Source organism: Psychroserpens damuponensis, from assembly GCF_000826655.1.
In the GTDB taxonomy this organism is placed as follows: domain Bacteria; phylum Bacteroidota; class Bacteroidia; order Flavobacteriales; family Flavobacteriaceae; genus Psychroserpens; species Psychroserpens damuponensis.
The window spans coordinates 1-57671 of record NZ_JXJO01000018.1 but is presented as its reverse complement, the minus strand read 5'-3'; the positions used below and the strand labels follow the sequence as shown (position 1 = coordinate 57671).

Here is a 57671-nt window from a genome sequence, read left to right as displayed (position 1 = left end):
AAAATAATCATAAACACCAAAAAATAAATTTATTTTCTTCGGAAATGTGCCACATCCAATAGTTCAACTGTTGGATGTTTTTTTATTATAACATTCGCAAAACATAGCCAAACATACCTTTTTTTAATGTGCTTTTAGATTATTGCTCTACAACATGTGAACCATATATCTACTAATACTTAAATGAGAATAGCAATTATATTATACAAAATGTAAAGTTTAGTTTACTTTTTGTAAATTATTGTTTACTTTTGAAACGAACTAATTATATACATGGTTATGAAATCAAATTATTTATTATCAAACAAGTTTAAAGTGCCAGGTTGGATATTATTAAGTTTTGGAGTCATAACAGGAATTTGTTTAACCACTACAGGGTTTGAATTGGATATTTTAACAATAGATGTGTTTTCAATATATAGCGATAATGATGTGTTTTCTAGTGGTGGAGGATTTTTTAAAATTATGGAAAACAGTATCGTCGATGAACTTATTGCTTTAATAATCATTATTGGAGGCTTATTAGTTGGTTTTTCAAAAGAGAAGATAGAAGATGAATTTATTTATAAAATAAGAACAGATTCTTTAGTTTGGGCAATTGTTGTTAATTATATCATATTGATGTTTGCCATAATTTTTATTTATGAATTTACATTTTTTGATGTATTAGTTTATAATATGTTTACACCATTATTGTTTTTTATCATTAGGTTTAATTTCTTAAAAGCAAGAGCTTAGATAATGAAAAACAATATTAAAATAGAACGAGCAAGACATAACTTTACGCAAGGAGATTTAGCAGAAAAAATAGGTGTAAGTAGACAATCTATAAATGCTATCGAAAAAGGAAAATATGTGCCATCTGCATTACTCGCTATAAAAATTGCTCAACTTTTTAAGCTATCTGTAGAAGACCTCTTTTTTTTAGAAGAAGGAGAATAAATCAAGTTTTATAAAAATTTTAAGAAATTTCATACGAAAACTAAAGTATATTCGTTTTTGTAGATATACAAGTTAACCATCAATCAATCAGCCAATCACATGAAGAAATTATGCTTTTTCATTGCACTATTTAGTGTCGCAATCTCATTCTCTCAATCAAAATCATTTAAAATTTCGGGTAAGATCATTTCCGAAGATAATAAACAACCCTTAGAAGCTGCAACCATTTATTTAGAACGTGTGAAGGATAGTAGCTTAGTCACCTATACAATTTCTGATAAAGATGGACTTTTTGAAATTACAGATGAAACTTATGATGAAACACTCAATTTATATATAGATTATGTTGGGTATCAAACCTATTTCAAACAACTAACCATTAATAAGGAGGTTATTGATATTGGCACCATAGCATTAGGAATTAGTAATGCTTTAGATGAAGTGATTATAAAATCTAGAGCGCCAATTACAATCAAAAAAGATACACTTGAGTTTAATGTAAAATCTTTTAAAACTAAAAAAGATGCCAACGTTGAAGAATTACTCAAACAACTGCCAGGAGTAGAGGTTGATGAAGCCGGAAAAATTACCGTAAATGGTAAAGATGTTAGTAAAATACTAGTTAATGGTAAGCCTTTTTTTGGTGACGATCCAACCATTACAACACGTAATTTAACTAAAGATATTATAGAAAAAGTACAAATTACAGATACTAAAACGAAGTCTGAAGCATTTTCTGGCGAAGAAGGTGATACCGAAAATAAAACCATAAACCTTACCATTAAAGAGGAAAATAATAAAGGCGTTTTTGGTCGAGTATCTGGAGGTGCAGGTACCGATGAGCGTTACGAATTTGCAGGTATGGTTAACTTTTTTGATAATGATCAACGCGTTAGTGTGCTTGCAGGAGGAAACAATACCAACTCACCAGGTTTTAGTTTTGGTGAAATTCAAAAAATGTTTGGTGGTGGTTATAGCATGACTATGAACAGTAGTGGAGCATTTACCATAGACGGTAGATCATTTGGAAATGGCGAAGGCATCACCACATCACAAAATGTTGGTGCAAATTATGCCGATGTACTTAGTGATAAGGTAGACATCAATGCCGATTATTTTTTCTCCGGAAGTAACTCAGATAACGAAACCATTACACAACGTGAAAATATTTTGCCAGATTCTAGATATTTTTCAGATTCGCGATCAAAATCTGTAAGTGATGGCAGTAATCATAGCGCTAATATGGGTTTTGATATCGAAATTGATTCCACCTTTTTAATTAATATCAATCCCTCGATAAAATGGTCAACATCAAAACGTGTTTTTTCCGAAGATGAAAACACGCGTAATGAAGCCAATGAATTAACCAATCAATCTACAACAGGAACATTTTCAGAACGTGATGCAAAGAATTTTGGAAATGAATTAGAAATTACCAAACGTTTTGGAAACAAAGGAGCCTTTTTAAAATTTGAAATTAATACAGAATACAATACCAATGAATCTGAAGATTTTTTAACCTCAGAAACTAACTTTTTCAATGCCGAAGATGATGATGTCATTAGAGATCAATTCACAGATTCTGAAAATAAAAATCGAAATTTTAGGGCTTCTACAACGTATCGCTTACCTATAATAGCAAAAGAATTATTCTTAGATTTTGAATATCGGTTTAGAGATGAGAATCGTACCAATTTACGCAGTACGTTTGATCGCAACCAAACCACCAATCAATATGATGACTTCAACCTTGATCTAAGTACAGATTTTGAATACTTAAATCAAGAAAATACACCATCCCTAAAACTGTCTTACCGTAAAGAGAAATGGTCTACTAGTTTTACTACGCGTTATGTGTTTAGAACTTTAGAAAATAAAGACTTTTTAAGACCAGAATTAGACATTAAGCGCAAGTTTCAAGCCCTTGAATTGCGCTCCTATTTTAATTACAGATTTAGTGAAAAATCGTCAATGTATACAGGTTATTCATTAAATAATAGACCTCCAAGTTTAACCCAATTACAACCGTTTCAAAACGTTTCTAACCCATTAAATACCATAACAGGTAACCCAAATTTAGAGCCAACCAATAGTCATCGTTTATATTTGGGATATAATGCTTTCGATTTTCAGAAAAAAACAGGAATTTATAGTTATGCAAGCGTCAATTTAAACAATAATGCTGTGGTGTCTAGAACAACTATTGACCCAGAAACATTAAAGCGAACTACAACCTATGCTAACGTAAATGGGAATTATAATGTCTACGGAAATATTAATTATAGCAAAACCGTTAAAACCGATTCTATTAGGTCTATAAAGTTTGACATTGGTATGTCTGCTAGCTTAAATCAAAATGTAAATTTTAATAATGACGTGCAATATAAAAGTAATGTTACATCATTAACACCAAGCCTTGGTTTAAGGTTTACCTGGAATAAAGTTTTAGAATTAAGACCACGCTACAGACTAACATTCTCAAAAAACACGTATGACATTGATACTTTTGAAGACGTAAATTTTGCTAGACATGATTTAGATTTAAACTTCACAACTTTTCTTCCTAAAGATTTTGAATGGACCAACAATGTCGACTATTCTTATAATCCTAATGTTGCTGCAGGTTTTCAAAAGAGTGCTTGGTTTTGGAACTCTACTTTGGCTTATTCGTTCTTAAATGATAAGGCCGTTTTAACATTAAAGGTATATGATTTACTTAATCAAAACACCAATGCAAGACGTTTAGCCACACAAAATTATATTGAAGACAGGCAAAGTACCGTATTAGAACAATACTTTATGTTGAGTTTTAGTTGGAAATTTAATAGTCTTGGCTCAAAAGGAGAAACCGGAAATGGCGATATGTTTTTTATAGATTAATATATAGTGAGCAGTTAGTGAATCGTTAATAATTGTAAAAACTGTATCAGTCGATATTCTGCGGTTAGTAAGCTTCTAGGGATTTTTGGGTCAAAATTAATTTGCTTGTATGTCGTTCTAATAGTTGTTCAGTCAACGCAAAGATAAGCAGACGAAGAAGCCATAAATTCATCTTTAATAAAATCATTGTAAGTTAAATTCTGTTCACAAGATTGTAAAGCGACTAAAATGAATAAAAAAGAACAGCCAACTTCGTTGTCATCTTTGGTAGAGCTACAATTTAAGTTTACATTTCTAAAGGCTAAATCTACCAACTTCCACCAGCACCACCTCCAGAGAATCCACCGCCTCCAAAGCCACCGCCAAAACCGCCACCACCAAAGCTGCCTCCAGATGATCCACCTCCAAAAAGTCCACCACTAGATCTATTGCTGCCACCATAGCTGCCACGTCCCATATTACTCAAGATGATAGCATCCAAAATACTGGTGCCATTAGTTCTATTGCCACCACTGCCATTATTTCCTCCACCTCTTCGGTTTTTAGAAATTGTGATAATGAATATAATAAAGATGATAAATAAAATGATGAAAAATACCACGGGAAATTCATCTCCAGAGTTGGACTGTCTTGTGCCTTGATATGTTCCATTTAATCGTTGAAAAATAGCATCAGAGCCTTTATTTAATCCTTGATAATAATCACCTCTTTTAAATTCTGGTATAATTACGTTTCTTGTTATTTCACCAACAATTCCAGCAGTTAATTTGTCTTCAACGCCATAGCCAGGAGAAATCCAAATTTCACGATCATTTTCAGCTAAAAGTATAAATACACCATTATCTTCTTTGGCTTGACCAATTCCCCATTCGTGAGCCCATTTTGGTGTTAGAAGCCCAATGTTTTCACCTTTAAGTGAAGCTATAATAGCTACAACAATTTGTGTTGAGGTGGTGTCAGAATAGCGAATAAGTTTTTGTTCTAAACTGTTTTTTTCTGAAGATGATAACAATCCAGCATAATCATAAACACTTGTTTGTTCTTTAGGAACAGGAGGAATGTTAAATTGAGCATGTACAGTTTGTAACATACATAGCATGAAAATGCATAACGAAATGACGTACTTTAATACGTTTGATTTACTGCCAATTGAATATTGCATACTCATCTATCCTTTAGAAATCTCGTTTGGTAATTCATTTATATCGCCATGCATCCACGGGAAATGTGTTTCTAGTTGCTTGCCAGCTTTTAAAATACCTTCAATTAAGCCTTGTTTAAATCTATGCGCTTTAAAATGAGTTTGCATGACATTTTTTGTGCTGTCCCAAAAATTAGGAGGCACCACTTCATTGATGCCTTTATCACCATAAATCACAAAAGTTTTAGCATCTACAGCAACATAAATAAGGACACCATTTTGCTGTTTGGTATTGTCCATTTTTAAGTAATGAAATACTTCCATGGCACGATCAAAAGCATCAAGGGTAGTATCTCGTTCTATATGTACACGAATTTCGCCAGATGTGTTTTTCTCTGCATCACGTATAGCATCAATGATAGCTTGCTCTTCTTCTGCAGTTAGAAAGTCTTCAACTTTAGACATGATTATTTGCTAAAATCAAATTCTACATCAACTGGTTTTTCTGCTCCAGCCTCTGCATCAAAATAGGGCTTAGGGTCAAAATCTAAAAACCCAGCTAATAAAGAATTTGGAAATTCTTTAACGTGAATATTATAGGGTTTTATAGCTTCATTATAACGTGTACGAGCTGTTTGAATAGTGTTTTCGGTACTTGTTAACTCATCTTGAAGTTTCAAAAAGTTTTGATTTGATTTTAAATCAGGATAACGCTCAACAGTGACCAATAAACTTTTTAAAGCGCCACTAAGTCCGCCTTGTACTTGATTGTATTGGGCTAATTGTTCTGGTGTTACATTAGATGGGTCAATGTTTATAGAGGTTGCTTTTGCTCTAGCTTCAATGACATCTGTAAGCGTGTTACGTTCAAAATCGGCAGCGCCTTTAACAGTATTTACTAAATTACCAATAAGGTCATTTCGTCTTTGATATGAAGTTTGGACATTTCCCCATGCTTCGCTTACGTTTTCATTAAGTTGAACCGCAGTGTTGTTAAATCCTTTTCCCCAAGAATAACCAGCAATTATTAATAGAGCTATGATAATTACAGGAATGAGCCATTTTTTCATAATAATAGAGTTTTAAAGTTGTGATTTAATTTTGTTAAGTTGTGCTTTGATACCTTCTAGCTTTTCTATAATCTCAAATGTATCGAGCGCTTGTTTTTTACCTTCTTTTAAATGTGTTTTTGCGCCTTCTAAGGTAAAACCGCGTTCTTTTACTAAATGGTAAATGAATTTAAGATTCTTAATATCTTCTGGTGTGAACTTACGATTACCTTTTGCATTTTTTTTGGGCTTGAGGACATCAAATTCTTTTTCCCAAAATCTAATTAAAGAGGTGTTTACATCAAAAGCTTTAGCGACCTCACCAATGCCATAATAGCGCTTTTCTGGAAGATTTATGTGCATAGTTTTAGTCTAAAGATTGATTTTCTAACGAAGCTTTTTGTAATAAACGTGCATATTCTTCTGCAGTTAAATTTCCGTAGTAAAAATTAATAGGATTGATGCGTTCTTCATCTTTAAATACTTCATAATGAAGATGAGGTGCTTCAGATCGTCCTGTACTACCAACGTAGCCAATAAGGTCGCCACGTTTTACTTTTTGATTGGCACGAACTTTATACTGGTATAAATGTGCGTATAAAGAGACATAACCGTAGCCATGATCTATTCTTATATGATTACCATAGCCTGTAGCGTTATTATCTGCTCGTTTTACAACACCGTCACCAGTTGCGTAAACAGGTGTGCCTCGAGGTGCAGTAAAATCCATACCAAAATGAAATTTTCTCACCTTCGTAAATGGATCTGTTCTATAACCATAGCCAGAAGCCATACGTTTTAAATCTTTATTTCTCACAGGTTGAATTGCTGGTATGGACGCCAAAAACTTTTCTTTATCTGCAGCTAATACTGCAATTTCGTCTAATGATCGTGATTGTACCACCACAGCTTTTTGAAGTTTATCTAAACGTTTATTACTCTCTATAATAAGTTTAGAGTTGTCGTAACCTTCATATTTTTTATAACGATTAACACCTCCAAAACCTGCTCGACGTTGTTCGTCTGGGATAGGGTTAGATTCAAAATATAATCTATAAATAGAGTTGTCACGTTCTTCTACACTTTCTAGAGCAGCAAAGGCATCATCAACACGTTTGTTTAAAAGTTCGTATTGTAATTCCATGTTAGCCAACTCGCGTTTAAGAGCACGTTCTCTAGGTGATTGAATGTATTGACTGGCAATAAAAACAAATAAAAACCCAAAAAGTGCAGCGGCTAATAAAAATATAAATCCGTAGGTAATAGTTTTGCCTTTCTTACGCTCTATTTTGCGGTAAGAAAGTGTTTCAGGATCGTAATGATATTTTACTTTAGACATATCTTAAAAAATTCTATTTTTGCAAGACGAAATAGAACGTAACACAAATATATAAATTGTTTCTTATTTATCGAATATTAATAGGAACAACGTTTATCATAGCGCATGAAACCTCTAACGATAATTATAATCAAGTAGATTATTATTGTAGTCGTGTTTTATGTGGCAACTGACTAAAAATAATAATACTAAGCGCATGAAGTCTCAAGACATCCGAAATACATTTTTAAACTTCTTCGAAGAAAAGAAGCATAGCATCGTGCCATCTGCACCAATGGTTTTAAAAGACGATCCAACGTTGATGTTTGTTAATTCTGGTATGGCACCTTTTAAAGAGTATTTCCTCGGAAATGCGCAGCCTAAAAATAATCGTCTTACTGATTCACAAAAATGCTTGCGTGTCTCTGGTAAACATAACGATTTGGAAGAAGTGGGTTATGATACTTATCATCATACACTTTTTGAAATGTTAGGAAATTGGAGTTTTGGTGATTATTTTAAGAAAGAAGCGATTGCTTGGGCTTGGGAATTATTGACCGAAAAATTAAACATTGATAAAGACATTCTTTATGTTACCGTTTTTGAAGGTGATAAGGAAGACGGTATCCCAATGGATCAAGAAGCCTACGATTTCTGGAAAGGTTACATTTCCGAAGATAGAATTCTTATGGGTAACAAAAAGGATAACTTTTGGGAAATGGGAGATCAAGGCCCTTGTGGACCGTGTAGTGAAATTCATGTCGATATTCGCTCGGCAGAAGAAAAAGCTAAAGTCGATGGTAAAACTTTAGTAAATATGGATCATCCTCAGGTTGTAGAAATCTGGAACTTGGTTTTTATGCAATACAACCGTAAAGCAAATGGATCGTTAGAGAATTTACCAGACAAACATATTGATACCGGAATGGGATTTGAACGACTTTGTATGGTCATGCAAGGTGTACAATCTAATTATGATACAGACGTGTTTACGCCAATTATTCGTGAAATAGAAACCATCACCGATAAAGATTATGGTAAAAACGAAAAGGTAGATGTTGCTATTAGAGTGATTTCAGATCATGTGCGTGCCGTCGCATTTTCTATTGCAGATGGTCAATTGCCAAGTAATACAGGTGCTGGTTATGTGATTCGTAGAATTTTACGTCGTGCAGTACGTTACGGGTTTACATTTTTAGATAAAAAAGAACCGTTTATTTATAGATTGGTTGAAGTGCTTGTTAAACAAATGGGACATGCTTTTCCAGAGTTAAAAGCGCAACGTCAACTCATAGAAAATGTTATTAAAGAAGAAGAAACCTCTTTTTTAAGAACCTTAGATCAAGGTTTAATTTTATTAGATCGTATCATTGAACATGCTCCTGTTAAAGAAATTTCTGGAGCTAAAGTGTTTGAACTTAAAGATACTTATGGGTTTCCTGAAGATTTAACCGATTTGATACTTCGTGAAAACGGCTTTACATATAATCATGCAGAATTTGAGAAAAAACTAAAAGAGCAACAACAAAGAGGTAAGCAGGCATCTGAATTAAAATCTGATGACTGGACCATCTTAATTGATGATGAAGAGCAAGAATTTATTGGTTATGATACATTAGAAGCTAATGTTAAACTCGTAAAATATAGAAAAGTAACGTCTAAAAAAGATGGCGAACTCTACCAACTTGTATTTAATATTACACCTTTTTATGCTGAAGGTGGCGGACAAGTAGGTGATAAAGGCTATTTGGAAGATGCACATGGAGATATTGTTTATATTATTGATACTAAGAGAGAAAATAATATAGCGGTTCATTTTACTAAAAATTTACCAAAACATGTCCATGAGGTATTTAAAGCTACTGTAGATAAAAAGCAACGTAATAGAACCGAAAGTAACCATACAGCTACACATTTATTGCATCAAGCATTGCGTGAGGTTCTAGGAGACCATGTAGAGCAAAAAGGATCTGCGGTTCATTCTAAATATTTACGCTTTGACTTTTCGCATTTTTCTAAGCTAACTGTTGAAGAATTAAGAGAGGTTGAAGATTTTGTGAATAGACGTATCTACGGAAATTTGCCACTACAAGAAAAGCGTAACGTACCCATGCAACAAGCTATAGACGAAGGAGCAATGGCTTTATTTGGCGAAAAATATGGTGATACAGTTCGTGCAGTTCGTTTTGGACAATCTATAGAATTGTGTGGCGGAACGCATGTGAAAAATACTGGTGATATATGGCATTTTAAAATAGTTAGTGAAGGTGCTGTAGCATCTGGTATTCGTCGTATTGAAGCTATTACCAGTGATGCTGTGAAAGAGTTCTACTTTGAAAATAACAGAGCATATTTTGAAATGCGTGATTTGCTTAATAATGCTAAAGAACCAGTGAAAGCTTTGCAAAACTTACAAGATGAAAATACATCGCTTAAAAAGCAAATTGAAGGTTTGTTAAAAGATAAAGCAAAATCTATAAAAGGTGATCTTAAAAATGAAATCACTCAAATTAATGGCGTAAACTTTTTGGCTAAAAAAATAGATTTAGATGCTGCAGGAATTAAAGATGTATGCTTTGAATTAGGAAGTCAGTTTGATAACTTATTCTTGCTGTTTGGCGCAGAAAATGATGGGAAAGCTATTTTATCATGTTACATTTCTAAAGAACTCGTAGCAACTAAAAACTTAAATGCAGGAACCATTGTAAGAGAATTAGGGAAACACATCCAAGGTGGTGGTGGTGGCCAACCATTTTTTGCAACGGCTGGAGGAAAAAATCCTGATGGTATAGAGGCAGCTTTGAAAGCTAGTGAAGGATATTTGAGCTAAAGAAGTTTTTTTTGCAAAGTCGCGAGAGCTCGAAGCTGAATTGGTTGGGACATTAATCAATACAAAAGTTGATGAATTAGTATCAAATTTTTAATTAAAAAAGATTTGGGTGTTATATAATTAAGAACATATGCGTAATAACGAACGAGTATTTAATTAAGTGTAGCTATGCCTCTCTAAGCCTTTGTGAGAAGAAAGAAATGAATTTACAAACCAAACTAAAGTTAAAACCAAGTAGATATAATCAAATCGATTATAACTCAAAAGTACTGTTGTTAGGGTCTTGTTTTTCTAAAAACGTAGGCGATAAATTTGAGTATTTTAAATTTCAGAAATTACAAAACCCATTCGGAATTTTATTTCATCCTTTGGCGATTGAGCGTTTAATTACTCACGCTATAAATGAGAAAGTATACACTAAAGATGATATCTTTTTTCATAACGAGCAATGGCATTGTTATGATGCACATTCTAAATGTTCTAGTGCTTCGGAAATTGAACTACTTCAAAATTTGAACCTTTATATAAAAAGGACACATCAGTTTTTGCAAGAAGCAAGTCACATCATTATTACTTTAGGAACAGCGTGGGCATATCGTTTTATTGAAACAGATGCATTTGTGGCTAATTGTCATAAAATTCCGCAGAAAAAATTTTTGAAAGAGTTGTTGTCTGTAGATGAAATTTCAGAGTCTTTAGAGAGTATTATAAGTTTGGTAAAAAGCATTAATCCTAATGTGAATGTTGTGTTTACCGTATCACCTGTGAGGCATATTAAAGATGGTTTTGTTGAGAATACTCAAAGTAAATCGCATTTAATTACGTCTATCCATAATGTCTTAAAAGATTGTTCTTTAAGCGTAGCTGAGGGTTACTTTCCTTCGTATGAAATTATGATGGATGAATTAAGAGATTATAGATTCTATAATGAAGATATGCTGCATCCCAATACCACTGCAGTTACTTGCATTTGGGAGCGTTTTGTAGATGTTTACATGTCTGAAGACACCAAAACCACATTAAAATTGGTTGCGGATATTCAAAAAGGTTTATCGCACAAACCATTTAATCCACAATCAAAAGCGCATCAAAATTTTCTTTCACAATTAGATAATAAAATACAATTGTTGAATTCAAAACATCCTCATATTTCGTTTTAAATGTTATTGTAAACTGTTTAAAATAAGCTCATTGTCTTTGATTTAATTTGATATACGTCATATGTCGTATTGTCTTGCCTTGTGATATATCGCAACTTTGTCTCATTATTAATCACAAAATTATTCAACAATGAGAAGTTTTAAGCAATTTATGTTATTTGTAATGGTAGGCACATTACTAAGTTTAACGTCGTGTTCTAGTGACGATGATGGAGGAGCACCAGGAAGTGCACCATCTGGAGCATTAACAGCAAAAGTTGATGGAGCGTCATATCAATCTATGGAAATTTCATCATCGGCTACAGTGGCAAATTCTGGACAAAATTTAATAATTATTGCATCAAACAGTGATGGCAATGCATTTTCTATTAGCATTTTTGGCTATGATGGTGTGGGTGCATATCCTTTTGGAGGAGGCGCAAATATCGCAAACGTAGGATCATATACCGAAACTGATGTCGATTTAAACAACCCTCAAAACTCAACTACTGAAATTTGGCAAGCGCCTTATGACGATACCATGGTTGGAGAATTAAATATTTCTGAAGAAACAGATTCTAAAGTCATAGGGACATTCAATTTTACATGTAAAAATGTAGGTGGAGATCAATCAATCAAAACAATTACAGAAGGCTCTTTTAATTTAAACAAGCAAGTTGTAAACTAAAAAGCGACATATGAAAAAGCTATTAATTCAGTTAAAGAGCTTAGTGATAGTTGCATTTGTAATGAGTGCAACTACACTAAATGCTCAAAAAGCAGAAACTCCAGATCATAATTATGAGCTTGGAGCCAAGATAAACGAAATGACTATCACAGAAGGAGGAACTGTGGTCGTGGCAACTAATGATGGATTAGTTGGTATAAAACCAGGTGAAGATCAATTACTATTTAATTTCACAGATTACGGTCGAGTAAAACCAGAAGAAATCACTTATGTGCCAAAAGCACCATATGTTATTGTTGATCAAACAGGGTTTGCAGCTATTAGTTCTAAAAAAGCTGTAATTGATTATATGTCTGGAAAAATATTATTTACCACCGAGTCTAAAGGTTGGAAAAGTGTATCAGTTTGTACAGTGATGATGCCACAAAATAAATTGGTGGTAAGCGGTTTTCAAAAAGGAGGTGCAAAACATGAAAGTGTAACTCCCAAAGTTGCCGTTTATGATTTAAATACAGGCGAAGAGGATTACGCATTTTTTTTGATGACACCTGGTAAAGTGACTATGAAAAATTATGCAATAACAGGAACACCTTTATTATTAAAAGATCAGTTATTAGTGCCAACAAGTCAAGGTATTATTGCGAAATCTAAAACAGGAGAAACATTATGGGATAATAAAGTAAAGAATGTTAACTGGATGACTAGTAATGATCAAGAAAGTGATATTTATGCGTTTTCAGCAACATCTAATGGTAAAAATACAAGAATCTATAAAATCAATTCAAATGGTAGCGAAGCGTGGGACGATGAACGTAAAGTAAAAGGAAGCGTTTCAAATTTTCAAATTTTGCCGCAAGGCTTAGCTGTTGTTAGTGATGTTGCTGGTAGTGGTAAAACATTTGGAGCAGCTTCAGAATCTAAAATAACGATGTTTAGTGCTTCAAATGGTGAAGATCTTTGGGATAAGGCACCTAAAACGAAAGGCTATGTGCAACACTTTTATATTATGGATGATGGTATTCTCTTCGGAATTAAAGAGGGAGGAATCAATAAGATTTCTTATGAAGGACACACACTCTTTAAAAAGCCTCTAAAAACAGGAGAGAACATTTTAACCATGGCTCACACGCCTCAAGGACTACTTTATATTACTTCGGAAGATGCTAATATTGTAAACCTTGATACTGGAGATCAAATTTGGAAAAAAGCCATGAAATTTAAACGAGCAGATGTGGTGAGTTCAGATTTAGATAAAACTAATAATAACTATCTAATAAGTGCTGATGACAAACTATATGCGATTAATGCAGATTCGGGTGAATCAACATTGTTAGCAGAGTCAGATTTTGAAGGTAAAGAAGATCCTACTTTGGTAGAAGTGAGAGCAGGCGGTATTCTTTTAACTTCCGATCAAAATTTAATGATGTTAGATTTTAAAGGAGATAAAGTGTGGCATGAATATCACAGAGCGCCAGGAAAAAGTGCCTTTGGAGCTATATTAGCAGGAGTCACAGCCGTAGCAACAGCAGCAGCCGCAACGAGTTCTTATGCTGTTGCTAATGATAATAGAAATGTACTTGGTAATTACACGTCTACAGGTCAACGTTATGCAAATTTAGGAGATGGTATGGCTGCAGCTTCTGGAGCTTCGGTTGCCGAAATGCTCAAGCGTTTTAAAGCCACTGCTGCGACTCAAAATTCTCAGTTTATATTAACTAAATTACAAGATGGTGTTGGTTTAGTAAAAGTAAATAAGGATTCTGGTGCAATAGAAAAAGAAATCATTCTAAAAGATAAAAAACCAGAATATCAAGTAGATGAATTTGGAGGTTATTTGTATTATAAAGTCAATGATAAAACGATTTATGCATATAATCTAAATAAATAAATCTTGTTGTTGAGATTATGATTGGGCGTGATTTTTAACGAATTACGCTTAATCTTTTTTAATTGCACCTTATCGAAAAAAACCTATTCAACTGATAATTAGTTATATATTCGTCTTGCTATTAATCAATTTTATTAAGCGTCAGTTAATTTAAAGTCCCCAAAAGGCCTGTTAAATCTGATGCTTTTTTTTTGTCTTATTGTGAGATTAAAAATTTGTGATTGATCTCATCTTTCCATCTCCAATACTTAATAGAATTCCATTTAGTTTAAAAATATAGTATCTTGATAGTGCTATTAATTAATTACAAATGAAAAAACAATTCTTTATCCTATTACTGTGTTTTATATCTTCATTTGGATTTGCACAAAATCTAGATAGTTTATATGCTGCTGCAAAAGCCATTAAAAATGATTCTGCTAAACTGAGACTCTATAATAAAATTGGGTTTAGTTATATTTTTAATGATACTAAAAAAGCAATACAAGTTATTCAAGAAGGCAAGGCATTAGCCAAAAAAGCGGAATTTAATTACGGCTTAACTGAGCTTACAAATACCCATGGTATTTACATGGATGTAACAGGGAAATCTGATTCTGCTGGATTTTACTTTGAAAAAGCACTTAAAATGAGTCGAGAATTTGAATTTCCGCAAATTGAATCTATGTGCGTTAATAACCTGGGAATGTTTAATTGGAATCGTGGCAATTATGATAAGGCTTTAGACTATTTTTTTCAGTCTTTAAAAATGAATGAAAGTTTAAATGATGAGAAATCAACAGGATCATCCTTAAATAATATTGGACTTATTTACCAAGAAATGAACCTTTCAGAAAAGGCACTCGATTACCACTATAAAGCCTTAAAAGTAAGAGAGAAATATAATCTAGAAAATGCTCAAGTTGCCTCATTAAATAATATAGGAATCAATCTCAAAGATTTAGGTAGAATCGATGAAGCCATATCATTTTATATAAGAGGAATTGATTTAGCCAATCGTAAAAATAATTTAATAGAATACTACAAATTACTAGACAACTTAGCCAATGCCTATAATGAAAATGGGAATATAGATTTAGCACTTAAAACCTACTTAAAAGCGTTAGATAAACCAGACGATTATGATGCCGAAGAAAAAAGTCAACTCTCCTCATATAATAATATTGCATCCCTATATAATGAAAAAGAGAATCCTGAAGTTGCGCTAATTTATGCTAAAAAGGGATTTGAGCTAGTTAAGAAGTTTCCTGAAATTCAACAAATGTCGGCAGATTTACATTTAACAGCAGCCGAAAGTTATTATATGCTTGGTGATTTTAACAAAGCAAGACTAAATAAAGCGCAATACATAACACTTAAAGATTCTATTTTTTCTGAAAAAAATGCTAAAGCTATTGCAGCCATAGAAGTGAAATATGAAACACAAAAAAAGGAAAAAGAAATACTGGTGCAACGTGCAGAGTTGGCAGAGCATAAACTAACCATCCAACAACGAGATTATCAAATTTATGGTTTAATAGGTGTGACACTTATTTTAGGACTTATTGGGTTTTTATTTTATAACCAACAAAAGTTAAAAAACCGTCAATTACATAAAGAAAACGAACTTAAAGATGCATTGCTTAAAATTGAAACTCAAAATATATTACAAGAACAACGCTTAAGAATTTCTCGAGATTTACACGATAATATTGGCGCTCAACTTACATTTATAATTTCATCAATTGACAATCTCAAATACGGTTTTGATATCAAGGATAAAAAATTAACTAGTAAATTAGAAACCATTAGCGAGTTCACTACAGCCACAATTTATGAGTTGCGAGATACCATTTGGGCAATGAATAAAACCAAAATATCTCTAGAAGATTTACAATCTAGAATTTCAAATTTTATCGATAAAGCAGATTTAGCTTCAGATGGTGTTACGTTTATTTTTAATTCAAATACTTCGGAAATTGGAGATCACATGTTCTCGTCTGTTGAAGGCATGAACATCTATCGGATCATTCAGGAAAGTATTAATAATGCTTTAAAATATTCCGAAGCAAAACATATTTCAGTTGATTTTTCTACAGAAAACAATACACTTATATTTAAAATCACCGATGATGGTAAAGGTTTTGATATGCAAAACACAGCAATGGGTAATGGTATTAATAATATGACTAAAAGAGCTCATGATATCACTGCAGAAATTAATGTGTCTTCAAAAATAAATAAAGGCACACACGTTGTTTTAAGTATTAATCATTTGTAAAATACGACATATAGCGTATAGAAAACACATTTTAAATCAAATACCTTTAAGTACTAAATATTAAACCAATGCCAATCAAAATAGTTATAGTTGACGACAATTCATTTTTAATACATACTGTCAAAGAGAAGTTGTCATTTTTTGATGATTTTGCAATTAAGTTTACAGCTGTAAATGGATCAGATTTGTTATCACAAATTGAAAACAATCATAATATAGATTTGATTTTAATGGATATAGAAATGCCAGTTCTCAATGGTATTGAAACTACAGCTATTATTAAACAGAAATATCCGCATATAAAAATCATTATGTTAACCGTTTTTGATAATGATGAAAACATTTTTAATGCGATTAAAGCAGGAGCAGATGGTTATTTGTTAAAAGAAATTAATGCCAAAGATTTGCATGACGGTATCATAGAAACCTTAAATGGTGGTGCAGCAATGAACCCTTCAATAGCACTTAAAACGTTAAAATTACTTCGTAACCCATTAAGCATAGAAAATGCAAAAGATAAAGAAGACATTAAATTAACCAATAGAGAAACCGAAGTTTTAGAACATTTAAGTAAGGGACTTAATTATGTTCAAATTGCAGAAAACCTAATCGTTTCTAAAGGAACCGTTAGAAAACATATTGAAAACATCTATAGAAAACTTCAAGTACATAATAAGTTAGAGGCTGTGCAAAAAGCAAAGCGCAATAATCTTATTTAACGCGTACACTATCTGGTACTAAAACCGTATAGTCACCATCATTTCTAATGACATCTCTAACAATAGATGATGAAATGAAAGACGTTTTAGCAGCTGTTAATAAAAATACAGTTTCAATTTTTGATAATTTTCTATTGGTATGAGCAATAGCTTTTTCAAATTCAAAATCGGCTGGATTTCTTAACCCTCTAAGTATAAAATTAGCATCAATTTCTTTACAAAAATCAATAGTTAAACCTTTATAGGTTACAACTTTTATTTTAGGCTCATTTATAAAAGCATCTTCAATGTATTGTTTACGTTGCTCTAAAGAGAACATGTATTTTTTTTCGGCATTAATACCAATGGCAATGATTACTTCGTCAAAAAGTTTTATACCACGCTTTATAATATCATAATGTCCTAAAGTGATGGGATCAAATGATCCTGGAAAAATGGCTCGTCTCATAGTTTGATTTCTGCTATCAAAGATAATTATTATTTATGGAGTGAAGATTCAATTGCATTTTCAAACAAGTCGCTCATACTAATTCCGGCTTTTTGAGCCTGTTGAGGTAAAATACTTGCTGCAGTTAATCCAGGAACAGTATTGACTTCTAAAAGGTGAGGTTCTCCATTTTTAAAAATATATTCGCTTCGGCTAAACCCTTTAATTTTTAGCACATTATATACTTTTTTAGCAAGTGCTCTTACGAGTTCTGCTTTGTCCTCATCAATTCTAGCAGGTGTGATTTCTTGAGATTTTCCTAAGTATTTAGCTTCGTAATCAAAAAAGTCGTTTTCTGAAACGATTTCAGTAAGCGGTAAAACAAGGGTTTCTTCTTTGTAATTTATGACACCTACCGAAACTTCAATACCATCAAGAAATGACTCTATAATAACTTCGTCATCTTCCTTAAAAGCGACGTCTAGTGCTTTTTGAAGGTCTTCTTTTTTATACACTTTAGAAATACCGAAGCTACTACCAGCACGATTGGCTTTAACAAAACAAGGTAATCCAACTTTAGCGATAATAGCGTCCTCGTTAATAATGTCTCCTAAATTGACAAAATAAGATTCGGCTGTTTTAATTCCGTACGGCTTTAAAGCGCTTAAGCAATCTCGTTTATTAAATGTTAAGGCTGCTTGGTACATGTTGCAACTTGTATGTGGCATACCTAACAATTCAAAATAACCTTGCATAAAACCATCTTCGCCTGGAGAACCATGTATGGCATTAAAAACGCAATCAAAATGAATTCTGGTTTCATTAATTAGGACAGAGAAATCATTTTTATCAATGGGAAATTCTTCATTCATGTCATTAACAAACACCCATTTGTTTTTAAAGATATGAATACGATAGGCATTGTACTTAGTATTGTCAAGGGTATCGTAAACCACTTGTCCGCTTTTAAGGGATATTTCATATTCGCTAGAATATCCACCCATAATGATAGCAATATTTTTTTTCATAACATGTCCTGCAAAAGCAGGAATCTCTTTTAGTTCAACTTTCGTTCTGATTTTTTTTCAGTATCCAATTTCCGAAGAAAATAAATGTAAATTTAGAATTTTAACTAAAAATAGTAATAAAAACATACTATTTTCAGTTAAGCTAAAATACCAAATTAAGTCATTATAAAAACCCTTTCATTTTTATATATTTGCCGTACAATAAAATATGACATGAGTTTCATACAATTTATCAAGAGTAAAACATTTTTTAAGCAAATAGGGTTAGCAATAATTGCTTTAGCTGTTATTGTATTTTTAACAATGCAATACTTAAAGAGCACGACTAATCATGGTGAGTTTATAAAAGTGCCAGAGTTAACAGGTAAGTCTTTAGAGACAGCAAAAATAGAATTAAACGATAATGATTTGGTGATGGAAATTCAAGATTCGGCAAATTATAATCCTAAATATCCTAAGTTTTCTGTGATTGAGCAATATCCAACAGCAGGTTCTCAGGTTAAAGAAAATAGAAAAATTTACTTGACTTTAAATCCGTCAGGATATCGTAAAGTTACAGTACCAAATATTGTACGTCGTACATTTAGACAGGCCAAACCAACTTTAGAGACTTTAGGCTTTGAAGTAGGTAATGTTACTTATGTAGATGATATTGGTAAGGAAGAAGTGATTGCGATTAAGTACCAAGGAGAAACTATAAAGGCTGGAGATATGCTTCCGCTAACTTCAAAAATAGATGTTGTTTTAGGTAACGGCAAACGAGGATCCAACTAAAATGGCTGAATACACAGTAACAGAGAAAGATGATGACGATTTGTACGAGCATCATTCCTTTATAGCAGATAAAGGACAAGCACCATTACGCATTGATAAATATTTAATGAATCGCATCGAGAATGCTACCCGAAATAAAATTCAGGCAGCAGCAAAAGATGGTAGTATTTATGTAAATGATGTTCAGGTTAAGCAAAATTATAAGGTAAAGCCTTTTGATAAAATTCGTGTGCTTTTTGAGCATCCTCCTTTTGAGAATTTATTGACACCTGAGGATATTCCTTTAGATATAGTGTATGAGGATGATGAATTATTAGTACTTAATAAACCTGCAGGTATGGTCGTGCATCCAGGACATGGTAATTATTCTGGTACTTTAATTAATGCCTTAATTTTTCATTTTGAAAACTTACCAAATAACTCAAGTGAGCGTCCAGGGTTAGTTCATAGAATTGATAAAGATACGTCTGGATTGTTAGTTGTTGCTAAAACAGAACTTGCCATGACGCATCTCTCAAAGCAGTTTTTTAATAAAACTAGTGAGCGAGAATATGTGGCGATTGTTTGGGGAAATATGGATGAAGATGAAGGAACTATTGAAGGTCATATAGGACGTCATCCCAAAAACCGATTGCAAAATACCGTTTTTGAAGGCGACGAAGCAGATGAAAAAGGTAAACCAGCAGTAACACACTATAAAGTTGTTGAGCGTTTGGGCTATGTGACTTTAGTAACATGTAAGTTAGAAACTGGACGTACACACCAAATTCGTGTGCATATGAAGCATATTGGTCATACGCTTTTTAATGACGAGCGTTATGGAGGAGAGCGTATATTAAAAGGAACGACGTTTTCAAAGTATAAGCAGTTTGTAGATAACTGTTTTAAAATATTACCACGACAAGCCTTACATGCTAGAACTCTGGGTTTTGTGCATCCAAAAACAGGTGAGCACATGAGTTTTGATTGTCCAATACCTGATGATATGCAACAATGTATTGAGAAATGGAGACATTATGCAAAACATAAAGATTCAAATTAGAATTTGGTAGCGTAAAAAAAAATATTATTTTTGAGTAAGAATTTTAGTATAAAATATGAAAAGAAGAGACTTTATAAAGAGATCAGGACAAGCATTAGCAATTACATCTGTAGCTAGTATTGTTGGTATATCAGCAGTATCATGTTCATCTGACGATGATGCTATGTTTGATGATGGTTATTACGATGACGGTTATTACGATGATGGATATTTTGACGATGGCTATTACGATGATGGTTATTATGATGATGGTTACTACGGAGACTAGTAGTTTTAAATGATACAAGTGGACTAATTAACATTAGTTTTCTAAAAAATAAAAAGTGTTTTTCAAATGATCTATTGTATGTGATTTGAAAAACACTTTTGTATGTTATATAAGTTTCTTTCTATTTTAATAATCTAAAAATCAAAAATGAGCGTTTCAAAAAGTGATATAACGTCATCAATTTTAGTATATAAAAGTTATGGTGGTATAGGTGATATATTTTTTACAATACCGTCATTATACATGCTCAAACAAAAATTTGACAAAGTTACTTATGCTACTCAACCTAGACTTGTTAAATTATTTACGACCCATTTAAATGGCATCATAGTTATTGATGAAAACTTGGTAGATGAATCTAATTATACGGAAATTATTGAGCTAGGTAACTATCCTAGATTTAATAATACTGCAGAGAAGAAGCCGCAAATAAAATACCATACACATAAAAGGGTTAAACAACATTCAATAGAGCATTACAAGGATGGTATTGTGTCTGTGTTTTCTGAAATAGAAAAATCTAAAAAGCCTTATCCGTTTTTTAAACAACGTAAAGCATCCAATTTATATTACACCATACATCCAGGAGCAGGCTTTATTTTGAAAGCATGGCCAATTGCATATTATGCAAAATTGATAGAGCTTATTTATGACGCATTTCCTGAGTATACTGCTAAAATAATTATTGGACCAGATGATCCCAATCCAGAAGCTTATTTTGTAAATGATAATCTTAATGTTGAATTAATTACTGGAGATATAGATGCTGTTGCACATGAGGTTTCAGGAGCACAATTTCATATAGGAAACGATGCAGGTATCACGCATTTGGCAGGTGCCTTTAATATACCAATACTTACAATCTATGGACCAACAGGACCAGGATCTTGGGGAGCTTTCTCAAAAAAGGTTGAACTTATTTGGGGTAAAAAAGGAAATTGTGGTCTAAAATGTAATTATGATGTCATTATTAATTGCGAAGATCGTGTATGTTTAAATAGTGTGAAGCCCGAAAAAATGTTTTTCCAATTGCTTAAATTGTTACATAAAATATACAATTCGCCTTCAGATCTTTATTGTTTAAATCCGGATTTTGAAATTATAATTGAGGATGATTCTTATATTTTTGCGAGTAAGGCAAATGAATATTTGCTAGAAATTAAAGATTTTGAGAGTCGAAAATTTTTAGCCAATAATTTAACCGAAAAAGATATTTCCGTAGCGCATATGCCCTTACAGTTTAACGAGACATTTCAGTCTTTAATTAAATTACAAGTGTTTGCGCCTTTCCCAAGATTAGAGTTTAATAATACTACAAAAATCGATGCTTAACTTAGAAAATGTAACCTTATTAGGAGTAGACTGTGTTGATTTAAACAGATTAATTTGTGCAGCAGATATTTCAGAAACATTTATCAATTTTAAGTCTGTTAAACTCCTAACGCATTTTGAATCTAGTGATAGTCGTGTTGTTAAAATTCCGCAGATAACGTCAATAGAAGCATACAGTGAGTTTATGATCAAAGAGCTGTATAAATATGTTGATACAGATTTTGTTTTGGTGTTTCAGTATGATGGATTTGTTATAAACCCAAATCGTTGGTCAAATAATTTTTTTGATTATGATTATATAGGTGCACCTTGTTTTTGGGGTATGGGAAATGGCGGATTTAGTTTGAGGTCAAAACGATTACTTCACATTTTAAAAGAAGAGAAACGTATTGTTGATTATCACCCTGAAGACCTCAAAATTTGTAAAACGTATAGACCAGAATTAGAAGCGCAAGGCATAACTTTTGCACCAAAAGAAATTGCACAAAAATTTAGTGTAGAAAACAAACCTTGGAATGGACAATTTGGATTTCATAATGCAGACATTTCGTTATGGGATAGCGAGAAGTTTATTAGTAATGAAAATCAGAAGGAATTTATTGATAAAACTCAAAACGAAAAAGACGATTCTAACGCTATAAAATTGAGTTATGTTGTTCAGTTGTATTTAGAAGACAATCAATCTAACCCTTTACAAGAATTAATAGCGATTTATAGTAGTTATAGTAGAGATTTATTGAAGCAAATTCATTTTGTGTTTGTTGATGATCACTCACCCATTCCTGTAGAAATTCCAGATGATATTTTTTTAAATTACACACTCATTAGAGTGACAAGTGATATTATGTGGAATCAAGGTGGAGCAAGAAATCTTGGTGTGTCATATGCAAAATCAGAACGATTTATAGTTACAGATCTCGATATTATATTTCCAGAAAACCTATTAAGTAAGCTTGTAGATTATAAGCTGCCTAATAATGCAGTATTTAAATTCAATACCATTTCTAATCTAGAACCGGTTAGACCGCATGTTAATGTGTTTTTTATGACCAAAAAGGTGTATATGAAAACCACTGGTGTTGATGAAGAGTTCTGCGGAAATTACGGTTATGAAGATATCTTTTTCTATCATCAACAAAAGGCTTTGGGTACTAAATTTTACTTGTATGGTTTTTCAAATATTGTTCATAAAGAGCATAAAGACTCTCTAGAAACCCAACACAATAGTTTAGTAAGAGATGTGAAAATTAATGAACAACTCATTGCAGATAAATTAGAAATTCTTAAAAACTCAACAAACCCATTAGATGCAAGAAGTAAGTTCTATCTCAATTTTGAGTGGGAGGTTTTAAAAGAGCATTTCGAAAAATAAGTTGTCATAAATTTAGGCTATTCGTTCATAGTTTTTCTTTTAGTACTAGAGTTGAAAAGTCTAGTATACTATTGTAACTTTACATCTAAATATGTGTTTAACCTTATATAAAATACCCATGGTAGTGGGCAATAGATATGAAACTCGTTTTATCACCAGCAAAATCTTTAGATTACGATAGTAAATTACCAACAACAAAATCAACCGAAGCCAGCTTTTTAGATGCGTCGTTGCGTATTAATAAGTTGTTAAAAAAGAAGTCTGCTAAGAGTTTGTCTAAGTTGATGAAAATATCAGATAACTTAGGTCAATTAAATTATGAACGCAATCAAGAATGGACCTTACCATTTACTAAAGACAATGCAAGACCAGCCATGTATGCTTTTAGTGGAGATGTGTATCGCGGTTTAGATGCCTATACTATTGAAAACAAGAAAATAGATACAGCACAAGATACTGTACGTATTATTTCTGGTCTCTACGGAATTTTAAAACCACTAGATCTCATTCAACCTTATAGATTAGAAATGGGTACCAAATTTCCTGTAGGTAAAAACAAAAACCTCTATGAGTTCTGGAAAAAGCAAATCACAAAGGCCTTAAATGAAGAATTAAAAGACGATGAGTTGTTTTTAAACCTAGCAAGTAACGAGTACTTTAAAGCTATTGATACCAAAACTTTAAAAGTACCTGTAACTAATGTTAAGTTTCAAGAGTTAAAAAATGGTCAATACAAAACCATAGCTATTTTTTCAAAATTAGCGCGAGGGTTAATGGCTAGATATGTGATTGATACCAATGCTAAAACCATAGATGATATCAAAGGTTTTAATTTAGATAATTATCGCTTTACCGAGAATTTATCTAGTGATGATGAGTTGGTGTTTACGAGATAACACCACGACTATTGGTTCTTTTTTCTTCGGAAATTGGAAAACTAAACTATATGTTTCTGCACAAACATCCATATCAACCTTTCATACAAAAAGACACCACAAAACTCATTGTTGGAACCTTGCCACCTCCAAGATTTACAACAGGAAATCTACTGGAGCGAGATGTTGATTTTTGCTACGGAAGCTACCACAACTCACTCTGGAAATTTATAGACCACATCCATAATTTAGATTTGCGCTACGATAATTCTCAAGAAGCCATAGACCAAAGAAAAGATTATTTAATTCAACACAAAATTGGAGTTTGTGATATTGTAGACAGCGCAGAACGTAACAAAATCGATGCTTCAGATATAGGAATGCAAAACATCAAACTAAGAGATGTGATAGGGTATTTAAAACAATATCCAAATATTGATACACTTCTCTTCACAGGAGGCAATAGTAAAAATGGACCAGAATATTTTTTTAGAAAACATATAAAGGATTACAGCTTAAAATTAAAACTGGTCTCAAACGAAACTCCAAGAGTTCATAAGTTTGAGTTGATGAGCAATCCTACCCAATGTCATTCAGAGTGTACTAGGCATTCAGAGCACAGCGAAACATCTCAAAACAAAACTAAAAACAATAGTAAGGCGCATCAATCGTGGCACGCTGCTCACAATGGTAAAAGAACAATAAATACTATCTCATTAATATCTGCATCAGGCGCTGCAAACATATCAATTAGTAGAAATCCATTATACAAACAACTTAAAGCCAGTAATCCAAACTTTAATACATTTGATTTTAGGGTTATGCAGTATCGTGAGTTTTTTTGATAAAGATTCATCTACATCTTAATAACTTGATTGCAAACGTTTAAGAAGATTTTTAACTAATGAGCTCTCAATATCTTCTTTACCAAAACAATCTGTCCCAAATGATAATGTGTATGCTCAATAATTCCGGCTATATTACTATAATAGTTTCCGTATTTAGCATCTTCAAAATCGCTCCAAACCGTATCTTCTTTTAAGGCTTCAATGTGTTGTGATAACATTTCCGCAGCATTTAAAATAGAATTGCAATGTGCTTTCCAATCCTCATCACACGTAATTTTAGAATGATCATAACTGTATTTGTCCTTAATTTCTAATGGTTTGCCTTTAAAAACTTCTAACACACCTGTGATGTAATACCCAATATGAAAGGTGAGCGCTAGTATCGTGTTTGCGTTTTTGACCTTAAAATTGGCATCTTCCCATGAGGTAGTTGTCAATTGATCTTTAAGGTTAACACTCGTCCAATTACCGCCAAAAAACACACCTCTTAAATGTGTTGCTAAATGTTTAGAAATATCCATAATCTAAAAAAACGAAATAAAATTGAGTATAAAAAATTAGAATTCATACATTTAAAAATGCAAGAAGATTTTTTACACTATTTATGGTTGCACAAAAAGTTTGATGTTCTCCATTTAAAAACCACGCAACATGAGCGTTTGGAAGTTGTAAATGTTGGAACGCATAATCATAATGCTGGTCCAGATTTTTTTAACGGTCAAGTGAGAATAGGTGAACAACTTTGGGCAGGAAATATTGAAATTCATATTAAATCTAGCGATTGGTTTGTACATGGTCATGAGCAGGATGCAGCTTATGATAATGTGATTTTACACGTAGTTTATGATCACGATACAGAGATTTTTAGAAGTGATAATACAACCATCCCAACTTTAGAATTAAAAGGTTTTCTTTCTTCGGAAATGTTAAACAGCTACCATAAACTCTTTTCAACTCCAAATACTTGGATTAATTGTGAGCAGGATTTACCTGATATTGATGAGTTTACAATAAAAAATTGGCAAGAACGATTGTATTTTGAACGTTTAGAGCGAAAATCTAAAACTATCGAAGACTTATTAAAGGCTTCAAAAAACGATTGGGAAGCTGTATTGTTTAAATTACTTGCAAAAAACTTCGGTTTAAAAGTCAATGGATTGGCATTTGAAAGTATGTCGAATTCTATAGACTTTTCAGTAGTGAGAAAAACAAGCGCTAATGTAGTACAATTGGAAGCCTTGCTTTTTGGTCAGGCAGGATTATTGGAGAACGAGTCAAGTACAAGTTTTTATGACACGCTTCAAAAAGAATACAAATTTTTAAGGCAAAAGTTTCAGTTAGAAAATGAAGGTGTTGTCAACGTACAATTTTTTAGACTACGACCTCCAAATTTTCCAACGATTCGTTTATCACAATTAGCAAATATATATCATAAAGAGCAACAGTTGTTTTCAAAAGTGATTTCCGCAGAAAACCTTGAGGATATTTATGCGCTTTTTGAAGTGAGCACTTCTCCATTTTGGAATACGCACTACACCTTTGATAAAGAATCAAAACCAACTACTAAAAAAGTGACGAAGACCTTTGTAGATTTATTGTTGATTAATACAATTTTGCCAATTAAATTTTGTTTTGCAAAACAGAATGGAGAGGCCAACGATGAGGCTATTTTAGATATTATAATGGCAATAGCACCCGAAAAAAACTCAATCGTTGATGGATTTAGTAAATTAAAACACAAGCCAAAATCGGCTTTAGAATCTCAAGCCTTTATTCAATTAAAAACCGAATATTGCGATAAAAATAAATGTTTACAATGTGCCATTGGTAATGTTCTACTAACTAATAGTCCTCATTAGAAGTTTATAGCATTAGATAGCTAAAAAAAAAGAAATAAATTTTAAATTGCAGTATGAATAGATTTTACCAAATGCTATACTATTTTCAAAAACGTGGGTTTTACGTATGTCAGCGTATTGCAGATCGTATTGGGATTAGAGCAAAAATTGTAAGAACCTCATTTATGTATCTTACCTTTGCTACATTAGGTTTTGGATTTGCATTGTATTTGTTTTTCGCTTTCTGGATTAAAATAAAAGATATTGTTTATACAAAACGCTCTTCGGTATTTGATTTGTAATTTATGAATCCATTAATAAGATTTTTTAGAGTTAAAATTTATACCGCAGTTTTTCTGTTGGTATTAGTATTACTTGTTGGTGTTTTAGGGTTTAAAATCATGTCTAATTACACGTGGGTTGATGCAATTTATATGACTGTAATTACCATTACTACAGTTGGTTTTGGTGAAGTGCAACCTTTAGATGATAGTGCCAAAATATTTACCGTAATTTTAATTTTAGCAAGTGTAATTATTTTAGGTTATGCTATTACAGTAATTACAGAATATATTTTAAGTAAAAACAATTTTGAAGAACTAAAACAACGAAAGATGCAAAAGAAAATTGACGGTTTTAAAGATCATATTATCATTTGTGGTTATGGACGAAACGGAAAACAAGCCGCACAAAAACTGTTAGCTTACAATAAGTCGTTTGTAGTCATTGAGAAAGATAAAGAGCATTTAGAAAAATCTCAAAGCGATTTGGTGCCTTTTGTTTTAGGTAATGCTAATGAGGATGATATTTTGCAACAAGCAGGTATTGAACGCGCAAGTACGCTCATTTCGGCTTTACCAAATGATGCCGATAATTTATTTGTAGTGCTTTCTGCTAGACAAATAAATGATAAACTTAATATTATAAGTCGCGCTTCTCAAGAAACGTCATACCAAAAATTAAAATTAGCAGGAGCTAATAATGTGATTTTACCAGATAGAATTGGAGGAGATCATATGGCATCTTTAGTAGTAGTGCCTGGTTTAATTGAGTTTATTGATAATTTATCAATTGTTGGGAAGGTCAATGTCAATATTGAAGAAATCCCAATTGAGAAGTTGTATGATTCTTCTGCAACAAAAACGATTAGAGATTTAGACCTTCGGAAAAAAACAGGATGCAATGTTATTGGCTATAAAGATGTAGATGGTGAATATCTTGTTAATCCAGAGGCAGATTTAAAATTAGCAGCTAATTCTAAAATTATTGTTTTGGGTAGACCAGAGCAAATTCAGAAGTTAAATTCGCTATACGATATCAGCTAAATAGATTTTCTTTTAATGGCTGATACTTTAAAAAGTCGAATTTTTTTAGCATCTTGTCACTTTCAATATAACTAACTAATTAAAATATTCACAATGAAGAAACATCTTCTTTCAATTTTTGCTGTCATCTTACCATTATTAACTTTTGCGCAAGACAAAGGTATCGATGAGGTAATCGATGAAAAATTTGGTGATGCTACAGGTTGGTTTGTAAAGTTCATTTTCTATCAAATTCCGTTTACAGATACAGTGAGTGTGTATTGGGTTTTGTTTCCTTTAATTATTGGAGCCATGTATTTTACAATTTATTTTAACTTTATTAATTTTAGAGGCTTTTTTACTTCTGTTAATATTGTAAGAGGAAAATATGATGAATTAGATCACCACGAATCTTTAGTTGGTGCAGGAGATTCAACGCCAGGCGGTGACAATATAGAAACTATTGCTATAGAAAATCACGAAGGAGAAGTATCACACTTTCAAGCGTTAACTGCTGCATTATCTGCAACAGTAGGTTTAGGTAACATTGCAGGAGTTGCAATTGCTGTTTCAGTTGGTGGAGCAGGAGCTACATTTTGGATGATTATTGCGGGTTTTCTTGGTATGGCATCTAAATTTGTAGAATGTACACTTGGTGTAAAATATAGAGATATTGCAGAAGACGGTACCGTTTATGGAGGACCAATGTATTACCTAACCAAAGGTCTTAAAGAAAAAGGTCTTGGAGTTTTAGGTAAAGTATTAGCAGCATTATTTGCCATTTTTGTCATAGGAGGCTCATTTGGAGGAGGTAATATGTTTCAGGTTAATCAAGCTTTTCAATTAGTTCAAAATATTACTGGAGGAGAAGCTTCTTTTCTTAATGGATATGGTTGGGCATTCGGATTAGTAATGGCAATATTAGTAGGTATTGTAATTATTGGAGGTATCAAAAAAATAGCCAAAGTAACAGACAAAATTGTACCATTTATGGTAGTCATCTATGTGGCAGCATCTCTATTTGTGATTTTTGCTAAATTTGATATGATTGGTGGTGCATTTGCAGCTATTTGGAATGGAGCTTTTAGTCCCGAAGGAATAGCAGGTGGTGCTATTGGAGTATTAATTCAAGGATTTAGACGTGCTGCATTTTCAAATGAAGCAGGTATTGGTTCGGCATCAATTGCGCATTCAGCAGTAAAAACAAAATATGCAGCAAGTGAAGGTATGGTAGCTTTATTAGAGCCTTTTATTGATACAGTAGTTGTATGTACAATGACCGCTTTAGTATTAATCATAACTGGTTTTGTAGATCCTTTAAATCCGCCAGCAAACGACGCTCAAGCAATTTTATTAACCTCTAGCGCGTTTGAATCATCAATATCATGGTTCCCATATGTATTAACAGTGGCAGTAGTGCTATTTGCTTTTAGTTCTATGATATCATGGTCTTACTACGGTTTTCAAGGATGGACCTATCTATTTGGAAGGTCAAAAAAGGCAGAATATACTTATAAAGTAATTTTTTGTGTGTTTGTAGTTATTGGAGCAGCAGCAAGTTTAGGGTCTGTAATAGGATTCTCTGATGCGATGGTTTTTGCGATGATGGTGCCTAATATGGTTGGTTTAATCCTACTTGCACCAAAAGTTAAACAGGAATTAAATCGATATATGGCTGCGATTAGAGACAATAATTCTTAATAAATAAATATGAAATTCTTATCCCACTTTTCGTTTACAAAACATCAGAGAAGTGGGATTTTTTTATTGTTAATTTTAATATTTAGTATGCAAAGCGCGTATTATTTAATTGATTTTTCTTCGGAAGAGTTTGGTGATAATACAAAAGAAATCGCTTTGTTTCAGGCAGAAGTAGATTCTTTAAGAATAGCAAAACTAGAAGCTTCAAAACCCGTAATTTTTCCATTCAATCCAAATTATATTACAGATTTTAAAGGCTATACCTTAGGAATGTCAAATGCTGAAATAGATAGGCTTCACGCCTTTAGAGAAACAAAAAAATGGGTGAATAGTGCAAAAGACTTTCAAAAGGTTACTAAAGTATCAGATTCTCTTTTAGATGAAATATCACCATATTTTAAATTTCCTGAATGGGTGACTAACCCAAAGCCAAAAACTAATTATACAAACAACTATTCTAATAATTTAAAACCAAAAACGTTTGCTCAAAAGCAAGATCTAAATACAGCCACAACTGCGCAATTAAAACGCGTTTATGGTATAGGAGAAAAATTATCAGAGCGTATCGTAGCATATAGAACAAAATATGGCGATTTTATTGCAGATGTGCAACTTCAAGAAGTGTATGGATTATCACCAGAAGTTTTAGAACGCGTCTTAAATGATTTTACGGTAAAATCGTCTAAACCCATCACAAAAATTAATATCAATGATGCTACAATTGATCAATTAGTAACAATTAAATATATAGATTACGAGATTGCACATAATATTATCGAACAAAGAACACTTAGAGAAGGGTTTAAGTCTTTAGATGAACTGTCAAAAGTAAAAGGTTTCCCAACCAAAAAAAGTGAGATAATTAAGTTATATTTGTCTATCGATTAAAGATAAAAAAATAGCACTTTATGAGCAATAGATACTTCACAGAAGAACACGAATTATTTAGACAAAGTTTAAAAGATTTCTTACAAAAAGAAGTTGTCCCACATATAGAAAAGTGGGAGGAAACAGGTCACATAGAACGTTTTATTTGGGAGAAATTTGGAGAAATGGGTTTCTTTGGTTTGGCCTACCCTGAAACATATGGAGGATTAGATCTCGATCTCTTTTATACCGTAATTTTACTTGAAGAATTACAAAAAATTAACTCAGGTGGATTTGCAGCTGCAATTTGGGCTCATGCTTATTTGGCAATGACTCACGTTAATAAAGAAGGTGATCATGATATTAAAGAAAAGTATTTAACAGCAAGTATTACTGGAGAAAAGATAGGATGCCTTTGTATTACAGAACCCTTTGGTGGATCTGATGTCGCAGGTATGAGAACAACGGCCGTTAAACAAGGAGATACCTATGTTATTAATGGGTCAAAAACATTTATTACAAATGGTTTATATAGTGACTATTTAGTGGTTTGTGCAAAAACAAATCCTGAGTTGGGTAATAAGGGGATTAGTATTTTTATAATGGATCGGGATACGCCTGGTATTTCAGCAACAAAACTTGATAAATTAGGTTGGAGAGCCTCAGATACAGGTGAGATCGCATTTGATAATGTGGTAATTCCTGCAACTAACCTAATGGGAGAAGAGAATAAGGGATTTCCATATATCATGCAACACTTTGCTTTAGAGCGTTTAATTATGGGTATTAACGCTCATGCTCGAGCAGAATATGCCTTGGAGTATGCGCAAAAATACATGAATGAACGTCAAGCATTTGGTAAATCTATTGATAAATTTCAAGCCTTAAGACATGCCTTTGCAGATGCTTATGCCGATATGATTATGTGTAAAGAGTTTAACTACTCTGTAGCAGAGCGTCTTAATAATGGTGAATATGTGGTAAAAGAAGCTACCATTTCAAAATTACGTTCTACCAAAATGGCAGATGAAGTAATTTACCAATGTCTTCAATTTTTAGGAGGCTATGGTTATATGGAAGAATATCCAATGGCAAGGTTATTGCGTGATAGTAGACTGGGACCAATTGGAGGAGGTACATCCGAGATTCTAAGAGAAATAATTGCTAAAATGGTAATTGATAATAAAGATTATAAACCAGCAACTTAATTTTTCTTTTGCCGAGCGATATCGGAGTATCCAATAGATGAACCAAACTGTTCCCTCGCATTTTAAAGAACACGTAGTATGGTAAACAAACAGATTCAAAATTTTCTAGCAATAGCTGTTATGCTTCTTGCATTCAGTTTATCTGCGCAAACGGAAGTCAAGAATAAAATTCTTGACTTTTCGATGCTTACACCTATAGAAAGTGCAAGCATATATATTAAAAATACAACAATTGGTACGGTTAGTAACTCAGATGGTAAGTTTGCACTTCAAGTTCCGAAGGAAAATGTAAAAGATACTCTAGTGATATCATCTATTGGTTATAAAAGTTACAAGATTCCAGTTGATGAATTTGATAGTAGCTTTGAAATATACCTCGAAGAAGATGTTGCGTCACTTGATGAGATTGTTCTCATTGCAGAAACACGTCCCAAGACAGGAAACGACATAGTACTAAAAGCTATGGAGAAGTTAGCTGTAAACATGCCTGATTCGGCCTACATTCAAAAAGGTTTTTTGAGACATAAAGAACGAAATAAAGTCGAATTCAAATGGCTAATTGAAAGTGCAATCACAGTTTATGATTCTGGGTTTGCAGCCAATTCTAGCGACTATTTAAAAATCAATGTCGATCAAGTTAGAAAAAGTTATGACCTTAGAGATGTAGATAGTATTTTTAATTATGTGGCTTATAATAACCAAAATGCGAAACGAAGCAGACTAAAAGTCAAAGATGTAAAACGTCGAGATTTATCAACTGCACAATTAGAAAAAGCAATAAAATGGAATGATACTAGAGTCAACGGACTTCAAAATATATTTCAAGGCAAATTAAATTTGCTAAGAAATTCTAGTGATACCAAAGCTCTTTTTGGAGAAGATGTTTTAGAAAAGCACCATTTTGATTTAGATACAATCTTGGTAGATAACGATAGAAAGATCTATAAAATTAAAATTTCAGAAAGTACAAATTTTGTAGACCTAGAAACTAAAGGTATTTTTAATGCAGGTTATAATGCACAAGGGTGGATGTATATTTACTATGATAATTATGCAATTAAGAAAATTGAGTATGAGCTTGTAGCAGCATCTCCAGCTCAAAAAGTTAGAAGTAAGCGTTTGTTTGACACGCAAATCAATCACAAATTGGTCATGACGTATATGGAGTATCAAGATAAAATGTATCCTAATTATATTTATTATGAAACACCAAAGCTCGTCAATGTTGGTTTTAAAACAAATCAAAAAGTTAGTGATGAAGAAAAGGAACGTTATAATAAAGAAGAACGCTATTATTATACAGTTCAAGAAATTCTATTTTCTGAAATTATATTAGATAAAGAGATCATTAAAATGAAACTCGATAGCGCATGGGATATGGACATCTTCTCACCAAAACCATATAATAAGGCATTCTGGAAAAACTACAATGTACTTTTAGAAAGCGAAGAAGATGAAAAACTGATTCAGGATTTGACTCAAAGAGCGTCTTTGTTTAAAGATTAGTTTAAATTGACTATAGATTTCCTATTAATTTAATGAGGAAATAATTCAATTGATTTGCATAATTTTATTGTATAGAAAATTATCTATATATTTGTTATAATATTAGTTTAACTGTATTCAAATGAAAACAATTAAACAATTATCAAAAATTATTTTAGTACTAATATTTGCCTTAAGCTTTTCTTGAGAAAATGATACAGATGTTATTTACAAAGAAGCACAAAATTCTGAAATTAAAGATGAGTTGAATCCACTTAGTAAAATAAAATTTGTAATACATCATGCTACTTGGGATGAATGGGGAAGGGCAAGCAAAGACTGTAAGAGTTGGGGGTTGTGTAATTATGAGGATTGTTGGTTTTGTTGTATCGATACTTCTTCGGGTGATGTCGTAGATTGTGATGATGATGAAGAAGATTTAAGTGGTAGGTATGGGACGTTTTCTATTGATGCTTCAACTAATACAGGTACATTTACAATTGAACTTAATCCCGCAATTTCAGAGCAGAATGATGCGATAATTAACGGTGATACTCTGTATGTTGATGAGGATATTGTAAAATCTAAAACATCAATTCTAAAAGGAATTTATTTATTTAACCCGAGTGTTGGATCAGATGGTGGTTATATTTTAAATGCAGAAGGATTTTAGTAAGGAGATATGAAATCTAATCTAATATTATTTATTTGTGCTTTTTTTTTCTCTTGCTCGATAAAAGGTAATTTTAAGGGGCTTTATGGTTATTACAATAAATCATATAAAATCAATCCTCAATTATTTGTTAAAAATATTGATGTTGAAGATTTTTGCCAAATGCGAAAAACTGAGGATTCATTCAAAATTTATATTAGTAACGGTAAAGGTTTAAAAAAATGCTTACCAGAAAATGAATATTCTTTACTTTATGTTTGGGGACCAAATTGCAAAAGTGATATATGTATACCATTAAATCTTATTCAAGAGGAGTGTCTTGACAATAAATTAGATTTTTTTGTTGTTGCTGAATATTATGATGTCAAAGCAATGCAAATTGATTATATAATAAATAGACCAATAATAGGTATAGATGTAGAATTTTATAGAACCAATCTGACAAAAAAATATTTAAATAAATTTTTAAAAGATGTTGTTGGTAATGAGCAACATGAATTTGATGGCAATAGATTTCTACTATTTAAGTCTAAAAAGTTCATTAAGTCTTTTAATGAATTGGATGATTTATTGAATTTCAAATCATAATTTTTTTTGAATTTTTTACTTGGACATTTTAAATTAGTTTTTATATTTGCAGCCTTAAAAAATCTAAAAGAGAGGAGGTTAAGAACTATGTTAATAATTCCAGTAAAAGAAGGAGAAAATATAGATAGAGCGTTAAAACGTTACAAACGAAAGTTTGTCAAAACAACGGTTAAAAATCAGTTGCAAGAACGTAAACAATTTACAAAACCTTCTATAGCGCGTAGAACACAGATACAAAAAGCGCAATACGTTCAAGGTCTAAGAGATCAAGAAGTAGTTTAATTATTACCTTTTTTACATATAAATCCTGTTCATTTGAGCAGGATTTTTTTTGTTTATTACCGAAATTGGAAATTAAAAGATGTACTTTTAAAATTACATACAATTATTTACTTCGGAAATTCTAAAACATGTCATTTAAAGCCTTTTCAGACTATCTCTTGCTAGAGAAAAACTATTCAAAGTTAACGCTAAAAGCCTATTTGAATGATTTAGAAACCTTTCAGAATTTTATAGTAACAGAATTTGAAACTAATACCATTGACAATGTAAATTATCAGCAAATAAGAAATTGGATAGTAAGTTTAGTTGAAAGTGGTATTTCCAATAGAACTATAAATAGAAAAACATCATCCCTAAATACCTACTATAAATTTCTTTTAAAAGCTAAAGTCATTACTGTAAATCCGCTTAACAAGCATAAAGCTTTAAAAGTGAGTAAGAAAATCCAAGTGCCTTTTTCAGAAACAGAAATGCAACAAGTTATAGAGAAGCTTCATTCTGAAACAGATTTTGAAGGACTAAGAAATAGATTGATTGTTGAATTGTTTTATGCTACAGGAATTAGGCGTATTGAACTCGTTCAACTTAAACTTTCAGATATCGATATATCTAGTAAAACATTAAAAATATTGGGTAAAAGAAACAAAGAACGATTAATTCCTTTATTAGACTCGGTGATTCAAACAATTAATATGTATTTAATTAAGCGAAATCAGTTAGAAGTGATTGTAGATGATTCTTATTTATTTTTAACAAAAAAAGGGGTTAAAATTTATGAAACTCTTGTTTACAGAATTATAAATGATTACTTTAGTAAGGTATCTAGTAAAGTAAAACGTAGTCCGCATATATTGAGGCACTCATTTGCGACTCATTTACTCAATCAAGGTGCAAATTTAAATGCTGTTAAAGAACTTCTTGGGCATTCAAGTCTAGCAGCTACTCAAATCTATACACACAATAGTATAGCAGAATTAAAAAAGGTGTACTCAAATGCACATCCAAGAAGTAAAAAATAATATTATCTAACCTATAAAAGAACAAATATGAAGGTAAACACGCAAGCTGTAAATTTCAATGCAGATAAAAAGCTAATAGAATTTATTCAAAACCGCATGGATAAATTAGACATGTTCTATGATAAAGTTATACAATCTGATGTGTATTTAAAAGTAGAAAACACTAGTGATAAGGAAAATAAAATTTTTGAAGCACGAGTAAAAGTACCTGGCGATAGCTTTATTGTAAAAAAACAATGTAAAACTTTTGAAGAGGGTACAGATATGGCTGTTTCCTCTCTAGAAAGGCAGTTAAAACGCCGAAAAGAAAAAATAAGAACACATATGTGATAATTTTTTTCAAAAAATGTTTTGATTAAATAAATAAATCTTTACATTTGCAGTCCGTTAGAAATAGCGGGCTTTTTTTATAACATAAAAGTTATTTAAAAGCCGATGTAGCTCAGCTGGCTAGAGCAGCTGATTTGTAATCAGCAGGTCGTGGGTTCGAGTCCCTCCATCGGCTCTAAAAAAAGTCTAAAGAAACGAAAGTTGTTTTTAGCAAAAGTTCTTTAATAATGGGGAGATACTCAAGCGGCCAACGAGGGCAGACTGTAAATCTGCTGACTACGTCTTCGCAGGTTCGAATCCTGCTCTCCCCACAATTATTTTTTAACTATCATCAAAAGTTTATTTTTTGTAGTATAGTATTTCTTGATGTTTAATATAGGGTTGCCAAGTATAGCGAGGTAATTGAAAATAACATAGGTAGGATTTTGAAATATTGAAACCTTTAACTGGTAAAGCGGTTAAAAAAATGCGAGAGTAGCTCAGTTGGTAGAGCGTCAGCCTTCCAAGCTGAATGTCGCCAGTTCGAACCTGGTCTCTCGCTCTAACTGGACCAGCATATGTTGGTCTAGTTATTAAGTAAACGTTTCTGTTTAGCTTACAACCATTTAAGCCGGTGTAGCTCAGGGGTAGAGCGTTTCCTTGGTAAGGAAGAGGTCACGAGTTCAATTCTCGTCATTGGCTCTTTTTTTTAGATTTAGAATAAATTGAACACTAATAATAATTAAGATTAAAATAAATTAAACATGGCAAAGGCAACTTTCGATCGTTCAAAACCGCACCTTAACATAGGTACTATTGGACACGTAGATCACGGTAAAACAACTTTAACTGCTGCTATTACTAAAGTATTAGCTGATGCAGGTTTATCAGAAGCAAAAGATTTCGATCAAATTGATAACGCTCCTGAAGAAAAAGAAAGAGGTATAACAATTAATACATCACACGTTGAATACGCAACTGCAAATCGTCATTACGCTCACGTTGACTGTCCAGGTCACGCCGATTACGTAAAGAACATGGTAACAGGTGCTGCTCAAATGGATGGTGCTATTTTAGTTGTAGCTGCAACAGATGGTCCTATGCCACAAACACGTGAGCACATCCTTTTAGGACGTCAGGTAGGTATTCCACGTATCGTAGTATTCATGAATAAAGTGGATATGGTTGATGATGAAGAGTTACTTGAGTTAGTGGATATGGAAATTAGAGATTTATTATCTTTCTATGAGTATGATGGAGATAATGGTCCTGTAATTGCTGGTTCTGCATTAGGTGCACTTAACGGTGAGCAAAAATGGGTAGATACAGTGATGGAATTAATGGAAGCTGTAGATAACTGGATTGAAGAGCCAACTCGTGATATGGATAAGCCATTCTTAATGCCAATTGAAGATGTATTCTCAATTACTGGTCGTGGTACTGTTGCTACAGGTCGTATCGAAACAGGTGTTGCTAATACAGGTGATCCAGTTGAGATTATTGGTATGGGTGCTGAGAAATTAACATCTACTATTACTGGTATTGAAATGTTCCGTCAAATCCTTGATAGAGGTGAAGCTGGTGATAATGCAGGTATCTTATTAAGAGGTATTGAGAAGTCACAAATTTCAAGAGGTATGGTAATTACTAAGCCAGGATCTGTAACGCCACACTCTAAATTTAAAGCTGAGGTTTATATTCTTAAGAAAGAAGAAGGTGGACGTCATACGCCATTCCATAATAACTACCGTCCTCAATTTTACGTACGTACAACTGATGTAACTGGGAACATTGCGCTTCCTGATGGAGTTGAAATGGTAATGCCTGGAGATAACCTTACTATTCATGTTGAATTGATTCAGCCTATCGCAATGAACGTTGGTTTACGTTTTGCAATCCGTGAAGGAGGTAGAACAGTAGGTGCAGGTCAGGTTACTGAAATTTTAGACTAAATATTTATATTATAAATATTAATTAAGGTGTCTTGTTTTTACAAGACGCCTTGATTTATATTTACGGGTTTAGCTCAGTTGGTAGAGCACTGGTCTCCAAAACCAGGTGTCGGGAGTTCGAGTCTCTCAACCCGTGCAAAGAAATAAGAAAACAAAAATTTGATTTCTTAGATAAAACTAAAAAATCGATTTAATTAAAGTTAACACAAAACGTAAGTGGTGTGTATAAATACTAAATCAAATGGCAGGAATTGTAAATTATATAAAAGAATCTTTTGATGAGTTAAGAAATAATGTTTCTTGGCCTACATTTTCGGAAGCTCAAAGTTTAACTGTTTTGGTGGCTGTATTTTCAATCATTTTCTCATTAGCTATTTGGGGAATTGATACTGTTTTTAGTAAAGTGATTAAGGCTTATTTTAATTTAATGTAACTAAAATAACAGAGATAATGTCTGAAACTAATGTAAGTAAAAAGTGGTATGTTGTTAGAGCTGTAAGTGGTCAGGAAAACAAAATTAAAACCTATATAGAAAATGAGATTTCTAGATTAGGTTTAGAGGATTTTGTTGATCAGGTTTTAGTTCCTACTGAAAAAGTTATCCAAATTCGTAATGGAAAAAAAATACATAAAGAGCGTACGTATTTTCCGGGTTATATTATGATTCAGGCAAACTTAAGTGGAGAGATTCCGCATATTATAAAATCTATAACTAATGTTATTGGTTTTCTAGGTGAAACTAAAGGAGGAGAACCAGTGCCATTGAGGCAATCAGAGGTGAATAGAATGTTAGGTAAAGTAGATGAGTTATCTGTAGAAGCCGATTCTAATATTGCAATACCATATACTATTGGAGAAACAGTTAAAGTAATTGATGGTCCTTTTAATGGTTTTGATGGTACGGTTGAAAAAATTAATGAAGATAAGCGTAAGCTAGAGGTGATGGTTAAGATTTTCGGAAGAAAAACACCATTAGAACTAAGTTATATGCAAGTAGATAAAGTATAATAATTGTTACATATATAGAAAGTATATCTTTTTGCTTCCACATTAAAAGAAATACAAAACTAAAAATTTAAAAATGGCAAAAGAATTAGGTAAAGTAGTTAAGTTACAAGTTCGGGGAGGTGCTGCGAATCCGTCGCCACCGGTTGGACCCGCTTTAGGAGCTGCTGGAGTTAATATCATGGAATTTTGTAAACAATTCAACGCTAGAACTCAGGATAAGCCTGGTAAAGTTCTTCCAGTTGTGATTTCAGTTTATAAAGATAAGTCTTTCGACTTTGTAATTAAAACTCCTCCAGCTGCAGTACAATTATTGGAAGCGGCCAAAGTAAAAAAAGGATCTGGTGAACCAAACAGAAAAAAAGTAGCAAAAGTAACTTGGGATCAAGTTAAAGCTATTGCAGAAGATAAGATGGTAGATTTGAATGCCTTCGAAATCGAATCTGCTATGAAAATGGTTGCTGGAACTGCAAGATCAATGGGAATCACAGTTAAAGGTGGAGAAGCACCAAACTAAAAAAATTTTGAAATGGCAATTACAAAAAACAAAAAAGACGCTCAAGCTAAAGTAGAGAAGAATAAATTATATTCTGTTAAAGAAGCTTCAGTATTATTAAAAGAAATTACGTATACAAAATTTGATGCTTCTGTTGACCTAGCTGTAAGACTTGGAGTTGATCCTCGTAAAGCTAACCAAATGGTTAGAGGAGTTGTATCTCTTCCACATGGAACAGGTAAGGATATGAAAGTTCTTGCACTGGTTACTCCAGATAAAGAAGAAGAAGCTAAAGCTGCCGGAGCAGATTACGTAGGATTAGATGAGTATCTAGAAAAAATCAAAGGTGGTTGGACAGATGTTGACGTTATCGTGACGATGCCAGCTATTATGGGTAAACTAGGTCCTTTAGGTAGAGTGTTAGGTCCAAGAGGACTTATGCCAAACCCAAAGACAGGAACAGTTACTATGGATGTTGCTAAAGCGGTTTCAGAAGTAAAAGCTGGTAAAATTGATTTTAAAGTTGATAAAACAGGTATTGTACACGCTCCAATAGGAAAAGCATCATTTAGTGCTGATAAACTTGAAGAGAATGCAATGGAATTGTTAACCACTTTAAATAAATTAAAACCAACTGCTGCTAAAGGTGTTTACATGAAAAGTGTATTCATGTCTAGTACTATGAGTCCTAGTATAGCAATTGATGTTAAATTCGCATAAGTAGTTAAATCTTTATTATTATGACAAGAGAAGAAAAATCACAAGTAATTGAAGAGTTAACTGCTCAATTGGCAGATAATGCAAATATATATTTAGCAGATATCTCAGGATTAAACGCAGGTAACACTTCAGATCTACGTCGCGCTTGCTATAAAGCAAATGTGCAATTAAGCGTAGTAAAAAATACATTATTAACAAAGGCTATGGAAGCTTCTGATAGAGACTTCGGAGAACTTCCTTCAGTTTTAAAAGGTAATACTTCTGTAATGTATTCTGAAACTGGAAACGCTCCAGCCAAAGTAATCAAAAACTTCCGTAAAAAAGCTGAAAAACCTTTACTTAAAGGAGCATTTATTGAAGAAACAGTTTACATTGGTGATGATCAATTAGACATGTTAGTTGATATCAAGTCGAAAGAAGAATTGATTGGAGATATTGTAGGATTATTACAATCACCAGCTAAGAATGTTATTTCAGCACTTAAATCTAGTGGTGGAACAATAGCAGGTATTATCAAAACATTATCCGAAAAAGAAGGATAATCAAATAAGTACGCACTTAAACAAATTATATTTTATTAAAATTATTAAAACGGTAGAAAATGGCAGATTTAAAAGATTTCGCAGAGCAATTAGTTAACTTAACAGTAAAAGAAGTTAACGAATTAGCAACAATATTAAAAGACGAGTATGGTATCGAACCAGCAGCGGCAGCAGTAGCAGTAGCAGCAGGTGGAGCAGGTGGCGGAGAAGCTGCTGAAGAGCAATCAGAATTCGACGTAATCCTTAAAGCGGCAGGTGGTTCTAAGCTTGCAGTTGTGAAATTAGTTAAAGAATTAACTGGTTTAGGATTAAAAGAAGCAAAAGGTTTAGTTGATGATGCACCAAGTGCAATCAAAGAAGGTGTTGCTAAAGATGAAGCTGAAGCCCTTAAATCTCAGTTAGAGGAAGCAGGAGCAGAGGTTGAGCTTAAGTAAGCTTACCAAACCTACAAATTATGGTTTAGGTCTTTCGATTCAGTCGAAATGACCTAAACCCTTTTGTGTATTAAAAAGATACATAAATAAAATAGTTAATTTTTTAATCAAAAACGCGTTCATCGATGTTAGCAAATAAAGCTGAAAGATTAAATTTCTCTTCCATAATAAACAGAACTGAATATCCAGATTTCTTGGATATTCAAATTAAATCCTTCCAGGATTTTTTCCAGTTAGAGACAAAATCAGAACAAAGAGGAAATGAAGGTTTATATAATACCTTCATGGAAAACTTTCCAATTACAGATACACGTAACCAATTCGTATTAGAATTCTTGGATTATTTTATTGATCCACCTAGATATTCAATTGAAGAATGTATCGAAAGAGGTCTTACTTATAGTGTCCCATTAAAGGCACGTCTTAAATTATACTGTACAGATCCAGAACATGAAGACTTTGAAACAATTGTACAAGATGTATATTTAGGTACCATTCCTTATATGACGCCTAGCGGAACATTCTGTATTAATGGAGCAGAGCGTGTAGTTGTTTCTCAATTACATAGATCTCCAGGTGTATTCTTTAGTCAGTCATTCCATGCCAATGGTACAAAATTATATTCTGCAAGAGTTATTCCTTTTAAAGGATCTTGGATAGAATTTGCTACAGATATTAATCAGGTAATGTATGCTTACATTGACAGAAAGAAAAAATTACCTGTTACTACTTTATTCAGAGCCATCGGTTTTGAACGCGATAAAGATATTTTAGAAATTTTTGACCTTGCTGAAGAAGTAAAAGTTTCTAAATCTGGACTTAAAAAAGTAATAGATCGTAAACTTGCTGCACGTGTATTAAACACTTGGCACGAAGATTTCGTTGATGAAGATACAGGTGAAGTTGTATCTATAGAACGTAACGAAATAGTTTTAGATCGTGATACAGTTATTGATAAAGATAATATTGAAGAAATTCTTGAAGCAGGTGTAAAGACAATTTTATTACACAAAGAAACATCTGAACAAGGGGATTACGCAATTATTCATAATACATTACAAAAAGATCCAACAAACTCTGAAAAAGAGGCTGTTGAACATATCTATAGACAATTACGTAATGCTGAGCCGCCAGATGAGGAAACAGCACGTGGTATTATAGATAAGTTATTCTTTTCAGATCAACGTTACTCTTTAGGTGAAGTAGGTCGTTATAGAATGAATAAAAAATTACAGTTAGATATTGGTATGGATAAGCAAGTGCTTACTAAAGAAGATATCATAACAATTATTAAATATTTAATTGAGTTAATCAATTCTAAAGCAGAGATTGATGATATTGATCACTTATCTAACCGTCGTGTTAGAACTGTTGGTGAGCAATTATCTTCTCAATTTGGTGTTGGTTTAGCACGTATGGCTCGAACCATTCGTGAGCGTATGAATGTTCGTGATAACGAAGTGTTTACACCAATTGATCTAATTAATGCGAAGACCTTATCTTCTGTTATTAATTCTTTCTTCGGAACAAACCAATTATCTCAATTTATGGATCAAACAAATCCATTAGCCGAGATTACTCACAAACGTCGTTTATCGGCATTAGGACCTGGAGGTTTATCTAGAGAAAGAGCAGGTTTCGAGGTTCGTGATGTTCACTATACGCACTACGGAAGACTTTGTCCAATTGAAACTCCTGAAGGACCAAACATTGGATTAATTTCTTCTCTATCTGTATATGCTAAGGTAAATTCAATGGGATTCATTGAAACACCATATAGAAAATCAGATAATGGAGTCGTAGATATTAAAAATACACCAACTTATTTAAGCGCAGAGGAAGAGGAAGACATGTTAATTGCACAGGCAAATATACGTGTTGATGATGATGGTAAAATCTTAGAAGATAAGATTATTGCACGTCAAGAAGGAGATTTCCCGGTAATTGATCCAGCTAATGTAAATTATACAGATGTTGCACCAAACCAAATTGCGTCAATTTCGGCATCGTTAATTCCGTTCTTAGAGCATGATGATGCCAACCGTGCATTAATGGGATCTAACATGATGCGTCAAGCAGTACCTTTATTACGTCCGCAAGCACCAATCGTAGGTACAGGATTAGAACGTCAAGTGGCTTCAGATTCTAGAGTATTGATTAATGCCGAAGGAAATGGAACTGTTGAGTATGTTGATGCCAATGAAATTACTATAAAGTACGAGCGTTCTGAAGAAGCTGCAATGGTAAGTTTTGAAAGTGATACAAAAACATATCCTTTAGTTAAATTTAGAAAAACGAATCAAGGAACTTCAATTAACTTAAAGCCAATCGTTGAGAAAGGAGATAAAGTTAAAAAAGGTCAAGTACTTTGTCAAGGTTATGCTACTGAAAAAGGAGAATTAGCATTAGGTCGTAACATGAAAGTAGCATTTATGCCATGGAAAGGTTACAACTTTGAGGATGCAATTGTTATTTCTGAAAAAGTAGTTCGTGATGATATATTTACCTCAATTCATATAGATGAGTATTCATTAGATGTAAGAGATACCAAACTAGGTAATGAAGAGCTAACTAATGATATTCCTAACGTTTCAGAAGAGGCAACAAAAGACCTTGATGAAAATGGTATGATTAGAATTGGTGCAGAGATTAAACCAGGTGATATCTTAATTGGTAAAATTACACCAAAAGGAGAATCTGATCCTACACCAGAAGAAAAATTATTACGCGCTATCTTTGGTGATAAAGCAGGTGATGTAAAAGATGCTTCTTTAAAAGCATCTCCTTCATTACATGGTGTTGTTATTGAGAAAAAATTATTCTCAAGAGCAATAAAAGACAAACGAAAGAGAGCAAAAGATAAAGAAGATATTGAAGCATTAGAAAATATCTATTACAGGAAATTTGATGATTTACAAGCTATTTTAGTTGAAAAATTATTTGCACTTGTAAATGGTAAAACTGCTCAAGGTATTTATAACGATCTAGGTGAAGAAATCATTCCGAAGGGAAAGAAATACACACTTAAAATGTTAAACTCTGTTGATGATTATGCACATTTAACGTCAGGAACTTGGACAACAGACGATCATTTAAATTCATTAGTTGCCGATTTAATTCACAACTATAAAATTAAAGAAAATGATCTTCAAGGTTCATTACGTCGTGAGAAGTTCACCATTTCTGTAGGAGATGAATTACCAGCAGGCATTATCAAATTAGCTAAGGTTTATGTTGCTAAAAAACGTAAATTAAAAGTTGGTGATAAAATGGCAGGACGTCACGGTAACAAGGGTATTGTTGCTCGTATTGTACGTCAAGAAGATATGCCTTTCTTAGAAGATGGAACTCCAGTTGATATTGTTTTAAATCCACTTGGTGTACCGTCACGTATGAACATTGGTCAGATTTATGAAACTGTACTTGGTTGGGCTGGTCAAAAATTAGGTCGTACATATGCAACACCAATTTTTGATGGAGCTACATTAGATCAAATTAACGGTTTTACAGATGAAGCTGGTGTACCAAGATTTGGTCATACATATTTATATGATGGTGGAACAGGAGATCGTTTTGATCAACCAGCAACAGTAGGTGTGATTTATATGATTAAGTTAGGTCACATGATTGATGATAAGATGCACGCACGTTCAATTGGACCATACTCATTAATTACACAACAGCCTTTAGGTGGTAAAGCACAATTTGGTGGTCAGCGTTTTGGAGAGATGGAAGTTTGGGCATTAGAAGCTTATGGAGCTTCAGCAACATTACGTGAAATCTTAACAGTAAAATCTGATGATGTAATCGGTAGAGCCAAAACTTACGAAGCAATCGTAAAAGGAGAGCCAATGCCAGAGCCAGGACTACCTGAATCTTTCAACGTACTTATGCACGAATTGAAAGGATTAGGATTAGATATTAGATTGGAGGAATAATTTCTTCGGAAATTTTCCATGTAAGGACAACCAGTGAGTTTGCCATACAATCACGACATAGTTTGCATCGTGAACATCCAATTAAAAAAAAATAATTAAATAATTGTTAGAACCATAAAATAATGGCAAGAAGACAAGACAAGAATACAATACAGAAATTTAATAAAATTTCTATTGGTTTAGCATCACCAGAATCTGTTTTAGGAGCATCTCGTGGTGAAGTTTTAAAACCAGAAACTATTAATTATCGAACACATAAACCAGAACGTGATGGTTTATTTTGTGAGCGTATCTTTGGTCCTGTAAAGGATTTTGAATGTGCTTGTGGTAAATATAAAAGAATACGTTATAAAGGTATTGTTTGTGATCGTTGTGGTGTTGAAGTAACAGAAAAGAAAGTACGTCGTGATAGAGTAGGACACATCAACCTTGTTGTGCCAGTAGCTCATATCTGGTATTTCCGTTCGTTACCAAATAAAATTGGTTACTTACTTGGTTTACCTTCTAAGCGTTTAGATATGATTATCTATTACGAACGCTACGTGGTAATTCAGCCAGGTTTAGCTAAAAATGTTGAAGGTGATCCATTACAGAAACTCGATTTCTTAACAGAAGAGGAGTATCTAAACATTATGGAAAGTCTTCCACAAGAAAACAGACATTTAGATGATTCTGATCCTAATAAGTTTATAGCTAAAATGGGAGCTGAATGTTTAATTGATTTGTTAGCAAGAATTGATTTAGATGATTTATCATTTGAATTACGTCACAAAGCAAATACAGAAACGTCTAAACAACGTAAAACTGAAGCCTTAAAACGTTTACAAGTTGTTGAAGCGTTTAGAGATTCTAATAAAAATAGAGAGAATAGACCAGAATGGATGATCATGAAGGCTATTCCAATCATTCCGCCAGAATTAAGACCTTTAGTGCCCTTAGATGGTGGCCGTTTTGCAACTTCAGATTTAAATGATTTATATCGTCGTGTTATTATTCGTAATAACCGTTTAAAGCGTTTAGTTGAAATCAAAGCGCCAGAAGTTATTTTACGTAATGAAAAGCGTATGTTACAAGAATCTGTAGATTCACTCTTTGATAACACACGTAAAGCATCTGCAGTAAAAACAGATTCTAATAGACCATTAAAATCATTATCAGATTCACTTAAAGGTAAGCAAGGACGTTTTCGTCAAAACTTACTTGGTAAGCGTGTTGATTATTCTGCACGTTCTGTAATTGTTGTTGGACCAGAATTAAAATTATATGAATGTGGATTGCCAAAAGATATGGCAGCAGAATTATACAAACCTTTTATCATTAGAAAACTAATTGAAAGAGGAATTGTAAAAACTGTAAAATCTGCAAAGAAAATTATAGATAGAAAAGAGCCTGTTGTTTGGGATATCTTAGAGAATGTTCTTAAAGGACATCCTGTATTACTTAACCGTGCTCCTACATTACACAGACTAGGTATTCAAGCTTTCCAACCAAAATTAATTGAAGGAAAAGCAATTCAGTTACACCCATTAGTGTGTACTGCATTTAATGCCGATTTTGATGGTGATCAAATGGCAGTTCACTTGCCACTTGGACCAGAAGCTATCTTAGAATGTCAATTATTAATGTTGGCATCTCACAATATCTTAAATCCAGCAAATGGTGCTCCAGTAACAGTACCTTCACAGGATATGGTACTTGGTCTATATTATATGACCAAGCTAAGAAAAACTGATGAAAATTATACGGTTAAAGGTGAAGGCTTAACATTCTATTCTCCAAAAGAAGTAACAATTGCTTACAACGAGAAGAAAGTAGAATTAAATGCTGGTATTAAAGTAAGAACTCAAGATTTTAATGAAGAAGGTGAGTTAACTACGCAAATTATAGAAACTACTGTAGGTCGTGTTCTTTTCAACGAAAAAGTACCAGCTGCTGCAGGTTATATTAATGAAGTATTAACAAAAAAATCATTAAGAGACATTATTCATGGTATTCTTAAAAAGACAAGTGTACCAGAAACAGCTTCTTTCTTAGATGAGATTAAAACTCAAGGATATAAATTCGCATTCCAAGGAGGATTATCATTTAGTTTAGGTGATATTATTATTCCTGCCGAAAAACAAGGTATGATTGATAAAGCTAATGGCTTAGTTGATGGTATTATGGGTAATTATAACATGGGTTTAATTACTAATAACGAACGTTATAACCAAGTAATTGATATCTGGACGTCTACAAATGCTGAATTGACAGAATTATCAATGAAGCGTATTCGTGAAGACCAACAAGGATTCAACTCGGTGTTTATGATGCTTGATTCTGGAGCTCGTGGATCTAAAGAACAGATTCGTCAGTTAACAGGTATGCGTGGATTAATGGCAAAACCTAAAAAATCTAACGCAGGAGGTGGTGAAATTATTGAAAACCCAATTCTTTCTAACTTTAAGGAAGGTCTTTCAATTTTAGATTACTTTATCTCTACTCACGGTGCACGTAAAGGTCTTGCCGATACAGCACTTAAAACTGCCGATGCAGGTTACTTAACTCGTCGTTTAGTTGATGTATCTCAAGATGTTATTATCTATACTGAAGATTGTGGTACTTTAAGAGGTATTGAAGTTCAACCATTAAAGAAAAATGAAGAAATTATAGAAACTCTTGAGGCTAGAATAGTTGGTCGTACATCATTAAATGATGTTTATGATCCTATTACTGAAGAGTTATTAGTTGAAGCAGGTGGTCATATTGATGATGATATTGCTAAACGTATTCAAGCATCACCTTTAGATGCGGTAGAAGTACGTTCTGCATTAACTTGTGAGGCTAAAAAAGGTATTTGTTCTAAATGTTACGGTCGTAATTTAGCGACTGGTAAAATGGTACAAAGAGGTGAAGCCGTTGGTGTAGTTGCTGCACAATCAATTGGAGAACCTGGTACTCAGCTTACACTTCGTACATTCCACGTAGGTGGTGTTGCAGGTAACATTTCCGAAGAAAATAAATTAACAGTTAAATTTGATGGTATCGCTGAGATCGAAGATCTTAAAACCGTTAAGAGTACTGATAAAGAAGGTAATGATGTAGATGTTGTTATATCTAGAACTTCTGAATTAAAATTAGTAGATGCTAAAACTGGTATCACATTAAGTACAAATAATATTCCTTATGGATCTTTCATCTATGTTCAACCAGGTGATAAAGTGAAAACAGGTACTGTAATTTGTGAATGGGATCCATATAACGGTGTAATTATTTCAGAGTTTGCTGGTAAAGTAAGATATGAAAACATCGAACAAGGTGTAACATACCAAGTAGAAATTGATGAACAAACAGGATTCCAAGAGAAAGTAATCTCTGAGTCTAGAAACAAGAAATTAATTCCTACTCTTATTGTTGAAGATGGTAAAGGTGAAGCAATTCGTTCTTATAACTTACCAGTAGGTGCACACATTATGATTGATGATGGTGAGAAGATTAAAATTGGTAAAATTTTAGTTAAAATCCCACGTAAATCTTCTAAAGCTGGTGATATTACTGGTGGTTTACCTCGTGTAACAGAATTATTTGAAGCACGTAACCCTTCTAATCCTGCTGTTGTAAGTGCGATTGATGGTGTTGTGTCCTTCGGAAAAATTAAAAGAGGTAACCGTGAGATTATCATTGAGTCTAAGCTTGGTGAGGTTAAGAAATACTTAGTGAAATTATCTAATCAAATTCTTGTACAAGAAAATGATTACGTTAAAGCTTGTATGCCTTTATCTGATGGTTCGATTACACCAAATGATATTTTGAATATTAAAGGCCCAGCCGCTGTTCAACAATATTTAGTAAATGAAGTACAAGAAGTATATCGTTTACAAGGTGTGAAGATTAACGATAAGCATTTTGAGGTTGTTGTGAGACAGATGATGCGTAAAGTTAGAATCATTGATTCTGGTGATACTATTTTCTTAGAAGATCAATTGGTTCATAAAGCAGATTTCATTGAAGAAAATGATAAAATTTTCGGATTGAAAGTTGTAGAAGATTTAGGTGATTCTCAAACGTTAAAACTTGGTCAAGTATTAACGTCTAGAGAATTAAGAGATGAGAATTCTATACTTCGTAGAGAGGATAAAGCATTGGTAACTGCACGTGATGCACAACCAGCAACTGCAACTCCAATTTTACAAGGTATTACAAGAGCATCGTTACAAACGAAGTCATTCATCTCGGCAGCATCGTTCCAGGAAACAACTAAAGTTCTAAACGAAGCAGCTGTAAATGGTAAGATTGATGATCTTGAAGGATTGAAAGAAAATGTAATTGTTGGTCATAGAATCCCAGCAGGAACAGGTGTTAGAAAATTTGACAACATCATCGTAGGTTCTAAAGCAGAATTTAATGAAATGATGAAAGCAAAAGAAGAGATGAATTATAACTAGTAGTTCTAATTCAAGAATCTATAAAATTAAAGCCTTCTTGTATATATTACTAGAAGGCTTTTTTATTAAAAATTTAAATTAAAAATCATATTTCTTTTCTACGGAAATATTAAAAATACATGTTATGGCAGAAGATAATAAAACTAAGAAACCAGGAATAAACATAGAATTAGATGAAAAAATAGCTGAAGGAACGTATTCTAATTTGGCTATAATCAACCATTCAGTATCAGAATTTGTTGTGGATTTCGTGAGTATCATGCCTGGAACTCCTAAGAGTAAAGTGAAATCTAGAATTATATTAACACCACAACATGCAAAACGATTATTAAAAGCCTTAAATGATAATGTAAATCGATTTGAAAAGGCCCATGGTGAAATTAAGGATTACGAGCAACCTCCAATTCCTTTAAACTTTGGACCAACAGGTCAAGCATAAAATTTAGATATAAAATAACTTTACATTTAATATTGATTAGTTGCTCGAAATTATTTGGAGAGCAACCTCCAATTCAATTAAATTTTATTAACTGGATATAAATTAAAAAAAAAGCCTTTATCTTAAAATTTTAAGATAAAGGCTTTTTTAATAAATTTTTTCTATTGCTAACATTTATTTAATAAGTATTGTGAATATTCAAAAATAAATGGATCACATAAATAGCTTTTTAAACTCTATTAAATAATTACTAAGGCAATTCGTTGTTATTTGTCTAAAACAGGCTCAAAATCACTTTAAATTAAGTTTTATCTTAAAATGGTTACATCATTTTAGTAATTCACGTAAAATCAATGCACCTTATCTAATTAAGCGACTTCTTGTTTTATATGAAATTGTAAAGCTCCCGAAGGACACTTTTTTACCTGTTTTATGATTTTTTTCGTGGATGCACCTTCTAAATCAATCCAAGGAATAACTGATTGTCTAAATACATTTGAAAGTTCTTTTGCACAACGCTCAGCGTTTATACAATGACACGGGTTGTAAGTTACAGTAATATCATTATTACTGAAAACATTTGGATTTGTTTTCATAAGTAGATCAATTTTGGGGCTTTAATCTATTTTAAATTTAGTTACCTAAAAGGTTGTTCTAATTTAAATTACGTTTAAAAGTAATAAATCATCGATAAAAAACAAATTATATTTAAAATTATTAGATGAATTACATTAAATTTTATGATATAATTGCTTGAATAGATGGTGTTTGGCTTAGTTTGTTAGTCGAATTCTGAAGTATTATGAAATGTAATACTTTTATACTTTTGTTGTGTCATTTGTAAAGAAAAAGGAGAATCTGCTAGAAACACAAGTTGACCACGCTTATCCTTCGCTAAAAAACGCTGTTTAACTCGTAAAAAGTCTTTATATTCTTCACTTTTTATATTATCTGTTTCAATCCAACAAGCTTTATGTACATTGAGATTTTCATAAATACATTTAGCTCCATATTCGTGTTCTAAACGATATTGAATGACTTCATATTGTAGAGCTCCAACAGTTCCAATTACTTTTCTTCCATTAAGTTCTAAAGTAAATAATTGAGCAACGCCTTCATCCATCAATTGATCTATTCCTTTGTTTAATTGTTTAGATTTTAGTGGGTCAGCATTATTGATATATCTAAAATGTTCTGGTGAAAAACTTGGTACACCTTTATAGTTTAGAATTTCACCTTCCGTTAAAGTGTCACCAATTTTAAAATTCCCAGTATCTTGTAATCCTACAATATCACCTGGATAAGAGATGTCTACAATTTCTTTCTTTTCAGCAAAAAACGCATTTGGACTAGAAAATTTTAATTTCTTATTATGTCTTACATGAAGGTATTGAGTGTTTCTTTTAAACTCACCCGATACTATTTTAATAAAAGCCAATCTATTTCTATGATTAGGATCCATATTGGCATGAATTTTAAAAACAAATCCAGTAAATTTCTCTTCTTCTGGTTCTACCAAGCGTTCTTCACTGTATTTAGGACGAGGTTTAGGAGCTATTTCAACAAAACAATCTAATAATTCACGTACACCAAAATTATTTAAAGCCGAACCAAAAAATACAGGTTGTAATTCACCGTTTAAATAGTCTTCTTTTTCGAATTGAGGATAGATACCATCAACCAATTCTATTTCATCTCTAAGTGTTTGTGCAGCTTTTTCTCCAACAAGCTTATCTAATTCTAGAGAAGTTAAATCATTGATTTCAATTGTTTCTTCAATATCTTTTCTACTATCACCACTAAATAGGTTGATGTTCTTTTCCCAGATATTATAAATACCTTTGAAATCATATCCCATCCCGATTGGAAAACTTAAAGGGACAACTTTTAAACCTAATTTTTGCTCAATTTCATCTAATAAATCAAATGCATCTTTACCTTCTCGATCCATTTTATTAATAAAAACAATCATTGGTATATTACGCATTCTACAAACTTCAACAAGTTTTTCAGTTTGTTCCTCTACACCTTTAGCAACATCTATAACTACAATTACACTATCTACAGCAGTTAATGTTCTAAAAGTATCTTCAGCAAAATCTTTATGACCTGGAGTATCCAGAATATTAATTTTTATACCATTATATTCGAAAGCAAGTACAGATGTGGCTACAGAGATCCCACGCTGACGCTCTATTTCCATAAAGTCACTAGTTGCTCCTTTTTTTATTTTATTGCTTTTAACAGCTCCTGCTTCTTGAATAGCACCACCAAATAGTAGTAATTTTTCAGTTAAAGTTGTCTTACCCGCATCTGGATGTGAAATAATACCAAACGTACGACGTCTATTGATTTCTTTTTTAAAACTCATAGTTATTTTAGTAGCCACAAATATAATTATATTAAACTTTATAAAACCAATGACAAGATTATATCGTAAGATTTATAACTAGTTTTTTAATGTGACTATAAAAAATAAACTGTGTCAAAAAAAATGTAAGGTAAATATAAATAATATTGTTTATGAATAATTTAATTAAACAATGTTAAAATAATAGATATGATAAAATTTTTCATGAAACCTTATTTTATTAAAACCAATAGTCTAACGTGGTGTTTTATCGATTATTAAGTGTGTTTTATCGATAAAATAAATGTTGTACTTTTAATATGAATTCAAAAAATTAATATTATTTTTGGATTTAAGATTAATAGCAAAAGTCTAATTTACATATTTTCAAATGGTAACCTTAAACTCGCACTCTGCTGAGTTGCAGGTGAACAGTTTTACATTTGATTATTTGTCTGAGATAAAAATGTTGTTAATCTATTATAATTGAATAAAAAAAATATATAGTTATATAAACATTTTTACTTTAAGATAATATGAAAATCTTTACTCGATTCTCGGCATTACGATTATTAACTTTTCTGAGCATTTTTCTTTTGTCTCAATCAATCTTTGGGCAAGCGATACCACAAACTGGAAATACGACAGATGCAGTTGGTACACAAAATTGTTTTGATTGTGCACCTACGGCTTGGGTTGATTTTGGAGGTACTCCGGATATTTCAGATGCGCAGAATGCATCTACAGTCGGAACATGGGACGATCAACCTTTACCTTTGCCTCCAAATGGTCACACATCTTGGTTGTCACTGAGAGATTTAGGTTCAGGTTTTACAGAAGAAACTGTAGGTACTGATATGACCGGTTTGATTCCAGGTAGACTTTATGAATTGTCAATATTTTCTGGTACTTGGGAGTCTGCTGCTTATTCACAGTTATATAATGACACCTTTAGATATCAGGTTGGAGCAAACCCAATACAAATAAAAGCAGGGATATCTCGAGATGGATGGGAAACTACTATTTTTCGTTTTTATGCAAGTGCTGCTACTGAAGCAATAAGATTTAGACCAGGGCTTAATGCACCTGGACCAGCAAATGCTACTGGATGGGAGTCAACACAGATTTCAGTAACGTTAAATGCGGTTGAACAACCAGATGGAGATGGTGATGGAGTATTTGATGATGAAGATCTCGATGATGACAACGATGGTATTTTAGATACTAATGAAGCAGGAAGTAATGACCCTGATGGTGATGAAGATGGAGATAATATACCTAATTGGTTAGACATATTTGATGATAATATTGCAAGTGATGGTTCTACTACAAGTTATGCAGATAATAATAATGATGGTATTCCAGATGTTTATGATAATGATAATGATGGTGTTCCTAATCATTTAGATACAGATAGTGATAATGATGGTTGTCCTGATGCAGTTGAGGCAGCTGGTGATTTTGTAGAAGACGATTTAACCTCAAGTAATAATTTAGCTGATAGTGATGAGGGAACTGTTGATGGATCAGGAGTTCCAATTACAGATGCAAATAATGTTGATATTTCGGCAAATACGCCTCAGGCTACAGCCAATGGTGTCACTATAGCTGTTCAGGTTACTGTTGATACCGCACCTGTTAATCAGACAGAAAATGCTGGTGATCCGGCTAGTTTTAATGTTATTGCAACTGCAGATGAAGCTACAGGTTATGATGTGGCGGGAGTTCCAGTTTATGGTACACCTGATAATGCAAATGGAGGTATTACCTACCAATGGTATCTGGGCGATCCAAATTCTGGAGGAACTATTATTTCTGATAGTGGAGTGTATAGTAACACTAATTCGTCTACATTAAATATAAGTGATGTAACTGGATTAAATGGAACACAGTATTGTGTTTTAGTTAGTCATGTTGATAACTCTTGTTTTGATGAAGTAAATTGTGTGACTTTAACGGTTGAAGCGCTAGATGCAGATGGTGATGGAGTATCAGACGCAGACGAAATATCAGATGGAACAGATCCTAATGATGAGTGTAATAGATTAACAGCAAGTATAACACTTCCTATTGCTTCAGATTCTGATGGAGATGGTATTCCAGATTCATGTGAGCCTGTACCTGTTGGTTGTGATCCATTATTTTATCAAGTCCTTACAGATCAATTATTCGAGTTTATTCCATCTAGTAATTCTTATAACCCTGTAGGTGTTCCTACTGGATTTAGATATAATGCGTTAGGGTATAATGAACTAGATGGTTTTATGTATGCTATAGCAGTTGGAGCAGGAAATGATGTATTAGGTAACCCTGTGGTTAAAAATGATTTGATACTTATTGATGCAACAGGAGCTGCATATTATATTGCAACAACAAATTTACCATTGTACAGTGTTTCGTATAATGCAGGAGATATAAAAAATGGAGCGCTTATTTGTAGAGTCAATGCAAATGGAGCAGAAGTTCATAGTGTAGACCTAACAACAGGTAATGCTACTTTGTTAGGAGATGGATTTGGAGCTGCTGATGGAGTTATTATCGGAGATAATTTTTATGGAGTTCATAACGATACTTTATATAATTTTAGCCTTTTAAATAATTCAATAACAACATCAACAATCGATTTATGTTCTGGAGGATCAATTCCTACAGGTGGTTATGGAGCTGCATTTGGAGTAAATAATGATGAGTTATATATATCAAATAACACTACAGGAGAAATTTATAGAATTCTTAATTATGATACAGCAACGCCTTGTGCTAACTTAGTAGCTAATGGGACAACAACGTCTCAAAATGATGGGGCGAGTTGTCCATCAGCTGCATCACCTTTTGATTTTGATGGTGATGGTGTTCCGAATGATACCGAATCTACAGATTCAACCGATCCTTTGGATTTGTGTGATTTCAATTTAGCAAGTCAAACTCTAGATCCAAGTACAGCTTGGAATGAAGCTGACTGTGATGGAGATGGTGTTATAAACGCTACAGAAGTCGCTAATGGTACAGATCCTAGTGATTCTTGTGATTATAATGGTGCAGATATAACAGAAGTTGTAACTTCACTTTGTATTATAGCAGAGAATGATGATTTCAGCGGAACACCAATAGATTCAGAAACAGGAGGAATCACCGGAAGTGTTTTTGCAAATAATGGTAATGGAACTGATACAGCCGATGGCGTAGCAGCAAACGATGGTAATATCTCAGATAATATCAGTATTTCAGATGATGGTGGTTTAACAGGAGTTACTATCAATACAGATGGAACAATAAATATTCCAGCAGGTACACCAGCAGATACTTATACTGTAGAATATACAATTTGTTTAGATGTAGATCCAACAATTTGTACAACAGCAGAAGTAACAATTGAAGTAGATCCAACCATTGTAGCAGAGAATGATGATTTCAGCGGAACACCAATAGATTCAGAAACAGGAGGAATCACCGGAAGTGTTTTTGCAAATAATGGTAATGGAACTGATACAGCCGATGGCGTAGCAGCAAACGATGGTAATATCTCAGATAATATCAGTATTTCAGATGATGGTGGTTTAACAGGAGTTACTATCAATACAGATGGCACAATAAATATTCCAGCAGGTACACCAGCAGATACGTATACTGTAGAATACACAATTTGTTTAGATGTAGATCCAACAATTTGTACAACAGCAGAAGTAACAATTGAAGTAGATCCAACCATTGTAGCAGAGAATGATGATTTCAGCGGAACAGCTTTTAATCCTGTAACAGGAGGTTCAACAGGTTCTGTTTTCGATAATAACGGTAATGGAACAGATACAGCCGATGGTGTAGCCGCAACCGACGGCAATATTTCAAATAATATCAGTATTTCAGATGATGGTGGTTTAACAGGAGTTACTATCAATACAGATGGAACTATAAATGTTCCAGCAGGCGCTCTGCCAGGAACATATAATGTACAGTATACTATTTGTTTAGATGTAGATCCAACAATCTGTGATACAGCAACAGTAACAATAGTTGTAGGTAATTGTGCTGATTATCCAACAAATGATTGCGATGGTGATGGTGTAATTAATTCAGCTGATTTATGTGAGGGATTTGATGATTCATCGGATGCCGATGGTGATTTAATTCCTGATGGCTGTGATGATGATGATGATAATGATGGTCTCTTGGATATTGATGAGCGAGGTGAAACCTTCAGTGGACAACCAGCCTGTGGTAATGAAGAAACTTTTGATTTTAGTTCTATTCCTACGGAAGACACTGGTGATGGTAATATTAATACCTTGTTAGAAGGAGAAGTGTTCCGATTTGCTAATGTCACAACAGGTGTAGATGCTTTAGTTACTTTAGTGGAATTCAAAAATGCTTTTGTTGATGTATTGGATGATAATACTTCAAATCCAGAATATTTCAAACCAGGAACCGGAATTGATTTATTAAACCCTGGTCAAGAGGGTTATGTAGAATACAATATTCAATTAGTCCAGACTGGTACAACGAATGCCGTTTCTTTTTCTGAGGTAACTGTAGGATTTAATGATATGGATGGAAATCCAAATTCATTAGAACGTAACAGATTTCCTTTCCCAATTAATTACGTTGTGGATGATCCAACAACTTTAACTATAACAGGAGAATCTGATTTTTTAGTAGCAACCTCAGATACCGTGAATTATCCTGGTTCGTCTAATAGTAACCCATTTTTAAATATACAAGCGAATTATAATAATTTTTCTAGTTATACATTTAGATTAGGAGTAGTAGCTGATGGTATATTAGTCGATGTTGTAAGATATCATAGTCTTTTATTTGATTGCGCAACAAATTTTGCTAACCCTCAAACCACAGATCCTGATACAGATAATGATGGTATTCCAGATTATTTGGACTCAGATAGTGATGGTGATGGTTGTCCAGATGCTCTAGAAGGAGATGGCGGTTATGTTGCTTCAGATTTAGATGCGGATGATTCATTAGGAGATGTTGTTGATGCTAATGGTGTGCCACAAGATGGGGCTATGAATTCATTACAACAAAATGATGTGAGTTCTACCGATCCATTAGTAAATGCTTGTGAAAATCCAAGTATTATTGCAGAGAAAAGTGCATCAATTACTGATAATGGAGATGGCATATTAGCAGCAGGCGATACAATCAATTATATAATTACAGTTGAGAATACAGGAGATGTGGTTCTCGATGGTGTAACGATAACGGATACCTTAACCGATGCAGATGGAACTGTATTAACCTTAACGACAGGACCAACATTTGATA

50 protein-coding genes and 5 tRNA genes (1 of these 55 running past the window's edge) are annotated in these 57671 nt (G+C 32.9%); 45 read left to right on the top strand and 10 right to left on the bottom strand.

Annotation, left to right across the window (positions count from 1 at the left end; translation table 11 throughout):
- The 4 genes from der to TD29_RS11415 all read left to right on the top strand — a co-directional run.
- A protein-coding gene (gene der, locus TD29_RS11430) for a ribosome biogenesis GTPase Der (RefSeq protein ID WP_040280803.1) crosses the window boundary here: on the top strand, window positions 1–7 show its final stretch. Its footprint begins 1301 nt before the window's first position; 7 of the gene's 1308 nt are visible here — the last part of the coding sequence; its start codon lies off the left edge, out of view; it ends in the stop codon at window positions 5–7.
- Between the two features lie 272 nt (window positions 8–279).
- Window positions 280–738, top strand: coding sequence for a hypothetical protein (locus tag TD29_RS11425; protein ID WP_040280853.1), 459 nt, complete (start codon window positions 280–282; stop codon window positions 736–738).
- A 3-nt stretch (window positions 739–741) separates the two neighbouring features.
- Window positions 742–942, top strand: a complete 201-nt coding sequence (locus TD29_RS11420; protein WP_040280802.1) for a helix-turn-helix transcriptional regulator — start codon at window positions 742–744, stop codon at window positions 940–942.
- A 99-nt stretch (window positions 943–1041) separates the two neighbouring features.
- Complete coding sequence (locus tag TD29_RS11415) at window positions 1042–3822, top strand: outer membrane beta-barrel protein (RefSeq protein WP_040280801.1); 2781 nt, start codon at window positions 1042–1044, stop codon at window positions 3820–3822.
- A 307-nt stretch (window positions 3823–4129) separates the two neighbouring features.
- On the opposite strand, the gene TD29_RS11405 is transcribed toward TD29_RS11415, so the two are convergent.
- From TD29_RS11405 to TD29_RS11385, 5 genes are read right to left on the bottom strand one after another with little or no spacing between them, the layout of a single operon-like run.
- Window positions 4130–4984 carry a TPM domain-containing protein gene (locus TD29_RS11405; RefSeq protein WP_040280852.1) on the bottom strand — a complete coding sequence of 285 codons (855 nt, stop codon included), beginning with the start codon at window positions 4982–4984 and terminating at the stop codon, window positions 4130–4132.
- 6 nt (window positions 4985–4990) lie between these two features.
- Window positions 4991–5428: a TPM domain-containing protein gene (locus TD29_RS11400; RefSeq protein ID WP_040280798.1), complete on the bottom strand. Its 438-nt coding sequence runs from the start codon at window positions 5426–5428 to the stop codon at window positions 4991–4993.
- 2 nt (window positions 5429–5430) lie between these two features.
- Window positions 5431–6033 (bottom strand): LemA family protein, encoded by a 603-nt coding sequence (locus tag TD29_RS11395; protein WP_040280797.1) that lies wholly within the window; start codon window positions 6031–6033, stop codon window positions 5431–5433.
- A gap of 12 nt (window positions 6034–6045) precedes the next feature.
- On the bottom strand, window positions 6046–6375 hold the full coding sequence (locus TD29_RS11390) for a MerR family transcriptional regulator (protein WP_040280796.1): 330 nt from the start codon (window positions 6373–6375) through the stop codon (window positions 6046–6048).
- Window positions 6376–6379: 4 nt separating this feature from the next.
- Entirely contained in the window at window positions 6380–7351 is a 972-nt protein-coding gene (locus TD29_RS11385) for a M23 family metallopeptidase (RefSeq protein WP_040280794.1), read from the bottom strand.
- A 196-nt stretch (window positions 7352–7547) separates the two neighbouring features.
- Here TD29_RS11385 and alaS point away from each other — a divergent pair, with 196 nt between their 5' ends.
- The 6 genes from alaS to TD29_RS11355 all read left to right on the top strand — a co-directional run bounded on the left by alaS (window position 7548) and on the right by TD29_RS11355 (window position 16854).
- Window positions 7548–10160, top strand: a complete 2613-nt coding sequence (gene alaS / locus TD29_RS11380) for an alanine--tRNA ligase (protein ID WP_040280851.1) — start codon at window positions 7548–7550, stop codon at window positions 10158–10160.
- A gap of 200 nt (window positions 10161–10360) precedes the next feature.
- Window positions 10361–11320 carry a GSCFA domain-containing protein gene (locus tag TD29_RS11375; protein WP_040280793.1) on the top strand — a complete coding sequence of 320 codons (960 nt, stop codon included), beginning with the start codon at window positions 10361–10363 and terminating at the stop codon, window positions 11318–11320.
- Between the two features lie 130 nt (window positions 11321–11450).
- Window positions 11451–11987, top strand: a complete 537-nt coding sequence (locus TD29_RS11370; protein WP_040280792.1) for a DUF6252 family protein — start codon at window positions 11451–11453, stop codon at window positions 11985–11987.
- A gap of 10 nt (window positions 11988–11997) precedes the next feature.
- A complete protein-coding gene (locus tag TD29_RS11365; RefSeq protein WP_040280791.1) occupies window positions 11998–13875 on the top strand; it encodes an outer membrane protein assembly factor BamB family protein in 1878 nt (625 codons plus the stop codon).
- 310 nt (window positions 13876–14185) lie between these two features.
- Complete coding sequence (locus tag TD29_RS17970; RefSeq protein ID WP_052467086.1) at window positions 14186–16135, top strand: tetratricopeptide repeat-containing sensor histidine kinase; 1950 nt, start codon at window positions 14186–14188, stop codon at window positions 16133–16135.
- A gap of 68 nt (window positions 16136–16203) precedes the next feature.
- Window positions 16204–16854: a response regulator gene (locus TD29_RS11355; RefSeq protein WP_040280790.1), complete on the top strand. Its 651-nt coding sequence runs from the start codon at window positions 16204–16206 to the stop codon at window positions 16852–16854.
- On the opposite strand, the gene coaD is transcribed toward TD29_RS11355, so the two are convergent.
- Together coaD and TD29_RS11345 are read right to left on the bottom strand one after the other, a co-directional pair.
- Window positions 16847–17302 carry a pantetheine-phosphate adenylyltransferase gene (coaD, locus tag TD29_RS11350; RefSeq protein WP_040280788.1) on the bottom strand — a complete coding sequence of 152 codons (456 nt, stop codon included), beginning with the start codon at window positions 17300–17302 and terminating at the stop codon, window positions 16847–16849. The two genes, TD29_RS11355 and coaD, sit on opposite strands and share 8 nt — an antisense overlap.
- Window positions 17303–17331: 29 nt before the next feature.
- Complete coding sequence (locus TD29_RS11345) at window positions 17332–18309, bottom strand: D-alanine--D-alanine ligase (protein ID WP_040280786.1); 978 nt, start codon at window positions 18307–18309, stop codon at window positions 17332–17334.
- Window positions 18310–18522: 213 nt separating this feature from the next.
- Between TD29_RS11345 and TD29_RS11335 the strand changes: the two genes are divergently transcribed.
- The 7 genes from TD29_RS11335 (at window position 18523) to TD29_RS11305 (ending at window position 24817) form a co-directional block, all read left to right on the top strand.
- Complete coding sequence (locus TD29_RS11335) at window positions 18523–19083, top strand: PASTA domain-containing protein (RefSeq protein WP_040280784.1); 561 nt, start codon at window positions 18523–18525, stop codon at window positions 19081–19083.
- 1 nt (window position 19084) lies between these two features.
- Entirely contained in the window at window positions 19085–20125 is a 1041-nt protein-coding gene (locus TD29_RS11330) for an RluA family pseudouridine synthase (RefSeq protein ID WP_040280783.1), read from the top strand.
- A gap of 55 nt (window positions 20126–20180) precedes the next feature.
- Window positions 20181–20393, top strand: a complete 213-nt coding sequence (locus tag TD29_RS18665; protein WP_040280782.1) for a hypothetical protein — start codon at window positions 20181–20183, stop codon at window positions 20391–20393.
- Window positions 20394–20540: 147 nt separating this feature from the next.
- Complete coding sequence (locus TD29_RS11320) at window positions 20541–21725, top strand: glycosyltransferase family 9 protein (RefSeq protein WP_040280781.1); 1185 nt, start codon at window positions 20541–20543, stop codon at window positions 21723–21725.
- Window positions 21718–23097 (top strand): DUF5672 family protein, encoded by a 1380-nt coding sequence (locus tag TD29_RS17965; protein WP_052467085.1) that lies wholly within the window; start codon window positions 21718–21720, stop codon window positions 23095–23097. The genes TD29_RS11320 and TD29_RS17965 overlap by 8 nt, the downstream gene beginning before the upstream one ends.
- A gap of 137 nt (window positions 23098–23234) precedes the next feature.
- The gene (gene yaaA / locus TD29_RS11310) at window positions 23235–23993 is read left to right on the top strand and encodes a peroxide stress protein YaaA (protein WP_040280780.1); all 759 of its coding nucleotides are present in this window, start codon (window positions 23235–23237) and stop codon (window positions 23991–23993) included.
- Between the two features lie 50 nt (window positions 23994–24043).
- Window positions 24044–24817: a uracil-DNA glycosylase family protein gene (locus tag TD29_RS11305; protein WP_040280779.1), complete on the top strand. Its 774-nt coding sequence runs from the start codon at window positions 24044–24046 to the stop codon at window positions 24815–24817.
- Window positions 24818–24873: 56 nt separating this feature from the next.
- Here the strand turns inward: TD29_RS11305 and TD29_RS11300 are convergent, their stop codons facing one another.
- Complete coding sequence (locus TD29_RS11300; protein ID WP_040280777.1) at window positions 24874–25341, bottom strand: hypothetical protein; 468 nt, start codon at window positions 25339–25341, stop codon at window positions 24874–24876.
- On the opposite strand from TD29_RS11300, the gene TD29_RS11295 reads away from it, so the two are divergent.
- From TD29_RS11295 to TD29_RS11165, 27 genes are all read left to right on the top strand, one after another.
- A complete protein-coding gene (locus TD29_RS11295) occupies window positions 25324–26679 on the top strand; it encodes a DUF2851 family protein (protein WP_316931856.1) in 1356 nt (451 codons plus the stop codon). The genes TD29_RS11300 and TD29_RS11295 overlap by 18 nt on opposite strands.
- A gap of 53 nt (window positions 26680–26732) precedes the next feature.
- Complete coding sequence (locus tag TD29_RS11290) at window positions 26733–26960, top strand: PspC domain-containing protein (RefSeq protein WP_040280775.1); 228 nt, start codon at window positions 26733–26735, stop codon at window positions 26958–26960.
- 3 nt (window positions 26961–26963) lie between these two features.
- Window positions 26964–27983, top strand: coding sequence for a potassium channel family protein (locus TD29_RS11285; protein ID WP_040280773.1), 1020 nt, complete (start codon window positions 26964–26966; stop codon window positions 27981–27983).
- A gap of 93 nt (window positions 27984–28076) precedes the next feature.
- The gene (locus tag TD29_RS11280; RefSeq protein WP_040280772.1) at window positions 28077–29663 is read left to right on the top strand and encodes an alanine/glycine:cation symporter family protein; all 1587 of its coding nucleotides are present in this window, start codon (window positions 28077–28079) and stop codon (window positions 29661–29663) included.
- An 87-nt stretch (window positions 29664–29750) separates the two neighbouring features.
- Window positions 29751–30551: a ComEA family DNA-binding protein gene (locus TD29_RS11275; protein ID WP_241485268.1), complete on the top strand. Its 801-nt coding sequence runs from the start codon at window positions 29751–29753 to the stop codon at window positions 30549–30551.
- A gap of 20 nt (window positions 30552–30571) precedes the next feature.
- Window positions 30572–31738, top strand: a complete 1167-nt coding sequence (locus TD29_RS11270; RefSeq protein WP_040280769.1) for an acyl-CoA dehydrogenase family protein — start codon at window positions 30572–30574, stop codon at window positions 31736–31738.
- 78 nt (window positions 31739–31816) lie between these two features.
- Window positions 31817–33244: a carboxypeptidase-like regulatory domain-containing protein gene (locus tag TD29_RS11265; RefSeq protein ID WP_040280767.1), complete on the top strand. Its 1428-nt coding sequence runs from the start codon at window positions 31817–31819 to the stop codon at window positions 33242–33244.
- Window positions 33245–33488: 244 nt separating this feature from the next.
- The gene (locus tag TD29_RS11260) at window positions 33489–33896 is read left to right on the top strand and encodes a hypothetical protein (protein WP_040280766.1); all 408 of its coding nucleotides are present in this window, start codon (window positions 33489–33491) and stop codon (window positions 33894–33896) included.
- Window positions 33897–33905: 9 nt separating this feature from the next.
- Window positions 33906–34484, top strand: a complete 579-nt coding sequence (locus TD29_RS11255; protein ID WP_040280765.1) for a hypothetical protein — start codon at window positions 33906–33908, stop codon at window positions 34482–34484.
- Window positions 34485–34571: 87 nt separating this feature from the next.
- A complete protein-coding gene (rpsU, locus tag TD29_RS11250) occupies window positions 34572–34766 on the top strand; it encodes a 30S ribosomal protein S21 (RefSeq protein WP_040280847.1) in 195 nt (64 codons plus the stop codon).
- Between the two features lie 128 nt (window positions 34767–34894).
- Entirely contained in the window at window positions 34895–35785 is an 891-nt protein-coding gene (locus TD29_RS11245; RefSeq protein WP_040280764.1) for a tyrosine-type recombinase/integrase, read from the top strand.
- A 27-nt stretch (window positions 35786–35812) separates the two neighbouring features.
- On the top strand, window positions 35813–36115 hold the full coding sequence (hpf, locus tag TD29_RS11240) for a ribosome hibernation-promoting factor, HPF/YfiA family (protein WP_040280763.1): 303 nt from the start codon (window positions 35813–35815) through the stop codon (window positions 36113–36115).
- A 101-nt stretch (window positions 36116–36216) separates the two neighbouring features.
- Window positions 36217–36290: transfer RNA gene (locus TD29_RS11235), tRNA-Thr, on the top strand.
- A gap of 54 nt (window positions 36291–36344) precedes the next feature.
- Window positions 36345–36426 (top strand) — tRNA-Tyr (locus TD29_RS11230).
- A 157-nt stretch (window positions 36427–36583) separates the two neighbouring features.
- Window positions 36584–36656: transfer RNA gene (locus tag TD29_RS11225), tRNA-Gly, on the top strand.
- Window positions 36657–36724: 68 nt separating this feature from the next.
- Window positions 36725–36796: transfer RNA gene (locus TD29_RS11220), tRNA-Thr, on the top strand.
- A 62-nt stretch (window positions 36797–36858) separates the two neighbouring features.
- On the top strand, window positions 36859–38046 hold the full coding sequence (gene tuf, locus TD29_RS11215; RefSeq protein ID WP_040280762.1) for an elongation factor Tu: 1188 nt from the start codon (window positions 36859–36861) through the stop codon (window positions 38044–38046).
- 63 nt (window positions 38047–38109) lie between these two features.
- A tRNA-Trp gene (locus TD29_RS11210) sits at window positions 38110–38182 on the top strand.
- Between the two features lie 105 nt (window positions 38183–38287).
- On the top strand, window positions 38288–38479 hold the full coding sequence (secE, locus tag TD29_RS11205) for a preprotein translocase subunit SecE (protein ID WP_040280761.1): 192 nt from the start codon (window positions 38288–38290) through the stop codon (window positions 38477–38479).
- 17 nt (window positions 38480–38496) lie between these two features.
- Entirely contained in the window at window positions 38497–39054 is a 558-nt protein-coding gene (gene nusG / locus TD29_RS11200; protein ID WP_040280760.1) for a transcription termination/antitermination protein NusG, read from the top strand.
- Window positions 39055–39127: 73 nt separating this feature from the next.
- Window positions 39128–39568: a 50S ribosomal protein L11 gene (rplK, locus tag TD29_RS11195; RefSeq protein ID WP_040280759.1), complete on the top strand. Its 441-nt coding sequence runs from the start codon at window positions 39128–39130 to the stop codon at window positions 39566–39568.
- A 12-nt stretch (window positions 39569–39580) separates the two neighbouring features.
- On the top strand, window positions 39581–40267 hold the full coding sequence (gene rplA, locus TD29_RS11190) for a 50S ribosomal protein L1 (RefSeq protein ID WP_040280758.1): 687 nt from the start codon (window positions 39581–39583) through the stop codon (window positions 40265–40267).
- Window positions 40268–40287: 20 nt separating this feature from the next.
- Complete coding sequence (gene rplJ, locus TD29_RS11185) at window positions 40288–40809, top strand: 50S ribosomal protein L10 (RefSeq protein ID WP_040280757.1); 522 nt, start codon at window positions 40288–40290, stop codon at window positions 40807–40809.
- A 59-nt stretch (window positions 40810–40868) separates the two neighbouring features.
- Window positions 40869–41243 (top strand): 50S ribosomal protein L7/L12, encoded by a 375-nt coding sequence (gene rplL / locus TD29_RS11180; RefSeq protein WP_040280756.1) that lies wholly within the window; start codon window positions 40869–40871, stop codon window positions 41241–41243.
- 125 nt (window positions 41244–41368) lie between these two features.
- The gene (gene rpoB / locus TD29_RS11175) at window positions 41369–45181 is read left to right on the top strand and encodes a DNA-directed RNA polymerase subunit beta (protein ID WP_040280755.1); all 3813 of its coding nucleotides are present in this window, start codon (window positions 41369–41371) and stop codon (window positions 45179–45181) included.
- Window positions 45182–45303: 122 nt separating this feature from the next.
- Window positions 45304–49605 carry a DNA-directed RNA polymerase subunit beta' gene (gene rpoC, locus TD29_RS11170; RefSeq protein ID WP_040280753.1) on the top strand — a complete coding sequence of 1434 codons (4302 nt, stop codon included), beginning with the start codon at window positions 45304–45306 and terminating at the stop codon, window positions 49603–49605.
- Between the two features lie 124 nt (window positions 49606–49729).
- A complete protein-coding gene (locus TD29_RS11165) occupies window positions 49730–50044 on the top strand; it encodes a DUF3467 domain-containing protein (protein ID WP_040280752.1) in 315 nt (104 codons plus the stop codon).
- Between the two features lie 368 nt (window positions 50045–50412).
- On the opposite strand, the gene TD29_RS11160 is transcribed toward TD29_RS11165, so the two are convergent.
- Entirely contained in the window at window positions 50413–50640 is a 228-nt protein-coding gene (locus tag TD29_RS11160) for a (4Fe-4S)-binding protein (protein ID WP_040280751.1), read from the bottom strand.
- 185 nt (window positions 50641–50825) lie between these two features.
- On the bottom strand, window positions 50826–52415 hold the full coding sequence (locus TD29_RS11155) for a peptide chain release factor 3 (RefSeq protein WP_040280750.1): 1590 nt from the start codon (window positions 52413–52415) through the stop codon (window positions 50826–50828).
- A gap of 575 nt (window positions 52416–52990) precedes the next feature.
- Between TD29_RS11155 and TD29_RS18660 the strand changes: the two genes are divergently transcribed.
- Window positions 52991–57671 (top strand): beta strand repeat-containing protein (locus tag TD29_RS18660; RefSeq protein ID WP_394331536.1); only part of this gene is annotated, 4681 nt, incomplete at its 3' end.

Bases quoted from the DNA above. Each gene is read 5' to 3' on its own strand.
- TD29_RS11400 (WP_040280798.1), bottom strand. From the start codon at position 5,428: ATGTCTAAAGTTGAAGACTTTCTAACTGCAGAAGAAGAGCAAGCTATC.
- rpoC (WP_040280753.1), top strand. From the start codon at position 45,304: ATGGCAAGAAGACAAGACAAGAATACAATACAGAAATTTAATAAAATT.
- TD29_RS11335 (WP_040280784.1), top strand. From the start codon at position 18,523: ATGAGTTTCATACAATTTATCAAGAGTAAAACATTTTTTAAGCAAATA.
- TD29_RS11345 (WP_040280786.1), bottom strand. From the start codon at position 18,309: ATGAAAAAAAATATTGCTATCATTATGGGTGGATATTCTAGCGAATAT.
- TD29_RS11280 (WP_040280772.1), top strand. From the start codon at position 28,077: ATGAAGAAACATCTTCTTTCAATTTTTGCTGTCATCTTACCATTATTA.
- TD29_RS11385 (WP_040280794.1), bottom strand. From the start codon at position 7,351: ATGTCTAAAGTAAAATATCATTACGATCCTGAAACACTTTCTTACCGC.
- TD29_RS11270 (WP_040280769.1), top strand. From the start codon at position 30,572: ATGAGCAATAGATACTTCACAGAAGAACACGAATTATTTAGACAAAGT.
- TD29_RS18665 (WP_040280782.1), top strand. From the start codon at position 20,181: ATGAAAAGAAGAGACTTTATAAAGAGATCAGGACAAGCATTAGCAATT.
- TD29_RS11255 (WP_040280765.1), top strand. From the start codon at position 33,906: ATGAAATCTAATCTAATATTATTTATTTGTGCTTTTTTTTTCTCTTGC.
- coaD (WP_040280788.1), bottom strand. From the start codon at position 17,302: ATGAGACGAGCCATTTTTCCAGGATCATTTGATCCCATCACTTTAGGA.
- TD29_RS11395 (WP_040280797.1), bottom strand. From the start codon at position 6,033: ATGAAAAAATGGCTCATTCCTGTAATTATCATAGCTCTATTAATAATT.
- TD29_RS11305 (WP_040280779.1), top strand. From the start codon at position 24,044: ATGTTTCTGCACAAACATCCATATCAACCTTTCATACAAAAAGACACC.
- secE (WP_040280761.1), top strand. From the start codon at position 38,288: ATGGCAGGAATTGTAAATTATATAAAAGAATCTTTTGATGAGTTAAGA.
- TD29_RS11320 (WP_040280781.1), top strand. From the start codon at position 20,541: ATGAGCGTTTCAAAAAGTGATATAACGTCATCAATTTTAGTATATAAA.
- TD29_RS11300 (WP_040280777.1), bottom strand. From the start codon at position 25,341: ATGGATATTTCTAAACATTTAGCAACACATTTAAGAGGTGTGTTTTTT.
- TD29_RS11165 (WP_040280752.1), top strand. From the start codon at position 49,730: ATGGCAGAAGATAATAAAACTAAGAAACCAGGAATAAACATAGAATTA.
- TD29_RS11265 (WP_040280767.1), top strand. From the start codon at position 31,817: ATGGTAAACAAACAGATTCAAAATTTTCTAGCAATAGCTGTTATGCTT.
- rpsU (WP_040280847.1), top strand. From the start codon at position 34,572: ATGTTAATAATTCCAGTAAAAGAAGGAGAAAATATAGATAGAGCGTTA.
- hpf (WP_040280763.1), top strand. From the start codon at position 35,813: ATGAAGGTAAACACGCAAGCTGTAAATTTCAATGCAGATAAAAAGCTA.
- TD29_RS11405 (WP_040280852.1), bottom strand. From the start codon at position 4,984: ATGCAATATTCAATTGGCAGTAAATCAAACGTATTAAAGTACGTCATT.
- rplK (WP_040280759.1), top strand. From the start codon at position 39,128: ATGGCAAAAGAATTAGGTAAAGTAGTTAAGTTACAAGTTCGGGGAGGT.
- TD29_RS11420 (WP_040280802.1), top strand. From the start codon at position 742: ATGAAAAACAATATTAAAATAGAACGAGCAAGACATAACTTTACGCAA.
- TD29_RS11415 (WP_040280801.1), top strand. From the start codon at position 1,042: ATGAAGAAATTATGCTTTTTCATTGCACTATTTAGTGTCGCAATCTCA.
- TD29_RS11295 (WP_316931856.1), top strand. From the start codon at position 25,324: ATGTTTAGAAATATCCATAATCTAAAAAAACGAAATAAAATTGAGTAT.
- alaS (WP_040280851.1), top strand. From the start codon at position 7,548: ATGAAGTCTCAAGACATCCGAAATACATTTTTAAACTTCTTCGAAGAA.
- TD29_RS11290 (WP_040280775.1), top strand. From the start codon at position 26,733: ATGAATAGATTTTACCAAATGCTATACTATTTTCAAAAACGTGGGTTT.
- rpoB (WP_040280755.1), top strand. From the start codon at position 41,369: ATGTTAGCAAATAAAGCTGAAAGATTAAATTTCTCTTCCATAATAAAC.
- nusG (WP_040280760.1), top strand. From the start codon at position 38,497: ATGTCTGAAACTAATGTAAGTAAAAAGTGGTATGTTGTTAGAGCTGTA.
- TD29_RS11390 (WP_040280796.1), bottom strand. From the start codon at position 6,375: ATGCACATAAATCTTCCAGAAAAGCGCTATTATGGCATTGGTGAGGTC.
- TD29_RS17965 (WP_052467085.1), top strand. From the start codon at position 21,718: ATGCTTAACTTAGAAAATGTAACCTTATTAGGAGTAGACTGTGTTGAT.
- tuf (WP_040280762.1), top strand. From the start codon at position 36,859: ATGGCAAAGGCAACTTTCGATCGTTCAAAACCGCACCTTAACATAGGT.
- TD29_RS11245 (WP_040280764.1), top strand. From the start codon at position 34,895: ATGTCATTTAAAGCCTTTTCAGACTATCTCTTGCTAGAGAAAAACTAT.
- rplL (WP_040280756.1), top strand. From the start codon at position 40,869: ATGGCAGATTTAAAAGATTTCGCAGAGCAATTAGTTAACTTAACAGTA.
- TD29_RS11370 (WP_040280792.1), top strand. From the start codon at position 11,451: ATGAGAAGTTTTAAGCAATTTATGTTATTTGTAATGGTAGGCACATTA.
- TD29_RS11275 (WP_241485268.1), top strand. From the start codon at position 29,751: ATGCAAAGCGCGTATTATTTAATTGATTTTTCTTCGGAAGAGTTTGGT.
- TD29_RS11330 (WP_040280783.1), top strand. From the start codon at position 19,085: ATGGCTGAATACACAGTAACAGAGAAAGATGATGACGATTTGTACGAG.
- TD29_RS11365 (WP_040280791.1), top strand. From the start codon at position 11,998: ATGAAAAAGCTATTAATTCAGTTAAAGAGCTTAGTGATAGTTGCATTT.
- yaaA (WP_040280780.1), top strand. From the start codon at position 23,235: ATGAAACTCGTTTTATCACCAGCAAAATCTTTAGATTACGATAGTAAA.
- TD29_RS11155 (WP_040280750.1), bottom strand. From the start codon at position 52,415: ATGAGTTTTAAAAAAGAAATCAATAGACGTCGTACGTTTGGTATTATT.
- TD29_RS11425 (WP_040280853.1), top strand. From the start codon at position 280: ATGAAATCAAATTATTTATTATCAAACAAGTTTAAAGTGCCAGGTTGG.
- TD29_RS11285 (WP_040280773.1), top strand. From the start codon at position 26,964: ATGAATCCATTAATAAGATTTTTTAGAGTTAAAATTTATACCGCAGTT.
- rplJ (WP_040280757.1), top strand. From the start codon at position 40,288: ATGACAAGAGAAGAAAAATCACAAGTAATTGAAGAGTTAACTGCTCAA.
- rplA (WP_040280758.1), top strand. From the start codon at position 39,581: ATGGCAATTACAAAAAACAAAAAAGACGCTCAAGCTAAAGTAGAGAAG.
- TD29_RS11355 (WP_040280790.1), top strand. From the start codon at position 16,204: ATGCCAATCAAAATAGTTATAGTTGACGACAATTCATTTTTAATACAT.
- TD29_RS11160 (WP_040280751.1), bottom strand. From the start codon at position 50,640: ATGAAAACAAATCCAAATGTTTTCAGTAATAATGATATTACTGTAACT.
- TD29_RS11375 (WP_040280793.1), top strand. From the start codon at position 10,361: ATGAATTTACAAACCAAACTAAAGTTAAAACCAAGTAGATATAATCAA.
- TD29_RS17970 (WP_052467086.1), top strand. From the start codon at position 14,186: ATGAAAAAACAATTCTTTATCCTATTACTGTGTTTTATATCTTCATTT.